We start from the raw sequence: 55,827 nt of genomic DNA on the forward strand, positions 1-55,827 counted from the left end.
TCAACATGGACGACCTGCGCGAGCACAAGAAGCTCGCTCTACGCCAAGCCGCATGACCAGCTTCATGATCGCCCATTTTGCAGAACTTGACGCACACAACCTTCCTTTTCGGAGCGTGTTCCAGTGGGTCCGCCCCCACTGGCGGGCAGAGGCGGACCCGGCCGGGGCTTGGAGCCTCGGCCCGGCAGCGGGGGACGCTGCCGCCATTTCCAACCCCCCTCGATATATCAGGTTCCGCTATTACACAAAAAGCCCCCACCGTTCGGCAGCGGGCCAAACCTTGGATGGAAATCAGATCACCAGCAGGGTTCGAACAGTGGCCAATTCACCGGTCCGTCCCGTGCCACTGAATGAACGACGCATCCTTAGGGGCCGGAACTTTGATGCAATAGCGAAGTTCGAGAGGAGATATTTTTGCAGCAGGCACGCAATGAACGGGATCGTAAACGACATCCTGGCCGAGGTGGCAGAGATACTTCCGTCGCTATCACCGGACGAAAAAGATTTGCTGCCGAAACTGCCAGTCGACGCGCCAAATTTTCCCAACGACCTGGAACCGGTGATTCGAGCGGAGACGCCACCCCCGGAGCAGAAAGCAGAAACCGCAGACCGTCACTGCGACGGGAAGCCGCCTCAAGGCGAAGCCTGATGTCGGACGACGGGCGGAACCGAGTTCGGGAGGCGCGTTGCTCACCAGCGCCACGTCACGAAAGGCCGGAGCAATGGTGGACAATCTATCTCGCAGGCAAGAACAGCGTGGCACGCGAAGACTCATGGCGTGGGGCGTGGCGGTTATCGCCGTCCTTTTTCTAGGCCTGATAGCATTCTTTGTACTCACGCCTTTATCGAACGGCTCTTGGCAGACGGCACCGTTCAAGCGTGCTCCTGAGCAAAACCAGGGCGGTAATGCGCCAGCGGACACGTCACCCAGCCCAGGCGTGAAAAAAGACCCTCAGAAAAATACTGAAATGCCCGAGCAGCAGTAGTGGGGTTGGGAACAAATCCGCACCGGTCTGGAAAACTTTTTTCGGGCTGCCGGGCGATTTTAACAAAGAACCCGCCCGCCGACCTTTCCCGCGCGGACCTTCTGGTAATGCTCCTACGAGCGGCCCTGATGCTCCGAAACGTAACCCAGCGCTTGACCCGAGGGTCCAAGAGCCCCTGTCGGGCGTGGCGGAAGAAATGGGGCTCAGGAGGGCGGACCATCCGAACGATAGTGGGCGATTGGCTGTCGCTAATGCGTATCTGCCGGTTCCGCATGCATTGGACGAGGACAGCACTGTGGAAGGAAACGCATGATCAACGCACCATGAGCGCGAGTGACCCTGAGATTGACTGTCAGGAGGCGATGGGCCGGCTTTCAGGTCATCGTGGGCTGAATGCTGGAGGGCCGATATCCCGCACGAGCGCCGCCCGTGACATCAAGCGGCGGCTCGGCGAGGAAAGCGACGTAGAAGGCATAGGCATGATCATGGTGCTTACATTCGTCGCGACCAGGCACCCACCTCATATCGGCCGACCACCACGCTTGCGCTTGCATAAACCTCTGCGCGAATTCGATCTTGAAGCGTCTCGGGACCGAGTTCTGAAGCTGTGATAACGCCCATCTGCTCCATGACCGGAGCCATGATCGCTGCGAGATCGGAGATCAGATCAATGCCGCTCAGACTGTCTGATCCACCTCCGGCTAGAGCACTTACCGCCATGCTAGGGGCCGGCAGCCCGGCTTTGAGGAAGGTCGAATGGAGTTGCAGGCCCATGTTTGGGTTGGTCCCTACCCGACGAAATGTCTCAACGATACATCGAAAGCAGTTGTCGTAGGTCGGGACGGAGGGAAATGAGGCAGCGCCGGTCCAATCGACTTCGTGGAATACTATCACGCCGCCGGGAGCAAGATGCCGCGCAACGCCCCTCAACATTTCGACGGGATCGGGCGAGAACATTAATACGTATCGGCCCACGATAGCGTCGAACGATACATCGAAAGTGAAGGTGGCAGGATCACATTGGTGGAAGATTACATTCTCCAAACCACGTTGCGCGGCTCTCGCCCGAGCAGCGTCAAGAGCCTCCGCCGACCTGTCAGAGCCGATGACAAGACCTGTGGGTCCGACAACATCAGCCGCGAGAAAGGCGACATCCCCGGCGCCGCTCCCCACGTCAAGGACATGCATTCCCGCTCGGAGACCAGCTCGCCGCAGGTAATTCCGTGTCATCGGGTCAACCAATGTCGCCTGCGTCGCAAGCCTTTTCAGTTCTCTTTCCGAATGCCCCAGTTCGTATTCGTGCTGACGTTCGCTTGTCATACTGGTGTCCCCCCGGATGAAAAGCACAACAAGTTAGAGCTCGAATGCAGGCCCTTGGCGCACTCTAAAGCCGAGCGGCTCATCTGCACTTTAGAGATGTCTAACATAAATGGCGGCTGAAAGGGTGTCTAGGCGCATCCTCATTGGACCTCCCAGAAGTCCTTCAGCGAGGCGAACCCGCCTTGGCGGCCTAGCACGACAGGCTTTTCGAAAGCGGCTACATCCTGAGAATCGACCGCTATGCATCAACCTGGGACAGTCCAAAGGCAGGTCAGCAGCCTTCCGTGGTCTTTTTCATCTGGCCAGGAGCAGCCGAGTTAGCATCGGTGTCCTGTTGACCTGGGGCGGCCTGCTTGGCGCTGCCAGTTTGTTGACCCGGAGCGCAGTCCTTGGCGGAGTTCGAGTTCGTTCCACTCGTGGTGGTCGAATCCGTCCCCTGATCGGTCGTAGTGCTCGGCATGGTCTTGGTTGTCGAGGTCGACGATCCGCCTGTGGTCGTGTCGGTCGATTGCGCAAATGCGAGGCCAGTTGACAGTGCCATAATGGCTGAAGCGAAAAGAACCTGTTTCATGATCAACTCCATTTCGGAATGTCCCTTTGGTACCGAACTTCGCTGCGGCACGACGGTTCCAAGAAAAATGGGCAATCCAGAGGTCCGCACCTGGGATTGCCCTATGGCCCGCCACTGGGAAGCTCTCTGCCGTTATCTTCAACGAAGACCTGTCTTCCGCGATCACACCATAGGCCAACGCGGTCGCACGGGTCATAATCCTGCTACAAAGTGGTCGATTCCTCAGGGATGTAGCCGCTCCAAGAGCCCGCCGCAGGTCGCCCCCGTGGCGGGCTTTTCAATTGCACGGTCGAGTTGGGTTTCGGCACTGCGATGATGAGAAAGCCCCGCAGTGGTTGCCTGGTTTCCCGGCTTTAAACAGCTGACTTCGCGGTGTGCGGATTCGGGCAAAAAGCCGGATTCTGCCTGATGAAGGCGAAGGCGAGCCACCACGGTCAAAGAGTGGGTGTTGCAACCCCCTCAAGCGCAATTATCCTGGTATTGGCGCAACGCTTACGGATTTCGATAAGGCGCGCGTATTCCGGCGAATTGTACCAGCCCATCAATGACGTCATGTCGGGAAATTCGATAATAACCAAACGGTGTGGCTCCCAATCACCTTCCAAAACCTTGGTCGCACCGCCACGACCTAGATATTTCCCACCATAACGCTCCTCGGTGGCCGGCACATCCCGCCGGTATTCCTCGAACACGGCAGCGTCCTTTATGTCTACATCCGCGATCAGATAGGCGGCCATTTGCGCATCCTTCTTCTCAACGGCGCCCGACCCTTGCGTTCCACTCCCAGGGGGCGGCGCCCATCGGTCAAGACGACTCTCTTCAGCGCTTCAACCGGCATTCGCCATGCGAAGTCAAAAGCCTGTTACAATCCACGGGTTGGAGTCGTACCCGAGGCGCGGCTCTGCCTTTGCGCCGCTATCTTCCGGTTTGGCGGTTCCGGTGAAACCGCAGTCCAGATTTGGAACGGGCTTCTTGGCTGACGGATTGGTGGAACACAAGGCGGCGGCGTCACTGACCGCCACCTTCTTTTCCTTGGCAACAGCGACACCAGCCGTAGCGAAAACGACAGCCACGCAAAATACAGCCACTCTCATTGGAACCCCCATATTGCACCCGACAGATGGTCGGACATGACCTAGCGTCACCTTAATATTAGCACTACGAAATATATTATCTAGCCCCGTGCCATCAAAAGCAGGCTGAGTGCCAAGCTTGCATCGTGACCGCCAAAACCGGTGCCGATCTGGACACCAGCCGGCATGAGTCGCATTCTGCTCGTGGAGAAGGATGTGGATCGACAAAAAACAGGGGCTGATCAGGCCAAGCGCTGGCGGGACCGGGCCCTGCGCAGTCGCCGGAGGCGTCTGTCACACAACATTGTGTCGTGGGCGCTGATCCTCATGGCGATAACCATTCTCGGTGGTCTGATCGCGCTCAAGGCGTACAAGTAAGCAGAGCCCCAGCGCGCGAGGCTATCAGGCCACAGCCTAGCCGCTGCCAAGCAGCGGCACGGTAACGGTTGTCGCGTAGTTGATCGGGAAGGAACTGAAGTAGGGGAAGTCGATGACGAAGGCATAGGCCGCGGTCAGATGCGCCATGCGGAAGCCGCCGCTCACGGGGTCGATGGCGATCGTGACGTTCACGTCTTTAAACCCCAAGGCCTGCAATTTCTGCGTGGCGATCGATTGAATATCGGCCTGGGTCAGCGTGTTCTTAAGCTGCAGCGAGCGCGCTGACGTCTCCAGCGTATAGCGAACACTGGAGACCGAGTGCATCGACCAGCCAAAGGCGAAGATTCCGAACAGCAGCATGACAAGGAAGGGCGCGATCAGCGCGAACTCCAGCCCGGCCCCGCCCGATCGATCCCGCCAGAACGCGCTTACCCTAGCGGACACGGATCATCTCCTGGTGACCGATTACAGTGGAAGTGGCAAATGGGCCGAAGGCAATTGGCGGCACCCAGGTGCCAGATGCCTGTATCTGGACATAGATCGACGGCACCTTCGGCCCACTGCACATGGTGGACGCGTCGACCACCGTCGCCCCGCACATACGGATGCGGCTTAGCGTGACCTGGCCGTCTTCCGGCCGATTTTCCCAACTCGCAATGGCAAGAGCCTGGGTCGCCGCATCATCGGTCGATCCGCTCATGACCAGGTTCGCGGCGGTCTTCACACCGGCGCGCATCGACAGTGAGCTCGTTACGTAGGACCAGCCGTCCAGAATACCAAGCAGCACCAGGCACAAAATGGGCAGCACCATGGCGAACTCGACCGCCGCAACGCCCGAATCATCGCCAAGGATCGGCATTGATCGGCGCCCCACGGAGCTACTCGGACAGCGCCACGGACCGCGCGGCTGGAATGTTGGGCACTCCGAGGCTCGAGCAATCCTGATTGATGGTTGAGTTACCGGACCATTGGATCCTATTGGCGACGACCCTGGTGCAGCCGCCATTGCCCGAGAAATTGCCAAGATAGTTCACTTGCTGCTTGGGGAAATAGATGGCCCCGGTCAAAAGCGAGTCCGCTGTGCCGTTGAATGTGCTGGATGCGCTCATGCCGGTCCTGTCGCCGTAGAACAGAACGCCCGAGTAGGTGCCCGAAGTCGCCGCGCTGAGCTTCACGGACGCATTGCCATTCATGCTGACGGTCGAGCTGCCCGACATGTAGATGGTCACCCCGGTGCCGGTGATGGCCGCGTTGGCGTTTATTTTGAAATTGCCCTGGACGACATAGACGCCTGGCGAAAACGTGACATTGCCTTTTAGGTTCATGCCGCTGCAATAGGTGCCTGGACCGAGCGTCGCCTTGTTGTCGTTTTGGCAGGGGATCGCGGCCACCGGGGCCGGCAGGTCGACAAAGGGATCGCCGGCAGGCAGCGCCTGGGTGATCGGGGCCGCGCAGCCGGTGGTGACGGGATTGCTGAGAGAGATACCGCCCGCCGATATCAGGCAATCGGCCTGCAGACTGGCCGCGCCCTGAAGCTTGATGGCGTCCGAGGCGATCGAATTGGACATGACCGAGCAGCCGCTGAGCTTGACGCTGGTGCTGCCGGAAAACAGCACCGCCTGCGACGCGGACGGATCGAGCGCGAGCATGCAGGCACTCGAGGCATCGGTAATGACGGCCACCGCCCTCGCCTGTTCGGGAACCTTTTCCTGTGTGAAGATCAGGGTGAACATCCGGTCGAGCTTCTGGCCGACGATCACCTCGACCGCTTTTTTCGCCGTATTCGGTCCGGACGCCGGCGGCGTATTGACGATGATCGTGCCCGAGCCCAGTCCGTTCGACGCCGCGGACTGGGTCGCGGCCGCGACGATCGTCGGCTTGTCGGAACCCGAGATCTGTTCGAGCGCACCGGCATAGGCGGCTGCATCGGCCGTCGCCTGTAACCTCAGGCTGTTGTAGTACCAATAGGAGGTCTCGACGCCGAAGCCCGCAGCGCCGACAACGACCGGCAAGGTCAGGGCAAAAATGGTAGCGACATTTGCGCCCGTGCTCCGGCGCATGGCGTCCATTACAAGCCGAACACGGGTGAAGCTACTCAAGGCCATGGTTTAAATTAGAAAGCACGCATAAATGAACGAATGGCTAAAAAGTTCGTTGCATTTTTGAGCAGTGGTCCATTGGCTGCAAAAAAGAAGTGTTTCGCTGGCTGACCAACGCGCAAGCGCATCGATGTCTCAGAGTGGGCCGCCCCTCAAGGCCGGCGGGAAATTGCCGGATTCGCAGCCGAGACCGCGCGAACAACGACCGGGTCTCCGAAAAACACAACGGAGTAAGCGTATTTACAAATTACTGATGCATGTGTGGAGGATGGAGGTTCAGGATTTGCTTCAAGCGGAAAGAATTGGCATCGACTCCGAGGCCGTATCAGCCAACATCTCTCGCTGCACGGCCAGGAAAAACCTGCGCACTTCATCGCCGGCTGCTGTTCTGTCCCTGCCGGATCCGACCACAAGATCGAGCAACTCCGACGCCTTGGCTCTCCAGAACGAGGTGGCGGTCTCGCCATGCAGGTTGCCGAGCTTGGCGGCAACCTCTCTAACCAAGAATACCTGACGGTCGATCGGGAATGCACGGACTTTTTCTGGGGACATCTTCCAAACCATGAGACTGACGCAACGAATCACCATCGCCAACAAGCAATGGCGTAGCCGGGAAGGTGGAAACGGAAGCTTAACGGCGCTGACGTAGGTGCTGCGGTCGTCGGGGACGAAAGGGCGCAGCCCTACGCTCACGACATCGCCGCGTGCGTTCAAACGCGATCGTTGACGTAGGAATCGGGGCAGGCGAAACGGGCGACGGCCCTCAGGCCTGGAGCGCCCTCGCCTCACCGCCGCGCTTGCGCGGCGTCATCATGTCCCTGGCCATCAGTCCACTGGCGCGGCAAAACGCCATGAACGCCCGGCAGGCATCCTCGGTCTTGACCACGTCCACCGTGGCGCCAAAGCAGGCGTTGAACGCTTTCTGATAGATCGGGCCCTGACGGCGCGCAGGCCAGTCCTGGAGAAAATCGAGCGCCTGTTCGACGCCATAGATTTCCTCGACTGGCAGACCGGATCCAGGCGCTATGCGCACCGGCACCTCGAATTGCAGTCTATCCATGTCCTGTCTCCCGAACGGCGTCGCCGAGGCAACGCCGTTCGTCGTCAAAAGTTGCTTTGACCGGCTTTTGGCTCAGAAATGTGTCGTCACTTGGGTCGCGGGCCGCCACATCGCGCCAAAGAAATCGCGCATCCGAGATCTGTCCTGGGTGCCATATGCTCACTGGTTCGCCGAATCCGACTCCGCGTCGACGACCATGCGAATGGCGGTGATCAGTACAAATACCGTCGGCACGGCGAAGATGCCGCCGAGAACAAGGGCCGCCATCGCCGACAGGCCGAGCGTCTCGGCAACCGCCCAATAGACGGTTCCGATGCAGATGAGCGCCTGGACGGAGAGGAACATGGCAGCCGAGGCCGCGCGCGACAGGGTTTTGAAAGTCTTGATGCGTTGTTGCATTGAAATAATCCGGAAATGACGCGCCGCGCGACCGCTGCGCGGCCGACAGCCGCCGCACGATCACGACGCAACAGGAATAACGATGAGGTAAAGGGTACGGTCCTGGACCGCTCAGGCCGTGATGGTCGGCGGTGCGCGCGGCTGGTTGGTGCGCGCCCCGGGAACCGAGGCGGCCCCATATCCCGAAACCATCGCTCTTTGCGATGTTCCTTCGGCCCAAAGAAAAACAGCGTCGGGGACCGGAAGCGCGGGATGGCCGCCGGCGAACTTGACCAGGAGCGGACGGCCGGCACGAACTTCCAGCGCTTGCGCCTTGCCGGTGACACGCAGCAGCGCCGCCACCTCGCCCGACCGCTCGACACCGACACTGGCACCGCTTGGCGCAGACCCCGCAAAGGCTGACGCCGCCGGCAGGCCGAAGCACAGCATCGCCAGCAGCACCATGCGCATCAGGCATGAGCACGCTGCCGTCAGCGGCGCTTCAGGCCATCCGGTTTGCCTGGCCGCCCCGAAGGGACGCGATCTCGAAAACATCACCCGCCCTAACGCACCACGGCCGGAAAGGGAAGCAAACCGGGCAAAAACCGGTAAGACATCGCCGATGCGAGGCAAATATCCGGAAGCGCGCGGCTGCATCAAACAGTTCTTCCTTGAACCTTTTGCCCTCAAGTGCCAAATCTGGGGAAATTTTCACGCTGGCTCTCCTGCAGAGCCCTACCCGCTACACGGACAAAATGGTCACCTATCTCGACGCCGCCACGGCCCCGCTCAGAAATACCGGCCAGATCCGCCTCTATGGCGAGGACGGCTTTGCCGGCATGCGCAAGGCATGCGATCTCACCGCACGCTGCCTCGACGAGTTGGTGCCGATGGTCCAGCCCGGCGTCACCACCGAAGCAATAGACCGCTTCGTCTTCGAATTCGGCATGGACCACGGCGCGCTGCCGGCGACGCTCAACTATCGCGGCTACACGAAATCGTCCTGCACCTCGATCAACCATGTCGTCTGCCATGGCATTCCCGACAACAAGCCGCTCAAGGATGGCGACATCGTCAACATCGACGTCACCTACATCCTCGACGGCTGGCACGGCGATTCTTCGCGCATGTATCCGGTCGGCACGATCAAGCGCGCCGCCGAGCGCCTGCTCGAAGTCACGCATGAATGCCTGATGCGCGGCATTGCGGCGGTCAGGCCGGGAGCCCGCACCGGCGCCATCGGCGCCGCCATCCAGACCTTTGCCGAAGGCGAGCGCTGCTCGGTGGTGCGCGACTTCTGCGGCCACGGCGTCGGCCAGCTGTTCCATGACGCGCCGAACATCCTGCATTACGGCAGCGCCAATGAGGGCGTCGAGATGCGGCCAGGCATGATCTTCACCATCGAGCCGATGATCAATCTGGGCAGGCCGCATGTGAAGGTTCTGTCGGACGGCTGGACCGCGGTGACGCGCGACCGCTCGCTGTCGGCGCAGTACGAGCACACGATCGGCGTGACCGACACAGGGTGCGAGATTTTCACGCTGTCGCCCAAAAAGCTCGATCGCCCCGGCCTGCCGGCCTAGCGGCGCATCTACCCGGCAGGAGGCCGTCTATGCCGACTGCAAATCCGCAGCATTCGGCAGGTCGATGGTAACGACCAGTCCGCTGGGCTGGTTGTCCTCCAATTCGATCCTGCCGCCGTGCCCCTGGACGATGTCGGCAACGATCGAGAGGCCCAGACCGAAGCCATGCTTCGATGCAATGCCGCGCGACGCATCTTCCTTGAAGAATGGTTCGAAAACACGAGCACGTGCCGTCATCGGAATACCCGGCCCGTCATCCCCTACCGTGATGCGCGCCGCCGTGCCGGTCGCCGTCAAGGCGACCGTGACATTGCCAGCGAATTTGACCCCGTTGTCGCAAAGATTGGCGATGGCACGCGCCAATGCATTGGGCTTGCACCAGCCCAGGAGCCGGTCCGGCCCGGAATATGAGACAGGAAATCCGACATCGGAGAATTCGGCGCAGACGGTTTGCAGAACGCTGGCAATGTCGGCGCGCTGCAGCTTCTCCGTCGAAACATCGTTGCGCAGATAGGTCAGGGTCTCGTCGATCAAGATTTCGATGTGCTGGACATCGGACAGGATTGCGGTTCGGATTGGGCCATCATCCATACGCTCGGCGCGAAGCCGCAGCCGCGTCAACGGCGTGCGCAGATCATGACTGACGCTGCGCAACATGCGCGTGCGATTTTCGATCATGGTGCGGATGCGCGTCCTCATCCTGTTCAGGGCGCGCGCCAAGCCCACCATTTCAATGGAGCCGTGTTCGACGAAGAGCTGTTCGCCATTCTCGATCTCGGCCGAACCGACTGCTGCCGAGATGCGCTTCAATGGATCCGTCACGGCCCAAACCGCAAACAGCCAGATCAGCACGGGCAAGGCGACGAAAGCCATGAACCTGTAGAACGAGGCACGGACGAGGCCCGATGTCAGCCAGGAATCGGGCATGCCGAAATGGGCCAGGACGTCCTGCTGGTCCAAATCGATGACAAATGCGTATCGGCCGCCGATCCTTAGCCAGCGTCCATCAACCGTCCCCCTGTCGATACGCAAAAGCCATTCGACACTTCGCCATTGCAGATAGGACTGGGGAATGCCGCGTATCTGGTCCTTGGGCAATATCTCGAAATCAAAGCCGGCCCGCTTTGCTGTCGCCAGAATTGCCCCACGCGCCTCCGCCGGCGTTTCTTGCAACAAGGCAGCAACAACGGCCGCACGCCTTGCGTTATCTTCCGCGGCGGGAAGGTCGACGTTCTCTATGAAAATCTCGACGACCGAACCGACGAACATGATCACGATCACCGCGATGAAAATGATTGCCACAAACTGCCCACGCACGGACTGTGGCAAGAAACGGCGGATGAAACCCCTCATGCTTCCTCCACCGTCGCGGTGAAGATGTAGCCACCCAACCGAACAGTCCTCAAAAGCACCGGATCGCGCGCATCCTTTTCGATCTTCCTGCGGATTCGACTGATATGGACATCGACGCTACGCTCGATCGGCCCCGCGAGCCCGGCATGGGTTACGCCCAGAAGTTCCTCGCGCGAGAGAACCCGGCCTGCATTGCGACAAAACGCAAGCAACAGGTCGAATTCATGCGTCGTGGTCGTAACCCGCGCATTGTTGGGGTCATGCAATTGCCGTCGTATGGGATCGAGGCGCCAGCCGTTGAAACGAAGCACCTTCGACCAGTCCCGCTCGTCTGGAGCATAGGCTGTACGGCGCAGCAGCGCCCGTATCCTGGCCGTCAGTTCGCGTGCGCTGAACGGTTTCGTCACATAGTCGTCCGCGCCGATTTCCAGCCCGAAGATGCGGTCGATTTCCTCACCGAGCGCGGTCAGCATCAGGATCGGAATGTTGGTTCCGGCACGAAGACGGCGACAGATGTTGAGACCGTTTTCGCCCGGCAGCATGACATCGAGCACGATGAGATCGAATTTCTGGTTGCGAAGCGCGGCATTCATCTGGACGCCGCTCTCGGCAATTTCCACGATCATGCCGTTGTCGGTGAGCGTCTCGCCCAGCATGCGTGCGATCTCAAGATCGTCTTCGACAATGAGGATGCGCGAACCTTGCCTTGCCGACCTGGATTCGGCGCTCAAATCGCTTTGGTGCCGTTGCTGTGCCATTCCGGAGTTTGTCTAGCCTGCATTTGGTGCCTGGTAGGCGTCAGAACCGATATCCGACGAGAAGCATCCCTGAAGGCTGGATCTTTTCGACGACAACGGGGCTGTCGGCAGCGTCACCCAAGAGAACGCCGACCCCCGCTTCGCCGCGCACCATCCAGTTCTCGTCGAGCATATATGTGGCGGAAATCGAAAAATCGGCGCGCTTCAAACCGGCGCCGGCATCATAGCGCGCCAGCCCCGAGCGAGCCGATTGTTCGGGCGTGACGCCAAAATAGGCCTGCATGTAATTTTCGTCGGCAATGACGGCGGACGCGCTGGCGCCGATCATCAACGATTGAGACAGAGGCCGGGTCACCTCGATCCCCACCCTGCCCTCCAGGCCATCGCTGCCGCCGATGGTCTTGTCCAGCTGCGCGAATATTTCGGCTGGACCGAACTTCGCCGCTGCCTTCACGCCGACCGTCGCGCCCATGTCGACATCCCCCAAGCCGCGCAGATGGTCGGAGTCGTCTTCCTTGCGGCCCATCTCATAGCCAAGCCGCGCGCTGAACGCGAACGGTCCTTGTCCATAGACGGCGATGTTGGCACCTGTCGGATCGATCGTCACCGTGTCGAGGAATGTCGCCGTGACGAAAGGCACCGGCATGATCTTGAACTCATCGCTGCCCTCGTATTTGGGGACGATGATGGCCCCGCCGCCGAGCACGACATGCCAGTCGGCCAGCTTCTGTTCGAAACGCCCGAAACGGGAAGGCTCGGGCGGCAGGGTAAAATCATCGGAATTCACGGCAATGGCGTCTGCCGCCAGCGCGCCCTCCGAATGCGTCGAAAGCAGGATTGCCATGGCCGCGAGAGATGCCCGGCCGGCAAATAGTCCAGAGTCGATTTTGGCGAACATGCGCGCTCCAGTATAACGAGGCCACGAGCCTCCGATGGCGCCAACATGTCAGGTGAAAGTGGCCGCATGCGTTAAGTGATGTTAAGTTTTGTTGCGCAATCGTGGTTTCATCTTGCCGTATAGGGAAGCCATAGACTGACAGCGGGAGCTGCCACGATCTGCCGTGGATCGTCTCGCGATCGGGGAACAGAACTGTTTCAATCCCGGCCAGAACGGTTCTAATGTCTGCGCTGGAGCAATGTGGGCGGTGTATGGGGAACACAAACGACGACGACGAGCGGAGTTTCTTCTCCGAAGCGCCGATGCGGCCTGCGGCGAAAGCCAAGGCGACGCTCGACGAAAAGCCCCATTACCTCGGTCACCGCGACCGACTGCGCGAGCGTTTTGCCCTGGCGGGCCCGGACGCCCTGCCCGATTACGAACTTCTGGAACTTCTGCTTTTTCGCCTGATCCCTCGTGCCGACACCAAACCGGCGGCCAAGGCGCTGCTGGCGCGCTTCGGCACGCTGGCCGAAGTGCTCGGGGCGCCGGTTGGCCTCCTGCAGGAAGTCAAGGGCATTGGCCCTGCGGTGGCGCTCGATCTCAAGATCGTCGCGGCAACCGCGCAGCGCATGGCGCGCGGAGAGGTGCAGAGTCGCGAAGTCCTCTCGTCCTGGACACAGCTTCTTGCCTATTGCCGGTCGGTCATGGCCTTCGAGGCGCGCGAGCAGTTCCGCATCCTGTTCCTCGACAAGAAGAACGCGCTGATCGCCGACGAGGTTCAGCAGACAGGCACCGTCGACCATACGCCCGTCTACCCGCGCGAGGTGGTCAGGCGCGCCCTCGAACTCTCGGCCACCGCCATCATCCTGGTCCACAATCACCCGTCAGGCGACCCCACACCCTCACGAGCCGATATCGAAATGACGAAGGAGATCATCGAGGCGGGCAAGCGGCTGGGCATCGCGGTGCACGACCACATCATCATCGGGCGCAAGGGATACGCCAGCATGAAGGGCCTGTTGCTGATCTGACGGGCCGGGGGCATGCCACGACCGTCCGATCAAGCCCGGGCGATCGAATGAAGTGCAGGAAATTCGCTTGCACAATCTTTTGCCAAAAAATTTGAAAATTGTTCAATCTTGGAAAGAGGAGCCCAGTATCCGCTCTATTTCTGGATTAATCTTCCAATCTATAAGAATTCTCTTTTTGATTTTTAGAAGATAATTCCGTTGAGGCATCGCATTTTCGCTGCTACCGTTTTGAAACGCTTCAATTGGAACTCCGCCATTGCAACGCAAGCGCCCGACCATAGCGGATGTCGCACGAACCGCCGGTGTCTCCATCGGCACGGTGTCGAACTTCATCAATGGAACGGCCAGCCTGAGGGAAGGCACGCGCGACCGCATCGAGAAGGCGGTTGCCGCGCTGATGTATCGGCCGAGCTCCTTTGCGCGCTCACTGCCGGGCCGCGCACCACGCAGGCCAAAGAATCTCGACCATCTGCCAAGACTTCTGGTCGCCGGTAGGGTGAGTGTCGACTTCCTGTGCCGCGTCGACGTGCTGCCGCATCGCGACGACCGGATCACCGCCAGCCACATCGACAAGGCGTTGGGTGGCCCCGCGGCCAATCTCGCGGTTGCCGCCGCCGGCATCGGAGCTCCCTACGCGCTGGACGTTGAGCTGGCGACAGCGGTCGGCCAGGATCCAGAGAGCGATTGGGCGCTCGGCGCGCTTTCGAAATTGGGGGTCCACGCCTTGCCGATCCGCAACACGCCCAACAACCGCCTCTCCCAGGCGATCGTGATCATCGAGCGCAACGGCAGCCGGACGATCATCAGCGAACCGTTCGAGCTTGGCGAGGTCGACCTGACAGCCAATCTGGATATTCAGCCCGAGCAACGTTCGGCCTGCCTTCATATCGAAGGCTTTCACTACGAGACGATGACCGCGTCCATCGCGCGCTTTCATCAGGCGGGCTGGAAGGTGAGCCTGCATTCGGCCGGTCTTCCCAAAAGCGTCCGCACGCCGGAAACCTTCTCGCAGATGGTCAAACAGATCGATCTGACCTTCATCAACGATGTGATGATACGGGAGATCTTCGACTTTCGCAGCCGCATGGCGACGACGATCGAAGAGGTGCGGCTGATGCTGTCACGCATCAAACAACGGGGAACGGTCGTGCTCACCCTCGGCGAGTTCGGCGCCGTCGTTTTTCCGGCGAATGGCGGTCCGCAGATCGAGGTGCCGGCGCTGCCGGTCAATCGCGTCGACGCGACGGGCGCCGGCGACAGCTTTGCCGGCATCTTCCTTGCCCTTTGGCTGCATGGCGCGTCGCTGGGCGACGCCGCGCGCTATGCGGCAATCGGGGCGAGCCTGACGACAACGGTCGAAGGCGCGCAGGGTTACATCGCAGACTTTGCCACGCTGAAGGCTGCGGCCCTGGCGAACAATGCCGTGATAGCCAGTTAAAACAATGGCTTATCGACGTTCGACCTGGCGCGGAAAACCGCATCAACCGACGAAATCAGGAGAGTATGATCATGGCGAAAACAAAAGTCCTTCTTGTCGGCGAAAGCTGGGTGAGTTCGGCGACCCACTACAAGGGGTTCGACCAGTTCGGCAGCGTCACCTTTCACCTGGGCGCAACACCCCTGGTGGACGCTTTGAAGGGCAGCGAATTCGATCTCGACTACATGCCCGCCCACGAGGCCGTCGAGAAGCTGCCTTTCACCATGGAAGGGCTGTCGCAATACAGGGCGATCATCCTGTCCGACATTGGCGCGAATTCGCTCCTGCTCCACCCCGATGTCTGGCTGCACGGCAAAACGGTTCCCAACCGGCTCAAGCTCCTGCGCGACTGGACGCTGGCCGGCGGCGGCCTGATCATGATCGGCGGCTATTTCAGCTTCCAGGGCATTGACGGCAAGGCGCGCTGGCATCGCACGGCGGTCGAGGAGGCGCTGCCGGTGACCTGCCTTCCCAATGATGACCGGCTCGAAATTCCGGAGGGCTTTCGTCCTGAGATCACTGGTTCCAGAGACCACCCGCTTTTTGCCGGCATCGAGGGCGAATGGCCGCTGCTGCTCGGTGCCAACGAGGTCATCGCCCGTGATCGCGACGATGTCGAGGTCCTGGCGCGGCTGCCGCAGGACCAGGGCGGTCATCCCCTGCTGGTCACCGGGCGCCATGGCGAAGGGCGTACGCTGGTCTGGACGTCGGACATCGGTCCTCACTGGCTGCCGAACAGTTTTGTCGAATGGCCTGGCTACGCGAGGCTTTGGACCAACGTGCTGCGCTGGGTCAGCAACGCCTAGCCGATCCGCAATCGTCGGGGAACCCGTCATGACAGAGCCCTTTCTTGTCGCCAGAAACATCGCCAAGCGCTTCGGCGCTCTGACCGCGCTGGCAAATGTCGATCTGGAGATCCGCTCCGGCGAGGTGCTGGCGCTTCTCGGCGATAATGGCGCCGGCAAATCGACCTTCATCAAGATCCTGGCAGGCGCTCATCCGCCCAGTGGTGGGGAGCTTGTGATCGAGGGCAATCCGGTCGCCTTTCACTCGCCCAAGGATGCCGCGGCATCGGGGATCGCGACGATCTTTCAGGAACTGGCGCTTTCGGAGAACCTGTCGATCGCAGAAAACGTCTTTCTCGGCCGTGAATTGAAACGCTCCATTTTGGGCATTCCGTTCCTGAAGCGCAAAGAAATGCGCCAGCGCGTCGACGGCCTGCTGAAGGAGCTCGATGCTCATATTTCCGATCCAGAAGCGCCTGTTGGCAGTCTGTCGGGCGGGCAACGCCAGGCCGTCGCAATCTGCCGGGCGCTCAATCTGAATGCCAGGCTGGTCATCATGGATGAGCCGACTGCGGCCCTTGCCGTTGCCGAAACGCGCAAGGTCCTGGCGCTGACACGGCGGCTTGCCGCGCGCGGCTGTGCCGTTGTGCTCATCAGCCACAACATTTCCGAGGTCTTCGAGGTCGCCGACCGCATCGTGGTGTTCCGGCGCGGCCGCAAGGTGGCCGAACGGCTGGCTGCCGATACCGATCACGAGGAAGTCGTTTCGCTCATAACAGGCGCTCATCCCGACGTGCGGGCGCTTGAAAAAACAAACTGAAACGCACGTCATTTCCAGAGAGGTTCAAACACAATGCTTTCACAGTTCAAGAAAGTGCTCGCCGCATCCGCACTGTCACTCGCCATTGCAACCGCGGCGCATGCCGCGGACAAACACAAGGTCGCCTTCGTTCCGCAATTGATCGGCATCCCTTACTTCAACGCCATGGAAGCCGGCGGCAATCGCGCCGCCAAGGATCTCGGCGTCGATTTCATCTATTCCGGTCCCGTCGACACCAATCCGGTCGACCAGTTGCAGATCGTCCAGAACCTGATCGATCAGGGCGTCGAGGCGATCTCGGTCAGCGTCCTCGATGCCTCCAGCATCGCACCCGTGGTCGAGAGCGCCAAGGCGAAAGGCATCAAGCTGTTCACCAGTGACAGCGACGCGCCCGACAGCGGCCGCGCCGTCTATGTGGCGCAGGCGACCGACGAAGGCCTCGGCACAACCATTGTCGACGAACTCGTCAAGCGCGTCGGCGAGGACGCAACCATCGGCATCGTCTCCGGCGAGGCAACGGCGTCCAATCTCAACGCCTGGATCGGCTTCATGCAGAAGCAAGCCACCGCCAAATATCCGAAGCTGAAGCTGCTCGCGCCACAATTCGCCGGCGGCACCGCCGAACGCGCCGCGCAAATATCAGGCGATCTGATGGCGGCCAACCCGGACATCAAGGCCATCATCGCCGTCGCCTCCTCGACATGCCCGGGCGTAGCCCAGGCCATCGAAACCGCAGGCAAGATCGGCTCGGTCATCGGTGCCGGCTATTGCAGCCCGAACACGGCACGGTCCTACCTGAAGAGCGGAGCCTTCGGCTTCACCGTGCTCTGGGATCCCGAGCAACTCGGCTATCTCACGGTCTGGGCCGGCAAACAGCTGATCGACGGCAAGAGCTTCGAAGCGGAAAACAAGGTCGCCGGCCTGGAAAAGCCAGTCACCTATGATGCCGCCAAGGGCATTTTGCTTCTCGGGCCGCCGGCTGTCTTCACCAAGGACAATGTCGACAAGTTCAACTTCTGAGCTCTGAGATGAACGTAGTGCGGCAGTTTGGAAACGGTGTCTTCTCCATGAACGGGCGGGAGTGGTCTCTGCTTGTCGCCTGTTTGCTGGCGATCGTCATCTTTTCTGTCGCATCGCCGCACTACGCGACATCAGGCAATGCAGCCACGGTCTTGCGCAACAGCGTCGAACTGCTGCTGATCGGCCTTGGCATGACCCTGCTGCTCGCCATGGGCGGCATCGATGTCTCGATCGGCATCGTCATGGGTCTGGCGGCGATCGCCATCGGGCGCGTGCTCGGCGCCGGCGGCAATCCGCTGCTGGCGCTCATTGCAGGCCCTTTGGTCGGTGCGCTGCTGGGATGCGTGACCGCCGCCGTCGTTGTCCTCGGCCGCGTTCCGGCAATTGTCGGTACACTCGGCCTGCTCGGTGTCTACCGCACCGCCGTCTTCGTACTTCTCGGAGGGCAATGGCTTTCGGGCCTGCCCTCGAGCCTTACAGATCTTCTTGCAACCAGCGTGCTCGGCGTCCCCGTCCCTGCCCTGGTGATTGCCGCTGCCTATCTGGCCGTCTGGCTGGCGCTGCGGCGAACCCCTTATGGGCTGCATCTGCTGGCGATCGGCAATTCGGAGGAAAAAGCGCGGCTTTCTGGCATCCCAGTGATCAAGATCCGCTTCACGACCTTCGTCATCAGCGGTGTGCTGACTGGCATTGCCGCCACGTTCTATGTCGCCACCTACCGCAATGTGGAGATGACGATCGGCAGCACGCTGGCGCTCGACGCCATTGCCGCGGTCATTCTTGGCGGCACCAGCATATTGGGCGGCAGATGCAGCCTGATCGGCACCGTGCTCGGCGTGCTTCTGCTTAGAATCCTGCAAAACGGTCTGCTGCTGATCGGTGTCCCCTCCCTTTGGCAGCCTGTCGTCACCGGCGTTCTCATCATCGGCGTGCTTGGCTTCGAAGCTGTTTGCAACCGATTGCCGCTCGGCAGATTTCAACGAGCCCGCGCATGAAAACGCTCCGCAACCTGCAGGGCCCGGCCCTTACCCTGGCTCTGCTCTGTATGCTTTGGCTGATCGTGATTGTCGGCCTGCTGGCGCTCAAGCCTTCTGTCTTCAATCTCGGTACCGTCACCACCATTCTTCAGTTCTCGACGATCCTTGCCCTGGTCGGCCTTGGACAAGGGTTGGTCATCATGGCCGGTGGCGCCGGCATCGACCTCTCGGTCGGCGGTGCGGTCTCGCTGTCCGCCATCGTCGCGATGCTTTGCCTCAAGCTGGGATTGCCGCCGGTCCTGCTGCCCGCCGTCTGCATCCTGGCCGGCGCGATGCTCGGTGCCTTGAACGGATGGCTGGTGAACGGGCTCGCGCTTCTCCCCTTCATCGCGACGCTCGGCACCTTCTTCGTCTATTCCGGCGCTGCACTTGCCATTACCGGCGGCGCGGCCCAAGCCGGCGTGCCCTCCTGGCTGCTTGTGTGGGGGCGCGGCGTCGTCATGGGCATTCCCCTGCCCTTTCTCACCCTTGCCATCCCCTGCTTTGCGCTAGCCGGTTTGGTGCTGCTCTCGACAGCGTGGGGGCGCTGGATCTACGCCATGGGCTTCAACGAACGCTCGGCCAGGCTGGTCGGTATTCCGGTCGATCGCGTTCGCTTGGTCCTCTACGCCTTGAGTGGCGCGCTCGCCGGCGCCGCGGGACTCGTCTCGATCGCCTGGCTCGGCAGCGGCAGGCCCAATATCGGCCAGAACCTCGAACTTGAATCGCTGACTGCCGCCATGCTCGGCGGCATCGCCATCACCGGCGGGCGCGGCGGCGTCGGCGGCGTGTTCGCGGCCGTCCTGCTGCTGGTCACGCTGAAGACCGGCCTTCTGCAATTGAACATCAACACGGTTTGGCAGGTGGGGATTGTCGGCGCCCTTCTGGTTTTTGTCCTTCTCGCCGACCGACTTTCCCAACGTTGGAGATCATGATGCCGTCCATGGAAGAGATCATTGCCGCGCGCGTCGAAGCAAGCGCTGACCGTATCGTCCAAACGCTGAGCGATCTCGTCGCCTTCCCCTCGATCGTGAAATCCGATCCAAAGGAGGCCGGCCCCGGCGAGCGTGATTGCCAGCTCTATCTGCAAAAGCGGATCGAGGCGCTAGGCTTCTCGACCGATCTATGGGACCCGGACGGCCCAGCACTCTACGAAAAATACAAGGGGCGGGCCGGCGCCAACAAAGGCAGGACGTTCGAAGGCCGGCCCAATCTCGGAGGCATCTTGAAGGGCACGGGCGGCGGTCGCTCCATCATGCTGACCGGCCATATCGATGTCGTCCCGCCCGGCGCCGCCGGGCACTGGACGACCGACCCGTTCCAGCCCGTCCTCAAGGACGGATTTCTACACGGCCGTGGTACGGTCGACATGAAAGGCGGCGTCGCCTGCATGCTGATGGCCGTCGAGATCCTGAGGGGACTCGACATTCCCCTGTCCGGAGACGTCGTCTTCACCACCGTCGTCGACGAGGAAATCGGCGGCATGGGGTCGCTGGCCATGGTCGATCGCGGCTTTCACGCCGACGCCGGCATCATGACCGAACCGACCGCGAACAGGATCGCACCGCTCTGTCACGGCATTCTGTGGGGGAAGATCATCATTGACGGCATAGGCGGGCATGCGGAGCTGACGCCCAATGCCTGGTATTCGAGCGGCCCGGTCGATGCCGTCCAGCTTTGCCGGCAGATCCTCGACGGCATCGACATCCTCAACCGGCGCTGGATGTTCGATCCCAGCAAGAACCATCCGTTGATGGACCTGCCCAACCAGATCATCGTCACCCAGATGAGCGCCGGCGAACATCCGTCCTCCATGGCAGGGCGCGGCGAGATCATCATCGACGCCCAGTATCTGCCAAGCGAGCATGACGAGTTCAAATTGGGCGGCAACGTCAAACGCGAAATCGAAGAGCACATAGCCAATGTCTGCCAGGCAGACCCTTATCTTCGCCAGCGCCCTGCCCGCGTCGAATGGATTCTCGACGCCGACTGCGCCGAGATCCCAGCGGACAATCCCTTTGTCGGCGTCTTCCAGGAGGCCGTCAAAGAAGCCAATCTCTCGCCGGTCCTGAGTGGCTTTGGCGCGCACAGCGACATCGGCCTGCCGACCGGCCTCGGCAACACCCCGACCGTCAATTTCGGTCCCGGCGACCCCGCGCAGGCGCATCAGCCGAACGAACGCGTTTCGGTGCGCGATCTCGTCGATTGCACCAAGGCAATTGCAATTGCCGTCGAAAAATGGTGCCGCTAGCGGGCAGACGATTGGCAGTGCGACAACGCAGCATAGGGGCCATGGCCCTTCGACAGGAGCCGCAGCTTCTGGTCATCGACCGGCGGCGGCACGCCCTCGAGTTCCCGCCATGCGGCAAGTGATCGATCTTTGCCGCACTGCAGGCATGGTTGCGCCCCTGCCTGGTGACGTCGTCGCGTTCTGACACCCGGCGAGCTTGCGCACGTGATTTGAGCTGAACGCCTGTGCAGCAAGCCGTGGCCGTTGCGGTCCGTTCACGGCGGATCGGTGTTGCAGCTGCCGGCTACCTGGTTGACCGCTTCGCCGAACCCGGCGAGGTCGAAATCGGCCTCGCCGCGCCCCGCCAGCAGCCCGAACCGCCAGGAAAGCTGGAGCCGGTTCGCGGCGACAAGGCGCCTGATGCCGTCGGCTCCATCGCGCACCAGCATCCGGCCGCGCGGCCCGACCGACCAGCTTTCATCGAACTTGCTCTCCTGATCGACCGTGATCGACATGGTGATCTTGCGGCTGGCCGAAACAGCGTCGTTCAGTTGCAGCCATTCAGTCCAATGCGGCTCGCCGTTTACCCGGCAGGCAATCGTCAGGATCGGGCTGTAGCTCAAGGCACCGCCGCCGGTGATCAGCTTGTTGGTGGCATAGAGCGAGGCCGTGACGAGGCCGTCTTCACTCGTGCCGAACCGCCAGTTGTCAGGCACCGTGCCGGCCTGGGCAATGCCGCAGACCGAGACAAGCATCAGCGCGATTGCCGAAGCGTGTCCCAATTCGACGAACAGTCTCAACACGCCCTCCAACAACCAAGCGGCTTGCAATAGAAGCGCAGATAATGATCAAAGCTTGGTCGCCACAGGCCGTCGCGTGCGAAGCATGGCGGCTGTTGCAGTTTGGCAACGAAAAAGGCCGCCTCGACGGCGGCCTTCCTGTTTCAGCGGAGCGCTGGTGTTATTCGGCGGCCTTCTTCTTCGGCGCAGCCTTCTTCTTGGGCTCTTCCGCGTCGTCGGCCTTCTTGGCGTCGGCCTTCTTGGCGGCGGCTTTCTTCGCCGGCTTCGCCTTGACGGCGGTCTCGTCCTCTTCGTCGTCGGCCATCAGCTCTTCCTTGCTGACCTTGACGTCGGTGACCGAAATCTGACCGAGCAGATGGTCGACCACCTTTTCCTCGAACATCGGTGCCCGCAGCGTGTTCAACGCTTCCGGGTTGTTGCGGTAGAACTCGAAGACTTCCTGCTGCTGGTTGCCCGGATAGCGGCGCACCTGCTCGAACAGGCCGCGCTGCAGCTCTTCGTCCGATACGGTGACGCCGGCCTTCTCGCCAATTTCAGCCAGTACCAGGCCAAGGCGTACGCGGCGCTCGGCAAGCCGCAGATACTCGGCGCGCGCCTCTTCTTCCGTCGTCTCTTCGTCGGCGAAGGTGCGTCCGGCTGCTTCCAGGTCACGATTGACCTGCGCCCAGATGTTGTTGAACTCGGCGTCGACGAGCTTCGATGGCGCCTCGAACGAATAGGCCGCGTCGAGCTGGTCGAGCAGCTGGCGCTTGACCTTCTGGCGCGTCATAGCGCCGAACTGGTTCTCGATCTGGCCGCGTACGACGTCGCGCAGGCGCTCCAGCGACTCCAGGCCGAGGTTCTTGGCGGTCTCGTCGTTGATTTCCAGCGCGCCGGGCTGGGACACTTCCTTGACGGTGACGTCGAAGGTCGCTTCCTTGCCGGCCAGATGCGCGGCCTGGTAGTTTTCCGGGAAAGTCACGGTGACCTGCTTTTCGTCACCGGCCTTGGCGCCGACCAGCTGATCCTCGAAGCCGGGGATGAATTCCTTCGAACCCAACACCAGCGGCTGATCGGTGCCGGCGCCGCCATTGAAGGCCTCGCCGTCGATCTTGCCGACATAGTCGATGGTGACGCGGTCGCCATTGGCGGCCTTGCCGGTCTTCGGCTCATAGCTGCGCGCCGATTCGGCAACGCGCTGAACCTGCTCGTCGATCTCGGTATCCGGAACGTCGAACACCTGGCGTGTCACCTTGATGTCGGAAAAGTCCTTGATCTCGATCGCCGGGATGATCTCGTAGTTGAGGCGGAATTCGAAGTCGGCGCCGCCGGCCAGGATCTTCTCGGCTTCCTTCTCATCCTCGGTCATGATGACTTCGGGCTGCATGGCAGCCTTTTCACCACGCCCGGTAATGATCGAACGGGTCGAATCGTTGAGGATTTCGTTGACCACTTCGGCCATGAACGACTTGCCGTAAACCTTGCGCAGGTGCTGCACCGGCACCTTGCCGGGACGGAAGCCGTTGATGCGGACCTTGTTGCGGGCATCCGAAAGCCGCGCCATCAGCTTGGCTTCCATGTCACCGGCCGGCACGGTGATCTTGATCTCTCGCTTGAGACCGGAGTTGAGCGTTTCGGTGACCTGCATCGTAAAACCTTTGTTTTCACCAATGAGACTGCCACGGCCTCTGCCGTTCACAGCCTGCCGGTATATTCTTGCCGGGAATGGCTTTTGGTACGGAACCTGGCGATTTGACCGAAAACCCGGCTCAAACTCTCCCAAACTGCGTTCCAAAATGTGAATAAGTTCTTGTTTTTCCTACTTCTTATCACATTCTGCAGAAGCGGATCGTCGCGTCCCGTCACATTTGACACGCCTTTTGTCACAGGCGAGGCCAATTTTCAACAGTCTTCGCATTCCGGCGAATAACCAGCATTCGGGCCTGACCACATCTTGTCGCTGACCCACATCTTGTCTCTGACATTGACAGAATGATGGCCACATGGGATTGCCGGTCCATGCGGATGTGGCGGAACTGGTAGACGCCCTGGATTTAGGTTCCAGTGCCGAAAGGCGTGGGGGTTCGAGTCCCTTCATCCGCACCACCCTTCGCTCTGCGAGCTTCGGGTGGCGGCCACCGAAGCTCGGTTCAGGCAGCGATCGGATTGAGCTTCAGATGCTGGATCAGAATAATGGTCTTGGCGTCGAGGATACGGCCATCGGCGATGCCGGCCAGGGCCTCGTCGAGCGGCATTTCCAGGACCTCGATGTCCTCGCCCTCTTCTTGCGCGCCGCCGCCGGCCGAGATGCGGTCGGCGGGTGAATAACGGGCGATGAAAAACCAGAGACGTTCGGTGACGCTGCCGGGGCTCATATAGGGCGAAAACAGCCGCTCGACGTTCTGCAGCCGGTAGCCGAGTTCTTCCTCCGCCTCCTTTCGGATGCAGGTTTCGGGATCGTTTTCGTCCAACAGGCCGGCACAGGCCTCGATCAGCGGCTCGCGGTGGCCGGTGACGTAGGCGGGATAGCGGAACTGGCGCACCAGAAGCACGGTCGAACGCAAGGGGTCGTAAGGCAGGATCACCGCGCCATCGCCGCGATCATAGGTCTGGCGGATTTGCGTCTCCCACTGACCGTCGCGCCGACGGTAGTCGAGAACGGTCTTCTTCAGGACGGCCCAGTCGTCGGAGAGGATTTCCTCCGAACGGACGCGAATACGATCTTCCATCGTGGTCTCCATGCAAAAGCGCGTCGCGCTTTATGCTCCTGTTTTATGCGTGTCGTTCTCCCAAACCGGGGCCACTTTTGGGCGCCATGCATTGCCGAGGCCTATCCGCGAACCGGCATTTCGGCAATCCCGTCAGTGATTGGTCCAGAACCCCTTTCACCGCCTCGTGTCTGGCGCAGGCGCCATCGGTCGCCTAAATAGCTGCGAACCCTCCCGGAGTTTCTCATGACAGCGTCGCTTTTCCAGTCGATCACCCTCGACGGCCTCACCTTTCCCAACCGCATCGCCGTCGCGCCGATGTGCCAGTATTCCGCCGACGACGGCTCGGCCAGTGACTGGCATCTCCATCACTGGATGAATCTCGCAATGTCCGGTGCCGGCATGGTCACAGTCGAGATGACCGATGTCGAGCGGCGCGGGCGTATTACCCATGGCTGCCTCGGCCTTTATTCCGAAGACAATGAAGCCGCCGCCCGCCGCGCACTGAACGCCGCACGACGCGTCGCCGCACCCGGCACGAAATTCGGCTCCCAACTCGCCCATGCCGGCCGCAAGGCTTCGAACCGCAAGCCGTGGGAAGGCGGCGGGCCACTGCAGCCAAACGAGGATCCCTGGCAGACCGTTTCCGCCTCGGCCATCCCCTACGACACCGGCTGGAACGTGCCGCACGCACTGGAGGACGAGGAGATCCTGCAGCTCATCGAACGCTTCGCCGAAGCCGCAAGGCGGGCCGAACGCGCCGGCTTCGATTTCATCGAACTGCACGCCGCGCATGGCTATTTGATCTTCCAGTTCCTGTCGCCCTTGTCCAACCAGCGCACGGACCGCTGGGGCGGCTCGCTGGAAAACCGCATGCGTCTTGCCGTCGAAATCGCCAAGGCGGTGCGCAAGGCTACGCCAAAGCTGATGCTCGGCGCGCGGCTGTCGGTGATGGATTGGGTCGATGGCGGCTTCGACGTGGCGGACGCGATCGAAGTGGCCAAAGCGCTCAAGGACGAGGGCGTTGCCTATCTCTGCTGCTCGAGCGGCGGCAATTCGCCGTTGCAGAAATTGCCCACCGGCCCCGGCTATCAGGTGCATCTGGCGGAGGCGGTGCGCAAGGGTGCTGATATTCCGACCCGTGCCGTCGGCCTGATCGACGACCCCAAGCAGGCCGAAGCGATCCTCACCGAGGGCCGCGCCGACATGGTGGCGCTGGCGCGGGCCTTCCTGGCTGATCCGCGCTGGGGATGGCGTGCGGCGGCGACATTCAGCGAAACGATCCACCCGGCGCCGCAGCTTGCCCGTTCGGTGACCACGATGCAGCACTGGATGAAGGCGGTGGGCTGAACGGTCCGCGCTCCCGAAACGCGCGCCCCTCCTGTCTCCAGACAGTTTGACGGTGCTTCGCAGCTATTCCGTCCGCAAGCTGTTGGGTGGGACGAGGCTGCGGCGGGCGTGGCCGGCGTGGGAGGAAACTGTTCAGGGCATTCTTGCCGGTTGCGCGCTGACCGCAGGTGTAGAGCCTTCAAACAGCCTCTGAGACGTTTGGGCGCAGGCTGACGGCCATGGTTGCAACCAAATTGGCTGCTTTGCGTTGCGGCCATGATGGACAACAAACCTTTTGAAGTGCCGGTCGTCGTCGAACTTGGCCACGTCGGCAAATATCGCCACATCCGCAGCGCCCAGGAGGCCGCGGAGTGCCTGATGACGGTGTGGCCGCTCAATCGCGGCCCGCGCCATCGTGATGCCCTCGACACTTGCCTCAAAGTGCTGGAAGGTTATCGTTCGACAGCAGATGCGCGCCGGGCGCTGATTGAAGCCGCCAAGGAATCGGAAGTGCTGGTGCCCGACGACAGACTGCCCGACGACCGGCTGCATTGAGCAGACGGACCTTTCAACCGGAGGTTTTCCATGGCGAAGCTGACTTACAAGATCGTCGAGCATGACGGCGGCTGGGCCTACAAGGTCGGAGCGACCTTTTCCGAGACGTTTCCCACGCATCAGGACGCATTGCGCGCAGCCGAAATCGCCTCGGCCGAGCAGCAGGTCGCCGGAGCGACCGACGGCATCCAGTATGAGGACGCCGAAGGCAAATGGCACGAAGAATTGGCCGACGGCCGCGACCGGCCGCAGACAGAAGTCTCAGATTAATTCGGTATAGCGCTTGATGTTGAGCGGTCCGACAGGGCGCCGACCGCAGCGCCGTCCGGAGAGAGGACGCGCCAGCGGCCAGCGTCTGTCCTTGCGGACTAGCCCTCGAACATTGCTTTCCAGAAAATCAGTGTGCGCTTTTCGGAAATCGCGTTCTGGCTATTTGCCGCAATACTGATCGTTGACGTTTTGCCCTGCGTTGGCGTCCGGGCCGGGCGTGTTGTGGGCACATGGGCCTATTGCGCCGGTATTGCCTTGGGTGTTCAACCCGGAGCCGTCACGGATGCTTCCCGTGGTATAGGGGTCGACAGTTGTCTGGTCGTTGTCGCCGAACAGCCACCAATCACGATTGTTGGAATACCTGTCGTCTAGTGACTGCGCCATCGCCGATGTTGCGAGACCGATCGTCAGAACAGATGCTGCGAGAATTTTTGTAACCATTGAATCACTCCGTATCTTAGCCGCCTTGGTGCAACACTCATAAAACCCGGTAGTCAGCCGAATGGTTCCTTGAAATTGTCGTGAAGCTGAGGTGAGGCCCTGACCAGCAAAGCCCGGCCGGCGATGCGCTCGATGAATGCGGCGGTTCGCTCCGGGATCACGAATTGCGGCATGTGCCCTATTCCCTCGACCAGTTCGAACCTAGATCCTTGACCTCATCGGCTCGCCTTGGCGGCGCGAAGATGACATTGCGGCCACCGTCGCGCCGCGCTATCTCAGACCACTCGCCTTCCCAGGCCACTCGCCTTGCCGGAGCCTTCCATGCCTGAAATCGTGACCGCCGCCATGCTCGTCATCGGCGATGAGATTCTGTCCGGCCGCACCAAGGACAAGAACATCGGCCATCTCGCCGAGATCATGACGGCGATCGGCATCGACCTGAAGGAAGTGCGCATCGTCCCTGACGAGGAAGACGAGATCATCGCGGCGGTGAATGCCGTGCGCAGCCGTTACACCTATGTGTTCACCACCGGCGGCATCGGTCCGACGCATGACGACATCACGGCCGATTCCATATCCAAGGCTTTTGGCGTGCCTTGCGAATACGATGCCCGGGCCTATGCGATGCTGGAAGCAAGCTATGCCGCGCGCGGCATCGAATACACGCAGGCCCGCAAGCGCATGGCGCGGATGCCGCGCGGCGCCGATCTCATCGACAATCCGGTGTCGGTCGCGCCTGGCTTCCGCATCGGCAACGTCCACGTCATGGCCGGCGTGCCATCGATTTTCCAAGCCATGCTCGACAATGTCGTGCCGACGCTGAAGGCCGGCACGAAGATGCTGTCGGCGACCGTGCCCTGCCCGTTCGGCGAAGGCCTCATCGGCGGGCCGCTGGGTGATATCCAGAAAGCGCATCCCGATACGATCATCGGCTCCTACCCGAAATATGGCGATGGCAAGTTCTGGACCGAGCTGGTCGTGCGTGCCCGCAGCCAGGAGGCGCTGGACGCCGCCCGCGCCGATGTCGAGGCGATGGTCGCCGGCTTCGCCAGCAATCCCGGCTGATCTGGTCCAGGCCGGAACAAAGCGCGACGCTGCAACGTTTCCCCGGCACGAGTTCGCCAGCTCGTAAACCGAGGGATTGTCATGCGATTCAAAACCATCGTCGCCATTCTGCAGAACGAGCAGGACGCCGAGCGCGTGCTCGACTGCGCCATTCCGCTCGCCACCCGGTTTCAGAGCCATCTGGTCGGCATCCACGCCGAAACGCTTCCCGTGCCCTACACCTCCGCCACAGGCTTTCCCGACACCGAATTCCTGCAGGTTTCGGCAGACATGAACCGGGAACGGGCCGAGAAGTTGAGGACGCTGTTTCTCAGGCATATCGAGGATTCCGGTCTTTCCTTCGAGTGGCGAAGCCTGGAAAGCTTTTCGGGTGACAGCGCGCTGACCGGGATTTCGAGCGTGCGGGCCGCCGACCTGATCATAGCGGCGCAGCGCGAAACGGGCGGAGATTCCAGCGCGGACGTAGACACGCTGGTCTATGATGCCGGCCGGCCGGTGCTGGTGGTGCCGCACGAGGGTCCGCTGATCACCACCTTCAAACGCGTCTTGCTCGCCTGGAACGGCAGCAAGGAAGCGGCGCGCGCCGCCTTTGACGCGCTGCCCTTCATCATCGCAGCCGAGAAGACCGACATATTGGTTATCGACCCTCCTGAAACGCTCGACGACAGCCCGGAGGCCGCCGGCGCCGAAATCGCGTCGGCGCTGTCGCGCCACGGCGCCACCGTCAGCGTCTCGGTGCAGCAGTCGGGCGGCAGTTCGGTCGATGACATCATCCAGACCAGGATCGCGGAAACCGGCGCCGATCTGCTGGTGCTTGGTGCCTACAGCCACTCATGGCTGCGTCAGCTTCTGTTCGGCGGCGTGACGCGCAGCGTGCTGCGCACCGCGGCGGTGGCAGCCTTCCTGTCGCGGTAGGTCCACACCGATCGCTGGTCCTTGCCTTTGCCAAGGCCCTTGCTCTTGCCAAGATGGGGGCTTTCCAGCTAATTCCGCGCGCATTCCCCTGTTTTCCTGCGCGCGATCCCCGCGTGCTGTGGAGTGCGCGACATGTCCCTTCCCGAAAAAGCCTTTCCGGTCTCCTGGGACCAGTTCCATCGCGACGCCCGGGCGCTCGCCTGGCGGCTTTCCGGCGCCAACAAGGGACAATGGAAAGCGATCGTCTGCATCACGCGAGGCGGGCTGGTCCCCGCGGCGATCATCTCGCGTGAACTCGGCATCCGCGTCATCGAGACGGTCTGCGTCGCCTCCTATCACGACTATACCAGCCAGGGGCAGCTGCAGGTCCTCAAGGAGATCACCCCTGCCCTGCTCGCCGAAGACGGCGCCGGCGTGCTGATCATCGATGACCTGACCGACACCGGCAAGACGGCGGGCATCGTGCGCGCGATGATGCCCAAGGCGCATTTCGCCACCGTCTACGCCAAGCCGAAAGGCCGGCCGCTGGTCGATACTTTCGTCACCGAAGTCAGCCAGGACACCTGGATCTATTTCCCGTGGGACATGGGCTTCACCTACCAGAAGCCGATCGCCGACGACCACGCGGGCTGATTCGAACTACCTGCCTGTTACAGACCGGCAGCTTGCACTGGGGATGATTTGCTTTCGCAAACAGGTCCGGCAGGGCCGGATATTTTGTGAAATCGACGTCTATCGGCGGAAATCGGCCAGGCGAATGAAATTTTTTACTTTTATTGCCGACAATTAGCCGTAAGATTCGTGAGACGGCAAACGATTCCGGAGGCTGGGGCTAGCTTCTTCGATGTTGACGAGGCCAACGACACACAATCATCTGGCCGAAAGGGTCCGACGGCTCTTCGGCACGGCGCCGTGCCGCCTGCAGGTTGCCGCCCTGCCTTGGCGCGACACGGGAGACGGCGTCGAGATCATGCTGATCACCAGCCGCGATACGGGTCGATGGGTGTTGCCCAAGGGCTGGCCCGAGGCCAGGGAGCCGCTCTGCGAGGCCGCGGCGCGCGAAGCCGGCGAGGAGGCCGGGCTGCGCGGTCGTGTCTCTCATCTTGAAGCCGGCCGTTACTTCTACGCCAAGGTACTGGCTTCCGGCGAAGAAGTGCCGTGCGAGGTCCTGGTGTTTCCGCTGCATGTCGACAAAGTCGCGGACCGCTGGAAGGAAAAACACTCACGCACCCGCAAATGGGTCCGCGCAAGCGAAGCGGTGCGCATGGTCAACGAACCCGACCTTTGCCAGATCATCGCCTATTTCTGCGCCGACCCGCACAGCTTCTCCTGACGGGCGGCCACACCGCGCTCTTTGCAAAACGGGACTGGCTTGCAAGGGCTGGACATGCGTTGGCGCGTATCGACATGAATGCTTTGCTAAGGAATCAAGGATAGGATTCGGCAGCTCTGGTATTTTTGATCGATGGCGAATCCCGCAAATCCAATTCCAAACGAGTCCGACGAGCCCCAGCGCGAGCGTCGTCCGCGCGTGCTCAAGGGCGGGTCGATCATCACCGGAATTTCGAATTCGGAAGTGGGCTGCACGCTGCGCAATCAGCACGACGGCGGCGCCGAACTGAAGATACCGCTCGAAGCCCGGGTCCCAGATCGCTTCCTTCTCTATGTGCCGCTCGACGGCATTGCCTATCGTTGCGAGGTCCGCTGGCGACGCAACGACCGTATCGGGGTGCAGTTCACCGGCACCGAGCCAAAACCCCGGCTGCATTACGGCTGACGCCCAGGCAAGCTTGCGCGCGGAAAATCGTGATCCGCGCCTGCATTCTATCCCCGTTATCCACATATGTGACACACAAGATGTTGGGGTCACAAAAGCTACGCAAACGAATCCTTGACGGCGCAAAACGAGTCGCCTTTTATAGGCCATGCGCTCCTGTTGAGAGTGCGACCGGAAAGTTCTGAGCCCGGTCTTTTTCCCGGATTATGTGCGTTTTTGCTCGCATTTCCGCCTGTTTACGAGGCCGGCGGAAGCGTTGGGATTGTGGGGCGGTTGGGGACGATAGGGACAATTGTCGGGCTTGAATAAATTGTCTGTTAATACTATATTTAGTGTTTGCAGGTAGGTTCGACGCTAGATAGTGTGAATTTCCCTCGATCGAGGGGAATCGGAAAAAATCAGTTTTGAAGGACCCGCGGGTTCGTCGGCGCGTTGGACAGATGCTTCGCAAGGAGTTTGACCAGCAGGGCCGGCGGAGACCGCGAAAATGGAGAGCCGGTCGTTTCGAACGCCCGGCAGACGGCGGACATGCGCGTTTCGCATCGGGGGCAGAAATCCCTTGGGAAAAGCGCTATATATAGACAAAAGGGACCGGACCAATGCGCATCGAGCGTCGTTTCACCAAGCCAGGACAATCTGCCTACGCGGAGATCGAATTCCGCAAGGCGCTTTCGGAGATCAAGAATCCGGATGGTTCGGTGGTGTTCCGCTTGGACAATATCGACGTGCCGGCGCAGTTCTCCCAAGTTGCCGCCGATATCCTGGCGCAGAAATATTTCCGCAAGGCCGGTGTGCCGGCGCGCCTGAAGAAGATCGAAGAGAACGACGTCCCCTCCTTCCTCTGGCGCTCCGTCGCCGATGAGGCGGAACTCGCCAAGCTGCCGGAAGCCGAGCGCTACGGTTCCGAGATCGACGCCCGCCAGGTCTTCGACCGGCTTGCCGGCACCTGGACTTACTGGGGCTGGAAGGGCGGCTACTTCAAGGCGTCGGAGGAAGACGCGCGCGCCTTCCGCGACGAGCTTGCCTACATGCTGGCCACCCAGCGCGTCGCGCCGAACTCGCCGCAATGGTTCAACACCGGCCTGCACTGGGCCTATGGCATTGACGGCCCGAGCCAGGGCCACTTTTATGTCGACCCGTTCACCGGCAAGCTGACCAAGTCGAAATCCTCCTACGAGCATCCGCAGCCGCATGCCTGCTTCATCCAGGGCGTGCAGGACGACCTCGTCAACGAAGGCGGCATCATGGACCTGTGGGTGCGTGAAGCGCGCCTGTTCAAATACGGCTCCGGCACCGGCTCCAACTTCTCGCTGCTGCGCGGCGAAGGCGAAAAACTGTCCGGCGGCGGCCGCTCGTCGGGCCTGATGAGCTTCCTCAAGATCGGCGACCGTGCGGCGGGTGCCATCAAGTCGGGCGGCACCACGCGCCGCGCCGCCAAAATGGTCATCGTCGACGCCGACCACCCCGATATCGAGGAATTCATCGACTGGAAGGTGAATGAAGAGCAGAAGGTCGCCTCGCTGGTGACCGGCTCGAAGATCGTCAAGAAGCATCTCGAAGCGATCATGAAGGCCTGCGTCAACTGCGAAGGCAATGGCGACGACTGCTTCGACCCGTCGATCAACTCCGCGCTGAAGCGCGAGATCAAGGCGGCCAAGAAGTCGGCCGTGCCGGAGAACTACATCTACCGCGTCATCCAGTTCGCCAAGCAGGGCTATAGCTCGATGTCGTTCAAGACCTACGACACCGACTGGGATTCGGATGCCTACCTCACGGTTTCGGGCCAGAACTCCAACAATTCGGTGTCGCTGAAGGACAATTTCCTGCGCGCCGTCGAGGACGATGCCGACTGGCACCTGACCGCCCGCAAGGACGGCAAGGTGTTGAAGACGCTGAAGGCCAGGGATCTCTGGGAAAAGATCGGTTACGCCGCCTGGGCGTCGGCCGATCCGGGCCTGCATTTCAACACCACGATGAACGACTGGCACACCTGCGCATCGGCCGGTGCGATCCGGGCGTCGAACCCGTGCTCGGAGTACATGTTCCTCGACGACACGGCCTGCAACCTCGCCTCGATCAATCTGCTGCCCTACCGCAACGCTGACGGCACGATCGACATCGCAGCCTACGAGCACACGGTGCGGCTGTGGACCATCGTTCTCGAAATCTCGGTCATGATGGCGCAGTTCCCGTCGAAGGAGATCGCCAAGCAGTCCTACGAATACCGCACGCTCGGCCTCGGCTATGCCAATATCGGCGGCCTGCTGATGACGTCGGGCATTCCCTACGACTCCGATGAAGGCCGCGCGATCTGCGCCGCACTCACCGCGATCATGACCGGCATGGCCTATGCCACCTCGGCCGAGATGGCCGGCGAGCTCGGCGCCTTCGCCGACTACGACCGCAATGCGCAGAACATGCTGCGCGTCATGCGCAACCATCGCCGTGCCGCCTATGGCGAGAAGCAGGGCTACGAGAAGCTCGCCGTCAATCCGGTGCCGCTGGTCGCTTCCGACCTGAAGCAGCAGGACCTTGCTACCCACGCTAAGGCCGCCTGGGACCGCGCCATCGAACTCGGCGAGGAGCATGGCTACCGCAACGCGCAGGCGACCGTGATTGCGCCGACCGGCACGATCGGTCTGGTCATGGATTGCGACACCACCGGCATCGAGCCCGACTTCGCGCTGGTGAAGTTCAAGAAACTGGCCGGCGGCGGCTATTTCAAAATCATCAACCGCGCCGTGCCGGAAGCGCTGCGCACGCTCGGCTACTCCGAAGCCCAGATCGCGGAGATGGAGGCCTATGCGGTTGGCCACGGCAACCTCAACCAGGCGCCCGCCATCAACCCCGGCGCGCTCAAGGCCAAGGGCTTCACCGACGACAAGATCGCCGCGCTCAACGCAGCCTTGAAATCGGCCTTCGACATCAAGTTCGTCTTCAACCAGTGGACGCTCGGCGCCGACTGGGTGAAGGAGACGTTCGGGTTCACCGACGAGCAGCTCAACGACTTCTCGTTCGAGATCCTGCCGGCGCTCGGCTTCTCCCGCAAAGACATCGAGGCCGCCAACATCCATGTCTGTGGTGCGATGACGCTGGAAGGCGCACCGTTCCTCAAGGCCGAACACCTGGCGGTGTTCGATTGCGCCAGCCCGTGCGGCAAGATCGGCAAGCGCTCGCTTTCGATCAACAGCCACATCCAGATGATGGCGGCTGCACAGCCCTTCATTTCCGGCGCCATCTCCAAGACCATCAACATGCCCAACGATGCGACGGTGGAAGACGCCAAGGGCGCCTACATGCTGTCGTGGAAGCTGGCGCTGAAGGCCAACGCGCTCTACCGCGACGGCTCGAAGCTGTCGCAGCCGCTGAACTCCTCGCTGCTCGCCGATGGCGAGGATGACGAGGATGATGCCGTCGAGCAGCTGCTCGCCGCACCTGCGGCAGCACGTGCCGCACAGATCACCGAGCGGATCGTCGAGCGCATCATCGAGCGCGTGTCGCGCGAGCAGGAAAAGCTGCCCGGACGCCGCAAGGGTTACACGCAGAAGGCCAAGATCGGTGGCAACACCATTTTCCTGCGCACCGGCGAATATGACGATGGCCGTCTCGGCGAGATCTTCATCGACATGAACAAGGAAGGCGCGACCTTGCGCGGCCTTCTCAACAACTTCGCCATCGCCATTTCGCTGGGCCTGCAATATGGCGTGCCACTCGACGAATATGTGCATGCCTTCACCTTCACCAAGTTCGAGCCGGCCGGCATGGTGCAGGGCAATGACGCCATCAAGAGCGCGACGTCGATCCTCGACTACGTGTTCCGCGAGCTGGCGATCTCCTATCTCGGCCGCAACGACCTCGCCCATGTCGACCAGTCGGACTTTTCCAACACCGCACTTGGCCGTGGCATCAGCGAAGGCAAGACCGATGCGGTCTCCAAGGGCCTGACCCGTGGCGCCTCGCCGGTGAAGCTGGTGTCGCGCGTCAGCGGCAACGATCCGAAAGGCTTTGCAGCCCCCTCGGGCGCCCCTGCCCGCTCGGCACCGACCGCCTTCTCCGGCTCCAACGTGCTGGCGCTGAAGCCAGCCAGCGACGAAGCGGTCGCCTACAAGCGCGACTATGAGGAGCGGGCGAAGGAACTGGCCGAGGACATCGCCTTCGAGGAAGCGGCTGCATCCGACGCCACCGCGGGATTGTTCACCGACGCCGCGGCCGTCGAGGCGGCCGAAGCCAAGAAACTCGCCAACGACCGCCGCGCCAAGTCCCTGCTCCAGGGCTACACCGGCAATTCCTGCTCCGAGTGCCAGAATTTCACCATGGTGCGGAACGGGACTTGTGAGAAGTGCGATACGTGCGGCTCCACGAGCGGGTGCAGCTGAGGTCTAGTGCCACTGGTGCCACACCCAAAGTTGGGTACCTGAAAGCCAATGTTGTGTACTTGGAGGGGCCTGACGGCCCCATCTCAGGCAACTGAAAGGGGTGGCTGGGCTTTTTAGGCAAAGGAACGATTTCCGGATGCAAAAAGCGTCCGGAAAAATCGACTACAGAACAAACCAAGAATTGAACGCAACGAGGGCATCTCGCCCCACGTACAACTCACAGACGGCTCGCATTTCTTGACGGAGTCGTCGGACTGAACTTGATCGAAATTGTTGGTGCCCCAAGCGCCCTGAAAGACATGGAGTCGAAGTTGTCGAATAGCTGGAAATATGAACGCGCCAAGAATGCCATCGATGCGAGCATCAAGGACGTCGAAACGGTGACAGTTGTCGACTACACGCGGGACACGTCATTGACGTCCATACCGACGAACAAAGCCTACCGAATGGATGCGGTTCACCTCTATGTGGATATCTTGAACCTCCGTGCCATGCTCAAAAGCACCGACATGGAGGGCGAGACCTGTCACAAGAGGACGCTTCGGTTTCTCAATCTTCACTACAGGGCCGTACGCAGAATCCTAACGGCATCGGACGCCCTGCGTGTCGATTTTCACAACCAGCGCCTCCACGCGGTTGTCGCCAAGCCCTACGGCGAAGACTCGGAAGGCGATCGCGTGAACCGAGCGGTGGCGATTGCGCGATTGATCAGCGACGTCCTGCAGGAAACGGGCGACGACGATGAGAACATTCCCGCAGCGCAGGTTCGCATCGGCATAGATAGCGGTCGTGCGCTGGTCGTCAATAATGGTCGCGGTGGCAACAGGGAACCGCTATTCCTTGGCCGCCCTGCCAATATGGCCGCAAAGATCGCGTCGAACGAAACCGACATCGGAATCTATCTCAGCAACGAGGCACGATCTGCAATCGGCCTTGAAGAGCTCGATGCCGAGGACATCCCGCTTACGCTATTGACCGACGAAGAGATCACCGAGTGCCAGGATGCAGCGCAACTCGGCTTGAGCAAGGACACGCTGGTGTCCGAATGGCGCGATGACAACAAGAAGAACCCGATCGGCTCATTCGTGTTCACCCGAGCGGCTCCCCCTTTGCGCGACCTTGATATCTCAATCCTCACGCCTGGCAACTCGAGGCGGATGGACACGGTGTCAGTGTACGCTGACGTTGACAACTTCACGGCATATGTCGACGCACATATCGACGACGATCCGGAGGATGTCGTCCGCTGTCTCCACGTTATTCGTTCGGAACTCGACCGGGTTCTTTCTTCGGACTTTTCGGGACGTCGTATCAGGTTCATCGGTGACTGCATCCATGGCCATTTGATGGAGGGTACCGCCTTTCAGACCTACACCGAGGAAACGGTATCGACTGGAGCGCTCTGCGCCGGTGCCCTCAGGAGCAGCTTCGACCTGGCGCTTGAGCGGCTGCGCGCAAATGACGTGGATACGGACGATCTGGGACTGGCGATTGGTTTTGAGTACGGACCAACTGCCATCACCCGACTTGGCATGCAGGGCAATCGCGTTCGCTGCTCCACTGGACGAGCAGTCCTGGGATCAGAGGATGAACAGAAGCGCTGCACTGGCGAGCAGACGGCAATCGGCCAAACCGCATATGACGGAGGCCCGGCATCGGTGCGCACGCTCTTCGGAACGTCGAGGCGAAAGTCCGGTCTCACCTATGATGTGGTGCTCGAAGCGCTCGCAGCCGATGAAAACAAGGTGGCCAAAGCCATCCACGCTGCCGCTTACGCGGTGGTGAGTCCTTCAATAGCCAGAGCAGCCGAAGCGCCGTTCCGACCTTATTCGGAGAAGTGCTAACTCCAATGTCGGCCATGCGGCTTCTGGCTGACACTGCAGCCTTGCATCACGCCGCCCTCATCCGCGAGGACGGTGACAGTGCAATTTTTGCAGTCCAGCCCGCGCTTGCTTCCGGGGCCCCAGCGAACAAATTTCTTATCGAGATCACGCAGATCGGCGAGACGGTCAAAGCTCGCGAGGTGAAACCAGACCGTCTTCCGTCATTCTGCCCGGAACGCCACATAAATTTCGATGGAAGCTTCTGCCTCTTTTGGGCGGAGCTTGAGCCGCATGCCATCGACAATCATGAAGCGGCGACGGGATGGTGGGGGAAGCTTCTTATTTTTCTCCTTAGGCAGGACACCGCTGCGGTTCTGCGCTCATGGCCTGGGAAGGCCGATGCCAGAGCGCATGGGCCAGAGGCCGCGAGACTTCAAGCGGTCGCGGAATCCAACGCGTCCAATCTCGGCAAAACGTTCATAACCTCCCTCCGGGAGGACCGTTTTTCGACCGTGGAGAAACGGGTAAACAACGAGCATCGAGTGCGACTGCTTCTGGACGGCAAGAAGCTGCTGTCAGTAGTGCGAAAAGATCGTCGCGTCATGACGCTTCGGCAAAGATGCAAATGCGGCGATGGGAACCGTCCGATTTCCGCCTGCTCGGATCACGCTAAAGTCCTCGCCGATTTCGCGCTGGCGTTAGATGGCTGGCGTAAGGCAGAGCAGAAGTTCTTCGACAGTTTCAAAAACTCAATGCTGAAATGCTGCGGGACGATGGACAACTGCCCTCTCGCCGACCTTCTAGGCGTGCAGTTGGATGAGGCAGCATAGGATTTCGATGGCTAAGAACGACCAGCAAGATAGTTACGAGAAACTGCTTTCCGCCAATCACGGCCGGATGCTGGACCTTGTGAAATTTGCAGAAACGAAGAACGCGGCTCTGCTCACGTTTTGCTCGGTTTGGATGGGATCGATCATCACGATGCTCCGATCTCCGGACGAACCACTCATGGGCTACCACGCAGCGTTCCTCATCGTCCTTCCGCTATTGGCCGTAGCGGCCCTCATATCGTTGACTTCATTCCTGCCAAAATTCCTACATAACTTTCATCGGGCCGCGGATGGCTCGACGAACCTCCTTTATTTCGGCGACATCGCAAAACTGGGGGTTGGAGAATTCGGCGAAGCTGCCAGGAAGCGGTATTTTCCGGAGGAAGGTCAATCCGCAACCGACGATTATTTGGACGACCTCGCCCTTCAGGTGGCGGTGCAGGCTCGCATCGCAAATCGTAAATTTAAGACCTTCAACGCAGCCGGCCGACTCGTCTTGGCTTCATTCGTTTGCATGGCAACGCCGCCAGTTGTCTGGGCTCTTCAGATGATATGGAAAGTCGCCCACAGCCTAGGTCATGTGGGCAGTTAACTCGAGTCGGGCCGTCGAAAGAAAGAAGAAAGCGGAGCAACAATTGTGAAAGACAGGTTTACAGGTGATCGCGGGACAGCAATTCTCGTTGAGGCCCTTCAAAGCCAGCGTCTGCTCAGCGGGATTCCTGAAGCCGCCCAAAGCCTTTCGGGCCTCGGACAAGTCGTGGAAATTTCCAAGGATACAAAGTTGATCGAGCAGGATGGGCGGGACAATGACGTCTATTTCATTATCTCGGGATCCTTCGGCGTCTTTGTAAACTCGAAAAGAGTGGCGACGCGCCAAGCGGGAGATGCCGTCGGCGAGATGGCAGCGGTCTCAGTGACGCAACGACGATCTGCGGATGTGGTTTCGGACGAGGACAGTCTGGTATTCAAGATTTCGGAGGAGAGCTTTTGTGAAATAGCCGACAGATATCCGAAAATATGGAGGCGCCTCGCACAGGAGCTATCCAAAAGGCTCCTCCAACGGAACTCTTTGATCCGCCCGCCGCACGAAAAGGTACGCGTCTTTGTCATCTCGTCTGCCGAGGCACTGCACGTCGCAAGAGCGGTTGAGAATGCCTTCGCTCACGATCCATTTCTAACGGTCGTCTGGGCCAACGGCGTGTTCAGAGTGACAAATTACACGCTTGAGACATTGGAACAGGAGCTGGAAAAATCCGACTTCGCAGTTGCGATTGCTCACCCTGATGATCAGACAGTTGTTCGGGAAGAAAGCTGGCCATCGCCGCGCGACAACGTCGTCTTCGAACTTGGGTTCTTCATGGGCAAGCTTGGGAGGGAGAGAGCCATTCTGATGGAGCCTCGTGGACAGAAAGTGAAACTGCCGAGCGATCTCGCCGGCATCACCACGATCAAATATCGGTCCGGATCGAACGAAGACCTCGCATCTCACATAAGTCCGGCATGCAACGAATTGCGCGATCACATTCGATTGCTTGGCCGAAACGTCTAATTTAAGTAACGCCGTGAAGTGCTGAAAAACACGAAACCGTTTCGATCATCATGATGGCGTAGAGTTTGAGCGAATTTTCTATTGTTCGGGGGTTCGATCAAGCCATTCGTTGGGAAGCTGCCTCAAGACGGCCGGACGATCCCGACGAATGCGCATGCCGCATCCAACATCAGATCCGGAGTCGCACGGCACCATCAGCCTGCGTGTCGGACACCGGCGCAGCGGGGAGTGGTAGGTTTCCGAGTTGCTCATGCGGTGAAGCGTCATGATCGCCACGGCGGCACCGGGCTTTCGGGCATTCACGTCTGCGATCAGCAGCGCAGCCTGAAGAGCGGTCTGGCGATGTCCTTCGCCGCTGTCGCCCTGTCGAACTGCTCCGTTAAGGTCGTCGCGCATCGGCAAGTCATTCGAGCATCATCAGGTGGAGCATTGCGCCTCAGGCCCGGCTTTATCTCAGAAATCTTCCTGACTCTGAACCAGACGTAGCAGGAAGGATGCCGCCGGCCCGGCCCCGTTCACACACCACTCTCGCTGTCAGCCGCTGGAGGGGTCGGTGCGCGCGGTGCTGCTGCCGCCGGCACAGCGACGCGCTTCGGCTTGGAGTGCCCACGCGCGGGTTTGCCTTGCGCGGCGTTGCCGCGGCTGCGCAGCGGTCCGGCCGCCGTCGTCGGCTGATCGGCAGGCTTGCCGCCGGGGGCGTGCAACCGCTTGGCGTGGACGAGCTCGGCGTGATAGGCGTGCTTCAAGCCTTCGAGCTTCTCCAGGAAGGACGGATAGTCGTGCACCCGAGCGGCGAGTTCCTCGTGGAGCAGGTATTCGCGGCGCAGCGGGACCATGGCGTTTCGGACTGCATCCGCCTCCGCAGATTCGTCCAGCTGTGTTTCAATCTGGCGAAGTACGATGCTCGCCTGCTCGCGGGTCGCATGGTTCGGGTTGTCGACCTTGAAGAGGCCGACGCGCTCGGCGACCAAGGTCTCGAGCTTCTTGTTGGCTGCATCCTCCGTGGCGCGCCGGACAGCCTCGTTGACCGCACGGAAGATGATTCGCATCCGCCCCAAGAAGGTGTCGACCTGGGGCTGCATCTTCGGGCCGGGGTCGCTGCACACCTCGACGACCGCCTTGGCAAAGGCGATCTTGTCGATCCTACCCTTGTGCCTCTTCATTTCCCGGTTTATCGCGTCGAGCAAGGGGCCTCCCTTCGCAACCTCGGCCTCGATCGCGGCGAGAGCGATCTTCGGCGCCTCTCCCTCGCGGAACTTTGTCACGTCTTCAATGACGAGTTCCATGGCCCGGTGTGCCAGCGCGACTGGCACGAGATCCTCGGTGACCGGCGCTTCCGGCCATCCAGCAACGCCCTCGCCCAGCTGGGTCAGGTCGAGAATGTTCTCCGGCTTGATCAACTTGCGCAGGCGCTTGTCACCCGAGAAGTCTTTCTTGGCTTGAACTCCCTCGTCGTCGCCGTCGAGCAGGGCGACAACCGGCGGCTTGTCCGTGCCCTGTCCCCTGATGCGATACACCGTATAGCCGATCTCTTGGGCCGAGCCACTCGGCACGATGACCATGCGGTTTAGGTCAAGCGTGTCGTCCATAATGCCGGGCGATGCCAGTCTGGTGAGGTTGGCAGCGCCCGCCAGCAGTATCTGATCTGCGGCGCCCTCAACGAGGAGGTTTACCGAGCCGACAAAAGCGCTTTCGCCGACGAAAGCTCCGAACGCCGAGCGCAGTGGCTCATAGTGGTTGCGGCTAACGCTGGGAACGACGCGGGTTCCGTCGAAGCCGGTCCCCTTTTCGAGGACGCGGATTCGTTCAGAGTGGTTCTTATCTAGCAGGAAGGGCGAGTGGGTCACATAAATTACCTGGATCGGCTCGAAATCTTTGTCTGGCTCCGCCAAGTCGCGGAAGACGCGCATTAGGTCTTGTTGGGCCTCCGCCGAGAGGTATGTGTCCGGCTCATCCATCAACAGGATGGATTCACGGCTCGACGAAGGCCGGTGGATTTGTGCTTGGATGAGGTATGATAGGAAGTAGCGCAGCCCGCTGCTTCGCTCCGAGAAAGTGTAGACCGTTCCGGTGCGGTCGCTGATGACGAACACAAGTTCGCGGTCTCGCGTCGACACCTGAAGGCTGAAGTCCCGATCTTGTGCCCAGTAGCGCCTAAAGTTCAGTTTCCGCTCGAGTTGCTGATTGACTGCTTCGAGAATGCCTCCGACGTATCCGTCGTGCTGCTGGTCGATCGCGTGGGCCAGCTCGACGAGGCTCTCGGGATCGATCTCGCCGAGCGTGAGCAACAGACTGCGCCCGAGTTGGAGGGACTTCAGCTCCTTCTCCTTAAGATGGGTCGACATGGGTTCTGCAAGGCCGCTAAGCGCAGCCACAAACTTGTCGGCGTTCTGCTGAACCGCGGTGGCACCGCCGCTGACGAACGGCCTGACCCTCGTCAAGGCCTGGACCATGCTGTCCATCATCGGCCTCGAGTATGTGGCGGCGGGGGCGTCCTCGCCGACTTCTAGGAAGGAGAAAGGGACCGAGTTAGGCAGAGCAACTCCGGAATCGATTTCGAAAGGTCTCGGCACAATCTTCTCGAGCCGTTGCGTCGCTTCGGGCGAAAGCTCATGCTTCATGAAGGTGCTCTTGGAGCCGGGCGTCCAGACAGTCAGCTTACTTGGCTCCTCGCGGAACATTAGGAAGCGGCGGAAGGAGGTGTCGGTAACGCCGATGATTTCCGCGATCTCGGCTGCCTCTTTTTCACTCACGTCGTCCCAGCCGACCCCGACGTGGGGCCAGCATCTCTGTCCAAGCGCCACTCCGAAAAATGGCGAGTAGCGGCACAGGTCGCGCTGCTCGATGCCCTTTCCCGTAATGGCCTTCTTAATGACGCCTAGAAGATGGCTCTTGCCGGACTCGTTGGCCCCCACGACCGTCGTTATCCGCGGATCGAGCTCGACCGTCACGTACGGGTAGAAGCGGTCTCGGAATATCGCCCACGGCTGCTGGACGACGCGTCTATCCAGCTTGCGCGCATGGTCAAAGTTGAAGGATTTGTAGAAGCGGGCGTAGGCTGTCTTGAGCTTCACGAAACCTCCCTCATGCCGTCTTCTAGCTCTGTGGCGGCGCGGTGCAATGAACGGCAATGCTCCGTGGGCGCGAGCGGTGCCCTTGCACCCTCAGATCCAAAACGTCACGGATCATCGTGTGAGCCAACCACGAGAGCGTGACGGGGTTTTATCGAATGAGGGTCCGTCGCACGTCAGTTCCGCAACAACGTTGTTGCGGCCGCCCATCGGAACAGGAAATCGGTCCTTACTTTTCATTTCAATAATCTAGATATTCCGCCCAAGTACCCACCCGAGGGAGGAAATTGGCATCTAGTTTGCGAGACCGCAATAGCTTTGAACATTTTTCGTCCGCTTTGCGACAGAAAGAATACTTTGTAATTTTGAATTAGGTCGGCCCGTTTATTGGCTAGGCTAGACCAGCATGGGAGTCCTTCAACCCACCGCAACGGGACCGGACGGCTTCGGCTGACCGATCTCACCTGTTGCAAGATGTTGCTGTCAGCGGCAAGGGCATAGAGCCGGCGCATTTCTCAAACGGTTGGGCGCAGGCTCATCATGAAAGGCGCGGCTGGCGACATTATAGCAACTTTACCCAAGCCCTGGACACCGCAACGCTGCAAAGTTGTGGCGGCAATGTTCCAGCGCCGACACGGGCTTCCGTCGCAAAATTCCACAAGGAGGCGCTTGCGGCAGGCGGGCGCGACAATGGTCCGGCGAGGCTGCGTTGGCGGTTTGGTTCGTCTACTCGGAAACGAAAGGCAGTAGGACGATGACGATTTCTCCGTTTCTCACCGCTCTCGGATCCGAAGGTCTCCCAGCCGACCGAGCGAAAGACATGGACCTGTATGGATGGCTAATTGGAAGCTGGGAAATGGACACGGTCCACTACCTCGAAGACGGCACAATCCAGAAATGGAATGGAGAATGTCATTTTGGCTGGGTGCTCGGAGGCCGCGCGATTCAGGACGTTTGGATCAGGCCCAAGCGCCCTGCGCCGCCGACGATGTATGGCACGACTTTGCGCATCTTCGATCCTGGGATCGATGGCTGGCACATCCTATGGAACGACCCGCTCAACCAATGGGTTCCGCGAATGAATTTTGATCCGAACCTTACTCGAAACGATTAGCAGGCACATGTCAGATGGCTTGCCGTTCTACCTCTCAACCCTGGCCGCTGATCCAATCAACGGACGAATTCGATTTACATCAACTGGGCGAGACCGACAGGGCGAAATCGCGATCAAAATTGCGAGAACGATCGATTTTGGAAACTCCAATCTTCGGGGCGGAGAGACCTTTTTAGCAACAAGTCTGCGCGGCCGTCGCCTAGGGCGACAAGTCATTAGGAACAGTTTCCGTTTGTCAGAATTTCTTGGACTTGCAAGAATGAGCATTCATGCTGTTTTGGACGGGCGGTACGCTTGGGCAAGGTGCGGATTCGCGCCAGATCCAGAAGCTTGGCCCCGTATTAAAAAACAACTTCTCTCAGTTCTCGACGCAGAACGCTTCCGGAAAGTCCCCACAGAGCGACACTGGGCGTTGCAAGTGATCGCATCTGATTCTCCGAGGGCGCTGCACATGCTCAGTAAGATCGATACACTTGTGGAATTCGAGGACGCCGGCGAGGATGAACGTGTCCCCTTCGGACGCGCGCTTCTTTGCTCGCTGACGATGTGGCACGGCACCTTTGACATGGCGAGTGAGATGAGCAGAATGATCCTCTTCGGAGACACGCAATGAAGGAAAAGAACTGTTTCTTTGAAGACATCATCCTGGATGTCGAGAGCGAACGATGTGACAGAAACTCTGTCTATGCGCAGAGACTTGCTGAAATGCTTGCGCAAGAGTTCGCGGGCTACCTCACCAATGAGCAGATTGGATACCTGGACCATGGGTTTCCTTCTCCATCTGCTCCAGCGCCGAAACCGTAATGTCTTGAGGTGGCGCAATACCAAGCCACTGCCGGGTCACATGCTGTTCCTGGAAGAAGATGGCCTTCCGGGCCACCATTGGCATCGCTGATGCCGTGTCGGATTTGTGGCGATCCCGAGACCGTTGAAGCCCATGTTGTCCCCCGCGCCCTTTATCGGCGCTTGGCAGGTAACGAACAGCACGCAATGCAGGGCAGCCTTTTTCGAACCGGCATTCGGTATCAGGCGAAACGGCTGTTCGATCCAGACCTCCTGTGTTCAGTCCATGAGCGGATGCTTGCCACGGCGGACGATTATGGCATGCGGTTCTGCCCACTTTGCCAGGGCGTTGGCACCAAACCAGCGTAGGCGGCAACCTGTCGTCGATTGTCAAACTTGCGCGACAATCCCTCAGACCACAGGACGGCCGCGAACTCCGGACCTATTCCCTTGAGGCTGAGCAGCAGGGCCGGTGTTGGCTCATCTGCCGCGACGAGCAAGGCGTCGCGTGCCTCTTCAACATCCTTGATCTGCTGGATCAGCAACTCGATGCGATCAAGCTCGCGGCTGATCTGCGCCATGAGCGCTGGCGGCAGTGGACGCCCATCTCCGGTAATGAGCGCGTCGAGGCATTTGCGTCGATCGCCTTTCAACGGTTCGTATCCGGACACACCTTGGCTGAACAAAAGGCCCTTTATCCTGTTGACGTGCCTGATCCGCTCGTTCGTCAGCGCCTTCCGCTCCCGCACCAACCGGCGACGGTCTTCCTCCTCCGGCGTTGGCACTCGCAACATCGCGCAAACCCGAGGCTCGCCGCGCTTGTAGGCCAACAACGCTCGAACCAGTGCTTCCCCGTCAATCCTGTCGGTCTTGGCCCGCCGGCGGCGACGCGATGTGGCAATGGATGCCGGGTCCACGACATAACTCTCGATGCCTTCGCGTTCGAGGACCCGATGTATCCAGAATCCATCCAGACCAGCTTCCTGGATTGATATGACCCGGAAACTCTGCCCTGTCCGCACTTCCGCCTTTCGTTGCAGCTCTGCGAAGTGATCGAGCAAACCCGGAATGTCGCCCCCCAACACGAGGTGTCTCGACATTCTCTCGCCCCCACCTGGCGAAAGCGAAGTCACGAGCCATTTTGAACGAGACAGTTCTAACGAGACAAATATTGCGGCAAGATCGACGCGGATAGCGGCCGGGGCTTTGGTGGTGTTGGCTTGCTGCTGACCTCCAGGTGATGTTTGGCGACTTCACTCTGGCAGAGCGCTGGTCGCCTTCCATCCCCATAGGATCTTCAGCAAGTTTGCCGTAGGGGACCGCATTTGGGCTTCCTGAGAGCAGACGTCGTCTGCAGCTTCACTGGAGGTCAAGCAGGCAACTATTGGCAATAATGCGGGGAGAGCGCAGGATTGTCCAAAGCCCTGTAGAGCGCAGCCTCCAGGACCGCGTCCGTGATCTCGTCCCCTAACGGCCAGGCCAGTTCGGCAGCCTCCGCCCGCCGAAGCGTTTCGCGCACCGTCGAGGGCGCTGCGCCCACACGGTATGAGATCGCCTTGTGGCCAAGGCCCTCTTCAAATCGATATCTCAAAATCTCGCGGACACGCCGCATGGTCACTCTCTCCGCAGGCATTTCGTTCCTTCCCTGGACAACCCAAAAGAAGAAACATTCCACCAGCAGAGCACCCGGCCCAAACACCGCCACCAGGGGGCGGCATCATTTCGGAATCAGGGGGCGGTTAATTCTCGGAACGAGGGGGCGACATCATCTCGGAATTTGCAGCCATGGTGCCAGGGGTTCTACGCGGCCATGAATCTCAACATCAAAAAATGGAAACGGCTACTCGACCTCGACAACCCCCAACCACGGCCTGCTGCTGCCGATCCTGATCTACTGCGTCGACAAAAAGGGCAGGCCCGTCCTCGGCAAGCCCAGGCCGGGACCCGAGACCGCGCACTTCATCGAGCACGAGGCGTACAAAGACATCGCCCTCGTCATCCCCGCCCTGCGCGAACTCCACTACGTCACCCGTTATGACCCGGAGTGATCGGTGCCGGCGCGCCGACCAACAAGCGACCTAAAGATAAAGACGATTTCGGGAAAGGTGCCTTGGCGCACCGCTCTTACCTTTCGGGCGAATCCTTGGTGGTTGATCGGACGCAGACAGACGGACCGGATTCCATGGCGCTCGTAGTTGTCGAGAAGCGCCTCGAAGTCTGGCGGGTTTGCAACGTCGACCGTCGGGAGGGCCGAGATCTTCCGCTCCGGATATCGGACAACGGCTGCCTCGAGATTTCGAAAGAATGCATCGGTAACTTCGTATGCGGCGTCTCCGCCCCATTGATTTTTTGGTTGCAACGGTCAGGTCGAGCGCTTGCAGATGGTCCTATGAGCACGTCGGGGAGTCCCGGACGAGCTCATTGTGAGGCGCTGGTCCGTTGCGCATAGGCCCAGGGCATGAGGGCGTCGATGTCTTTGGAGAGGTGGCCATTTGCGAGGCTGATGAAGAGATCGCGCAAATAGGCATAGGGCTCGACACCATTCATCTTGCATGTGCCGATCAGGCTGGCGAAACGGGCCCAATTGCGGCCGCCTTCATCATGGCCGGCAAAGAGAGCATTGCGGCGGTTCATGGCTGGACTTCTGATCGCGTTTTCGACGAGGTTGGAGTCGATGTCGACTTGGCCGTCGTCCAGGAACAGTCGAAAGCCGTCTTGACGTCTCAGCATATAGGCCATGGCTTCGCCGAGGTCGGACTTGCGCGAGACACGCGCGGCCTGAGCTGTCAGCCAGGTAAAGAACTCATTGACCAGCGGGCGGGACAGGGTCTGGCGGACCGCCCGGCGATGATCGGGATCTGAACCTCGGATACCGTCTTCGATCTTGTAGAGAGCGGCGATGCGTAACAGCGCCTCGTCAACGATGGGCGAGCCCTTCTTCGGCTTTGCCTTGATCAGCTTTCTGCGGCCATGTGCCCAGCAGAAAGCCAGCCTCAACGGATCGCCGCCCACGCGGTCTGGCGTGGCCAGGTGAGAGTAGCCGCCATAGGCATCGACCTGGATCGTGCCGTTGAAGCCGTCGAGGATTTCTGCGGCATATTCGCCTTTACGCCCCGGTCGATAATGGAACACCACGCCCGGTGGTGCAGATCCGTTCCAACCGCGGTCGTCGCGCAGCACGGCCCAGAGATAACCGGTCTTCGTCTTGCCCCGCCCCGGATCCAGCACCGGAGCCGTAGTCTCATCGACATAGAGCCGCGTACTTTCCCACATCAGCCGTTTGGCCATGTGGTCTACCACCGGCGCGATTGCTCCACCCGTGCGCCCCATCCAGTCGGCCGGGGACCGTGCGGTCGATCGGCACCCCGTGCCGAGCCATGACCGCAGCCTGCCGGTTCAGCGGCATATGTTCGGAATGCTTGGACACGGCGATCTGTGCCAGGAGGGCTTCGGTCGGCCAGCTTCCTTCCAGCAGATGCGCCGGCGCCCTGGCCTGGACCACGCCCGTCCGACCCTTAGGACACGCGTATTTCGGGCGGATCGTGACGATTACCTGGTAGCGCGCCGGAATCTGGTCAAGCCGCTCCGTCCGATCTTCGCCGATCCGGAGCATGTTGCCGCAACCACAGGGACAGACAATGCTATCGGGCTCGATCACCCGCTCGACCCGCGGCAGGCTCTGGGGCAGTGCGCGCGCCTTGCGCTCTTTGCGAGGGGCGCTCTTTTCGGGATCAACTGCGCTTGCCGCGATCTTTTCCTCGACGAAGGCGATCTGCGCCTGCGTTTCGGCAATTGCCGTCTCCAGGTCCTCCAGCGCCAGTTCCATCTGCGTCGGATCGAGCTTTTCCGATTTCGGCCCGAACTTCGTGCGGCGGTAGTCCTGAACCTGGCTCTCCAGCTTCTCGATCAGTTCCTTCAGCTCGGTGATGAAGGCGTCCTTTTCAGCCACCACCGCCTGCTCATGCTGACGGGCCGCACGCTCGACCGACAGCTCGAACTGGACGGCCGCAAAGGCGTTCACCACCTCTGCAGGCAGGTCCGGGAACTGGCTGAGATCAAGGGGCGCAGACATGCACCTTCATAGCAAATCGAAGCAAAAAAGCCCAATAAAACAACGCCAAAATCGGGCCGGTGAGTCACCCTGCCGCAGCGGGCGGCGCTACCCGCTGCGCCACCACGCGTCGCCAGTCAAGACCTTCGAACAAGGCTTCGAACTGCCCCCGCGACAGCCGCATCGTTCCATCCTGCACTTTGGGCCAGGCAAAACCACCCTGTTCCAGGATTTTGTAGGTCAGCACCATTCCGGTGCGATCCCACACCAGGATTTTTACACGATCCCCGCGCTTCGACCGGAAGATCACCGTCACCCCGGAATGCGGATCAAGCTTCAACTCGGTCTGCACCATCAAGGCCAGCGCCTGATGACCACAGCGGAAGTCCACGGGGCGCGTCGCGATCAGGATCGGTAATCGTTGGCCCGCGACGATCATGCCGCCCCTCGCATCGCGCGCACCAAGGCCGCAGCCCGGTCAACCGGCACATCGCCGGGAAACCTCACCACGAGGTCTGCGCCTATTTCTACCGTCACGATCCCCGAAGAGGCCTCGACCGGCTCCGGGACCGGCAAAGCATCGGCAGCTTCCTTCGGCCCCGTCGTAATCGCCAGGGGCACGAAGGCAGGCTCGAAAGCCCCGCTCTCCACGGCAGATAAGGCGGGCATCAGGTCTGCCGGCAAGGTCAGAAGCCCTTCACGCGCCTGCCGGCGCCAGTCCGAAAGCTGATGCGCAATGAGATCATGACGACGCGCAACATCAACAACCCGCGCACCGGATTGAAGGCTCTCCGCGACAATCCGCGCCTTCAGATCATTGGGCCATCGTCGGTTTCCACGACGAGGCTCGACAACTTCGCATCGCCCAACAAATCCCTCACCATCCGCCATGCCAAATCTCCAGCTCCTGCCGAAAACCTTCTGGCAGAAACCTCAATGTTCAGAAACACGCGGAATCAATGGGGTGTAGGCGGCGCATACGTAACTTCGCTGTCGTGCGAGCGCTGACGCTCGTGCGTCACACGGTCCCCATCAAGCGAAGTGCTGATTAACGTGTCTTCGGCATCCAGGAAAGCCCATGCGCGCGCGTCCAGTCGCTGCAGGTTCGTGCAGACGACGAACTGACCTTGGGAAAACTTTTCCCGACACAAGTCACGAACGGCTTCCAGCAGATCGACGCGCAGCAGGGGCTCGCCACCCTGGAATTCGATCTTGATATCCGGACCTTCCAAGCCTCGAGGAACGAAAGGACTCCCGAGAGGGCATCGTGCGACCAATCGAACCCGCGAGCCTTCTCAGAAGCCCGAGAAACCTCGCAATACCCACAAGCGAGATTGCACCTGAGCGTCGGGCACCAGGATGACGTAGTTCATTCTCCTCGGCTTGGACTGCCGCCGCGCCCATCGGTAGGCAAACGATGTCCAAGGAAGGTCGAACTCTTGGTCGAAGCCGTGATTCCCTTCCCTAAAAAATGCTGTGTCGACGGTGGAGAGGCTATCGGTGGCGTACCTATCCAGGAAGCTTTGGCTGGACTTGAAGAATCCGCCTGCATCATCGGAGAAAAGCACCGAACCGTCCGGTATCTCTCGGAACTTCAGTGGCCACACGTTCATCGACGTTCCCGCCCAAAGGCTCCGCAAGCGTTGCGGGCTTGCGGTTTCACCGAAGTACCACCACAACTGGGCGGCTTAACCGTTCCATTTCCGATAGTGCCGAATCGGCCGGGGACCGGTCTAATGCAGCGGAATACGCCGGTGGCGACCTGGCGAACTCGGGTCGAAAAAATGGTCGAGGGGCCCGTGGTCGGAATAGTGTCGCGCCCAGTGCGCCAACGCTTCCTGATCAATTATGACGCCAAGTCCCGGCCCGTTAGGGACGGCCACAACGTTGTCTCTTTGCCGAAACGGGCCGCCCTCGATCACATCGCCAACCTGCCACCTAAAGAGAGATTGGCTAGGTTCTTTGATCCAGTGAGTGGCCGCCGACACGTGAAGATAAGCTGCCGTACAGATGCCAGCGTCCCCCGAGTAGCACCAGAAGCCTACGCCCATCGCCTCGCAGGCGCCTATGAACCGAATCGCCCGATTTATTCCGCCCAGCACCGCGAAATTCGTTACGAAGTAATCGGGCACACCGAGCGCCACAGCGCGGCGCAGGTCAGGATTGTGAGTGGAGAATGGAACAATTGAATGCTGCCGCAGCTGCGCCATCTCCTCGAATGTGGCCACCGGATCTTCGTAGTTGCGAACATTGAACGGCTCGATTTCGCGCAGGACCCAGCGCGCTGTCGTGACCGACCACTGCATGTTGGAGTCGAGCCGGATCATCGCCTCATCGCCTAGCCGCTCCCGCAGGAGCTTGACTGTCCGCACTTCCAGCATCGGGTCGCCCAGAATCAGTTTGCCTTCGAAGAACGTGCTGCCATGCACTTCGCGCATCGAAACGCAGTAATCCGCCACCTCTTCCGCACTCATTTCACGATCTGGTCGAAAACCGAAGTATTCGGTGAACGGAATTTGGTCGCGTACCTTGCCTCCCAACAAGTTGCAGAGCGGCTCGTTCCAAGCCTTGCCGCGCAGATCCCACAGCGCAATCTCGATTGCGCCGAACGCCTTGACAACCCTTGCGTCGTCGGTGTTTTGAACGATCTGCCAAGGGGGCACGCACACGCGTTCGCAAGCGGCAATGTCGATAGGATCCTTGCCTTTGAGTGCCTCGCCCATGGCGCTAATAAGATCCACTGCATCCGTGCTTGGCGCCTCGCCCAGACCTGTGAGCCCCTCATCGGTGAATACTTCGACAATCGTCTTGGACGTGCCGGGATAATACCCGCCGGTCCACCACATCGGTGCCTCAAGGGGGATGTTGACGGGCGTGGCCCGGATTCCGGTAATTTTCACATTATGCCTCGCACGCAGATATTGCTCGTCACAGCGCGTCGCTCGTCAGGTCCGCCGCCATTGACGACGTCCGAAAGCGCCTGCTAGGCAGGCTCGGGCGCGGCGGCCCTTCTCTGTAAGTCCGCCCCCTGACCAGAGCGCTTTGGGTCATACAGTGTTTCCCTTCCAGAAATTAGCAGCCGGCTCCTTGCCGTTTCGAGAAGCGTCCTGACAAGAAGTTCCTGGCGTTGCCCTCGGCCGCGGCGCCGCGACCGAGGCTGGGTGTAACGGCGGTTGCGCTAAGCACGACCAACCGCGCAAACACTCTTGTAGACCATGCGCGCTGCGACAAGGTCAGCCAAGCCGGATCCAACCGCCTTGAAATAGGTGATCTCGTCGTCGGCGGTTCGGCCCTTCAATTTGCCGTGCGCAAGATCCGCGAGCGTGCCGAGAACATGCTCTTTGGCAACGACGCCGCCTTCTAGGGGCTGAACAAGGTCACCCGCTTCGTGCAGCGCCTCATGCGTGTCGACAAATGCCCTGGACATCATCAAAGCCGCATCGTCCGATTCTCTCATTCTTGGTGTAAAGGCGCCAATGAGATCGATGTGCGTTCCCTTCCGGACCCATTTGCCCTTGATGACTGGCTCGGTTGCAAGCGTGGCGGCAGTGACGATGTCCGTGGCTGAAATTGCCTTTTCCAGGTCCGTCACGACTTCAGCGGCGATCCCCCGCTCGTTCAGCGAGCGGACGAGCTTTTGAGCGCTCTCAGGCTCGATATCCCAAACCGACACTTTCTCGATCGGTCTGACGGCGCGGTAAGCATCAGGAATGAGACTGCCGACACGGCCGGCGCCAATGACGAGCAGCGAGCGAGCGTCCTCCCGGGCCAGGAACCGAGCGCCCAGTGCGGCTGTGGCCGCTGTCCGCCGTGAGGTGATGACATTGCCATCCATCAGGCACAGCTGTTGGCCTGTGACTGCGTCGTAGAGGATGTAAGTGGATGTCAGCCCGGGTAAGCTGCGGGCGGCGTTTCCGGGGACCACAGTGACGAGTTTGACTCCTAGGAACTGATCCTGATCATCGGGTTTGGTCCAGGCTGGCATGAGGAGAAGGGTTGCAGCCGGCTCATCGGTCTTCTCAAGATGATGGTGATGTCGGGCAGGCACGACACAGCCGTTAGCAAATCCGGTCTGTAGCGCGTCGACGAGAGCCTTGAAGGGAAGGCTGGTCGCGGTGTTCGGCGCGTCGACAATGCTGAGGGAGGCATTAGTCATAGCCTTTTGATCCTTGTCATATGCCCGGTTTGCCGGGGTCATTCCTGTGGTCATCTGCAAGGGCGGCACATCAAAGTCGCGAAAGCGGTACGGTTATGAAAGCCATCTGGCCCTCGAACTCACGTCAGTCATCGATGCCCGTTCGCCTGTGATCCTCTGCGCCAGCAGCTCACCGCAGCCAAGCGACATGGTCCAGCCGAGTTGCCCGTGCCCGGCGTTGATCCATAAATTGTCGAACCTTCGGATCCGCCCCAGATAGGGAGGACCAGCGGCTGTGGTCGGTCGCAGACCGGACCAGAATTCCGCCGTCTTGAGATCCACCGCGTCTCCGAAAGACCGTCGCATGTAGTCGGTGAGGCGTTCGATGCGCTTCCCGGGCACGGAGCGATCGCGACCCGCAAATTCGGCGATCGCCGTTACCCGAATTTTTCCGCCGTAGGTCGCTACCGCCAGCAATTCCGTCTCGTCCACATAGGGCAACGCCGGCACCCCGGCGGGATCTGTAACCGTCCACGTGCCGGAATAGCCCTTTACCGGGTATATGTTTGGACGAAAGCCAAGCGGGCTGGTTATGTCCGGCGTTTCGACACCTGTCGCCAGGATCACTCCCGCGCACGCTATTTCCCCGCGCTCGGTCTTGACCGCTTCGATGGTGTTTCCTGTGCGGCGAAAGCCAGTGACACGCGTGTTGAAATGCAGGCTGACCCTGCATGCCTGGTTCAAGTAGGCAGCCGTCCGTTGGCTAAACAGTTGGCAATCACCCACGGAGTCCGCTGCACTGAACAGCCCCCCGACAAGGTTGGGCAATACCGACAGCGCGGGCTCGCGCGCAATGAGCGCGCCGCGGCTAAGCAGTTCGATCGAGCCGTTCCCTTGGCGCTTGATAGAGGCGGCATGGGCATCGAACTGGCTCTGATCCTGGAACAGGTAAAGGCCGCCGTGATGTCGGGTTTCCTTTGGCAGGTCCATTTCGGTTTCGGCCGCCGCCACGAGAGCACGGCTGTAGTGGCTCAGACGCTGAAGCTTGTCGGTGTTCCTATGATGAGCCGAAGGGCGGCAGTTGAGCAGGAACCCAACACCCCAACGCCACAGCGCAGGATCGCTTAGCCGTGTGATTTGGACCGACGGGTCACGTCCAGCAATCGCCTTCATCATGGCGCCGATGGCTTGTGGCCCTGCCCAGGCCTTCGCATGCCCGACAGCGATGATCCCAGCGTTCGCGCGGCTGCACATTTCGGCAGGGCCGGACAATGCGTCAATGACAGCTACATTGATGCCGCGCTTTGCAAGCGCGTATGCGGTCATGATTCCGGCCACCCCGGCGCCAACCACGGCGATGCTGCCAGTCCCAATTGCGTCACTCATAAAACGTCGCCACCTTCATCAATCCATCCCTCAGGCCTTGGCACGCCCGCCAAAGCGGAGATGCGATACAGCTCGCCGCATTTTCGGCAAAATCCATCGTGCGCTACGGCCGCGAGGCCGCTTTTAATCGGCTGAGGAATTGGGCTGGACCAGTACTCCGTGGACGCGCGTGGCGATCCACAAGATCAGTGCATCCTCCTCGCTTGCCGAGACGAGCGCATGACCCATGGTTGAATCGTAGTAGCTGCTGTCGCCAGGCAGGAGGCGGACGGGTGCATAGTGCTCGGTGTGCAAGATCACTTCACCTGACAGCACATAGAAGAACTCCTCCCCCAGATGGCCCTCGATTTTGGAGAATTCTTTGATCGAGTGCGCGCGCACACGCGTCAGCAGAGGCGTGAATTGCTTGGCTGCAAGATCGGCGCCAAGCAATTCGTATTCGTAGTGAGGTGTCCGTTGCAGAATGCCCTCGCCGCCTCTGGTGACGACAAGGCGGCCTGCCGCACCGGACTTGCTGCTCGTACTGCCGAAGAGCTCCGTCACATCGACGCCTAGTCCAACTGAAAGGCGAAGGATTGTGTCGTATGTCGGAGACACTTGACCATTTTCGATTTTCGATACAGCCGAAATCGAGAGGCCCGCCCTCTGCGCTAAGTCATTCAGAGTGAGCCTGAGTTGCTTGCGCAGCTTCTGAACGGTAACTCCGATCGGTGGATATTTGTGCTTCTGTATGGAATCCAACTGCGTCATCTCTATTTCATTTTACCGAATCGCCCCGGGGCGTCAGATGTCCTTTTATCAGTCAGGGAGCAATGTAGGATGGATGCTCGCGCATCGCCTGGCGGGCAGCGGCGTCAGCCCTCAGATCGGGAACACCGGCACCTGGCGCGACCGTCAGCGTCGAGTTCAGCAGAAGCTGTGTGTAGGGATGGCGGGGCTTTTCGAAGACTCGCTCGGACACGTTCATTTCTACGACCCGGCCCAGGTACATTACCGCCACGTGCGTGGTCATATGCTGGATCACGCTCATGTTGTGGCTGATCATGACGTATGTCAGATCGAATTCCTCGCGCAGCTCCAAAAGCAGATTGAGCACTTGGGACTGAACCGACACGTCAAGCGCCGAGGTCGGCTCGTCGCATATCAGCAGTTTCGGGCGTGAGATCAGGGCTCTTGCGATAGCGACGCGCTGCCGCTGACCGCCCGACATCTGGCTGGGATAAGCTTCGAGAAAGCGAGTGGGCAGGCCCACAATGTCCAGGATCTTTTGCGCGCGCTCTCGCCGCTGCGCCGACGTGCCCTCGCCGCGCAAATAAAGCGGATAGGCCACGATCGTGCCGACGGTCTGGCGCGGGTTCAGGGACGAGTACGGATCCTGGAAAATGAAACCAACCCGTTCTGCGATCTGTCGGCGCGTCATGCCGACGATCGGGCGACCATCCAGGAAAGCCTCGCCTTGAGTCGGCGGGAGCAGACCCAGCATGATTTTTGCGAGCGTGCTTTTTCCTGACCCGGATTCACCGACGATACCAAGAACGTCGCCCCTCCCGACGCGGATCGAAACGTCATCCACAGCACGCATCGGCGCGCTGTGGCCGAAAATCCCTCTTCGGCCGCCGTATTCGTGCGAGACCTTGCGCAACTCGAGAACAGGTTTGTCGCTCATGCCACGACCTTCAGAAGGATTTTGGCTTCGCCGGCCTTTATGCAGCGTGCCTCATGGCCTTCGCCGATTTTCGCCAGTTCAATCGGCCTGCGGCACGCATCGGAAGCGAGAGGACACCTATCGTAGAAGTGGCAGCCCTCCATCCGGGTCAGAAGGGACGGCACCGTGCCGCCTATCGAGGGCAAGGGCTTCATTCGCGGATGCGAGGGATCGGGTACTGAACCGAGCAACGCACGAGTGTAGGGATGGGAAGGATTGGTGAACAGCTTCTCGGCGGGCGCTGTTTCCACCACCTGGCCTGCATACATCACGATAACCCTGTCGGCGATGCGCGATACGAGCCCCAGATCGTGGGTGATCATGATCATCCCCATCCCGAAAGACTT

At 60.5% G+C, this 55,827-nt stretch carries 58 protein-coding genes, 1 tRNA gene and 3 pseudogenes (1 of these 62 only partly in view); 30 read left to right on the forward strand and 32 right to left on the reverse strand.

Annotated features, from left to right (window positions below; translation table 11 throughout):
• Nucleotides 1-430 precede the first annotated feature (430 nt).
• Complete coding sequence (locus NKK51_RS27270) at nt 431-649, forward strand: hypothetical protein (protein ID WP_155930570.1); 219 nt, start codon at nt 431-433, stop codon at nt 647-649.
• A 37-nt stretch (nt 650-686) separates the two neighbouring features.
• Nucleotides 687-986 carry a hypothetical protein gene (locus NKK51_RS27275; protein WP_352555225.1) on the forward strand — a complete coding sequence of 100 codons (300 nt, stop codon included), beginning with the start codon at nt 687-689 and terminating at the stop codon, nt 984-986.
• Nucleotides 987-1,478: 492 nt separating this feature from the next.
• Here NKK51_RS27275 and NKK51_RS27280 read toward each other — a convergent pair whose 3' ends face one another.
• From NKK51_RS27280 to NKK51_RS27295, 4 genes are all read right to left on the reverse strand, one after another.
• The gene (locus NKK51_RS27280) at nt 1,479-2,306 is read right to left on the reverse strand and encodes a class I SAM-dependent methyltransferase (protein ID WP_164892885.1); all 828 of its coding nucleotides are present in this window, start codon (nt 2,304-2,306) and stop codon (nt 1,479-1,481) included.
• 271 nt (nt 2,307-2,577) lie between these two features.
• Entirely contained in the window at nt 2,578-2,877 is a 300-nt protein-coding gene (locus NKK51_RS27285; protein ID WP_127297149.1) for a hypothetical protein, read from the reverse strand.
• A gap of 434 nt (nt 2,878-3,311) precedes the next feature.
• The gene (locus tag NKK51_RS27290; protein ID WP_352555227.1) at nt 3,312-3,614 is read right to left on the reverse strand and encodes a DUF1330 domain-containing protein; all 303 of its coding nucleotides are present in this window, start codon (nt 3,612-3,614) and stop codon (nt 3,312-3,314) included.
• 114 nt (nt 3,615-3,728) lie between these two features.
• Nucleotides 3,729-3,971 carry a hypothetical protein gene (locus NKK51_RS27295; protein ID WP_352555229.1) on the reverse strand — a complete coding sequence of 81 codons (243 nt, stop codon included), beginning with the start codon at nt 3,969-3,971 and terminating at the stop codon, nt 3,729-3,731.
• Between the two features lie 165 nt (nt 3,972-4,136).
• Here NKK51_RS27295 and NKK51_RS27300 point away from each other — a divergent pair, with 165 nt between their 5' ends.
• A complete protein-coding gene (locus NKK51_RS27300) occupies nt 4,137-4,328 on the forward strand; it encodes a hypothetical protein (RefSeq protein WP_352555231.1) in 192 nt (63 codons plus the stop codon).
• A gap of 36 nt (nt 4,329-4,364) precedes the next feature.
• On the opposite strand, the gene NKK51_RS27305 is transcribed toward NKK51_RS27300, so the two are convergent.
• From NKK51_RS27305 to NKK51_RS27335, 7 genes are all read right to left on the reverse strand, one after another.
• The gene (locus NKK51_RS27305) at nt 4,365-4,772 is read right to left on the reverse strand and encodes a TadE/TadG family type IV pilus assembly protein (protein WP_256748142.1); all 408 of its coding nucleotides are present in this window, start codon (nt 4,770-4,772) and stop codon (nt 4,365-4,367) included.
• Nucleotides 4,762-5,187 carry a TadE/TadG family type IV pilus assembly protein gene (locus NKK51_RS27310; protein ID WP_352555233.1) on the reverse strand — a complete coding sequence of 142 codons (426 nt, stop codon included), beginning with the start codon at nt 5,185-5,187 and terminating at the stop codon, nt 4,762-4,764. Before NKK51_RS27310 ends, NKK51_RS27305 begins: the two co-directional genes overlap by 11 nt.
• A 19-nt stretch (nt 5,188-5,206) precedes the next feature.
• Nucleotides 5,207-6,388, reverse strand: a complete 1,182-nt coding sequence (locus NKK51_RS27315) for a pilus assembly protein TadG-related protein (protein ID WP_502902506.1) — start codon at nt 6,386-6,388, stop codon at nt 5,207-5,209.
• A 327-nt stretch (nt 6,389-6,715) separates the two neighbouring features.
• A complete protein-coding gene (locus NKK51_RS27320) occupies nt 6,716-7,141 on the reverse strand; it encodes a DUF6074 family protein (RefSeq protein WP_352555237.1) in 426 nt (141 codons plus the stop codon).
• A 49-nt stretch (nt 7,142-7,190) separates the two neighbouring features.
• Nucleotides 7,191-7,487, reverse strand: coding sequence for a DUF982 domain-containing protein (locus NKK51_RS27325; protein WP_352555239.1), 297 nt, complete (start codon nt 7,485-7,487; stop codon nt 7,191-7,193).
• Nucleotides 7,488-7,646: 159 nt separating this feature from the next.
• Entirely contained in the window at nt 7,647-7,886 is a 240-nt protein-coding gene (locus NKK51_RS27330) for a hypothetical protein (protein WP_352555241.1), read from the reverse strand.
• Between the two features lie 111 nt (nt 7,887-7,997).
• On the reverse strand, nt 7,998-8,420 hold the full coding sequence (locus NKK51_RS27335) for a hypothetical protein (RefSeq protein ID WP_352440218.1): 423 nt from the start codon (nt 8,418-8,420) through the stop codon (nt 7,998-8,000).
• A 200-nt stretch (nt 8,421-8,620) separates the two neighbouring features.
• Here NKK51_RS27335 and map point away from each other — a divergent pair, with 200 nt between their 5' ends.
• The gene (gene map, locus NKK51_RS27340; protein WP_013532002.1) at nt 8,621-9,448 is read left to right on the forward strand and encodes a type I methionyl aminopeptidase; all 828 of its coding nucleotides are present in this window, start codon (nt 8,621-8,623) and stop codon (nt 9,446-9,448) included.
• A gap of 27 nt (nt 9,449-9,475) precedes the next feature.
• Here the strand turns inward: map and NKK51_RS27345 are convergent, their stop codons facing one another.
• Genes NKK51_RS27345 through NKK51_RS27355 form a run of 3 tightly spaced genes read right to left on the reverse strand, consistent with a single transcriptional unit; the run spans nt 9,476 to nt 12,457 of the window.
• Complete coding sequence (locus tag NKK51_RS27345) at nt 9,476-10,801, reverse strand: sensor histidine kinase (RefSeq protein WP_352440217.1); 1,326 nt, start codon at nt 10,799-10,801, stop codon at nt 9,476-9,478.
• Nucleotides 10,798-11,559 (reverse strand): response regulator, encoded by a 762-nt coding sequence (locus tag NKK51_RS27350; RefSeq protein WP_032900681.1) that lies wholly within the window; start codon nt 11,557-11,559, stop codon nt 10,798-10,800. The genes NKK51_RS27345 and NKK51_RS27350 overlap by 4 nt, the downstream gene beginning before the upstream one ends.
• 40 nt (nt 11,560-11,599) lie before the next feature.
• The gene (locus tag NKK51_RS27355) at nt 11,600-12,457 is read right to left on the reverse strand and encodes a MipA/OmpV family protein (RefSeq protein WP_352555243.1); all 858 of its coding nucleotides are present in this window, start codon (nt 12,455-12,457) and stop codon (nt 11,600-11,602) included.
• 251 nt (nt 12,458-12,708) lie between these two features.
• Here NKK51_RS27355 and radC point away from each other — a divergent pair, with 251 nt between their 5' ends.
• From radC to NKK51_RS27395, 8 genes are all read left to right on the forward strand, one after another.
• Nucleotides 12,709-13,470: a RadC family protein gene (radC, locus tag NKK51_RS27360; protein ID WP_127293273.1), complete on the forward strand. Its 762-nt coding sequence runs from the start codon at nt 12,709-12,711 to the stop codon at nt 13,468-13,470.
• Nucleotides 13,471-13,726: 256 nt separating this feature from the next.
• The gene (locus tag NKK51_RS27365) at nt 13,727-14,908 is read left to right on the forward strand and encodes a carbohydrate kinase family protein (RefSeq protein WP_023810451.1); all 1,182 of its coding nucleotides are present in this window, start codon (nt 13,727-13,729) and stop codon (nt 14,906-14,908) included.
• Nucleotides 14,909-14,979: 71 nt separating this feature from the next.
• A complete protein-coding gene (locus NKK51_RS27370; protein WP_023810450.1) occupies nt 14,980-15,753 on the forward strand; it encodes a glutamine amidotransferase in 774 nt (257 codons plus the stop codon).
• A 28-nt stretch (nt 15,754-15,781) separates the two neighbouring features.
• Entirely contained in the window at nt 15,782-16,552 is a 771-nt protein-coding gene (locus tag NKK51_RS27375; RefSeq protein WP_023810449.1) for an ATP-binding cassette domain-containing protein, read from the forward strand.
• A gap of 33 nt (nt 16,553-16,585) precedes the next feature.
• Nucleotides 16,586-17,572 carry an autoinducer 2 ABC transporter substrate-binding protein gene (locus NKK51_RS27380; RefSeq protein WP_027036878.1) on the forward strand — a complete coding sequence of 329 codons (987 nt, stop codon included), beginning with the start codon at nt 16,586-16,588 and terminating at the stop codon, nt 17,570-17,572.
• A 47-nt stretch (nt 17,573-17,619) separates the two neighbouring features.
• Nucleotides 17,620-18,567: an ABC transporter permease gene (locus NKK51_RS27385; RefSeq protein ID WP_352555246.1), complete on the forward strand. Its 948-nt coding sequence runs from the start codon at nt 17,620-17,622 to the stop codon at nt 18,565-18,567.
• The gene (locus tag NKK51_RS27390; protein WP_352555247.1) at nt 18,564-19,523 is read left to right on the forward strand and encodes an ABC transporter permease; all 960 of its coding nucleotides are present in this window, start codon (nt 18,564-18,566) and stop codon (nt 19,521-19,523) included. The genes NKK51_RS27385 and NKK51_RS27390 overlap by 4 nt, the downstream gene beginning before the upstream one ends.
• The gene (locus NKK51_RS27395) at nt 19,523-20,839 is read left to right on the forward strand and encodes a M20 family metallopeptidase (protein ID WP_352555249.1); all 1,317 of its coding nucleotides are present in this window, start codon (nt 19,523-19,525) and stop codon (nt 20,837-20,839) included. Before NKK51_RS27390 ends, NKK51_RS27395 begins: the two co-directional genes overlap by 1 nt.
• Nucleotides 20,840-21,093: 254 nt before the next feature.
• On the opposite strand, the gene NKK51_RS27400 is transcribed toward NKK51_RS27395, so the two are convergent.
• Nucleotides 21,094-21,618, reverse strand: a complete 525-nt coding sequence (locus NKK51_RS27400) for a hypothetical protein (RefSeq protein ID WP_023810444.1) — start codon at nt 21,616-21,618, stop codon at nt 21,094-21,096.
• A gap of 160 nt (nt 21,619-21,778) precedes the next feature.
• Nucleotides 21,779-23,245, reverse strand: coding sequence for a trigger factor (gene tig / locus NKK51_RS27405; protein ID WP_352555251.1), 1,467 nt, complete (start codon nt 23,243-23,245; stop codon nt 21,779-21,781).
• Nucleotides 23,246-23,618: 373 nt separating this feature from the next.
• Here tig and NKK51_RS27410 point away from each other — a divergent pair.
• Nucleotides 23,619-23,703: transfer RNA gene (locus NKK51_RS27410), tRNA-Leu, on the forward strand.
• A 44-nt stretch (nt 23,704-23,747) separates the two neighbouring features.
• On the opposite strand, the gene NKK51_RS27415 is transcribed toward NKK51_RS27410, so the two are convergent.
• Nucleotides 23,748-24,326 (reverse strand): NUDIX domain-containing protein, encoded by a 579-nt coding sequence (locus NKK51_RS27415; RefSeq protein ID WP_352555253.1) that lies wholly within the window; start codon nt 24,324-24,326, stop codon nt 23,748-23,750.
• Between the two features lie 225 nt (nt 24,327-24,551).
• Between NKK51_RS27415 and NKK51_RS27420 the strand changes: the two genes are divergently transcribed.
• From NKK51_RS27420 to NKK51_RS27430, 3 genes are all read left to right on the forward strand, one after another.
• The gene (locus NKK51_RS27420; protein ID WP_128303343.1) at nt 24,552-25,655 is read left to right on the forward strand and encodes an NADH:flavin oxidoreductase/NADH oxidase; all 1,104 of its coding nucleotides are present in this window, start codon (nt 24,552-24,554) and stop codon (nt 25,653-25,655) included.
• Nucleotides 25,656-25,910: 255 nt separating this feature from the next.
• On the forward strand, nt 25,911-26,189 hold the full coding sequence (locus tag NKK51_RS27425) for a DUF982 domain-containing protein (RefSeq protein WP_013532012.1): 279 nt from the start codon (nt 25,911-25,913) through the stop codon (nt 26,187-26,189).
• A gap of 30 nt (nt 26,190-26,219) precedes the next feature.
• Nucleotides 26,220-26,459 (forward strand): DUF2188 domain-containing protein, encoded by a 240-nt coding sequence (locus NKK51_RS27430; RefSeq protein ID WP_013532013.1) that lies wholly within the window; start codon nt 26,220-26,222, stop codon nt 26,457-26,459.
• Between the two features lie 159 nt (nt 26,460-26,618).
• On the opposite strand, the gene NKK51_RS27435 is transcribed toward NKK51_RS27430, so the two are convergent.
• Nucleotides 26,619-26,900, reverse strand: coding sequence for a hypothetical protein (locus NKK51_RS27435; RefSeq protein ID WP_023810439.1), 282 nt, complete (start codon nt 26,898-26,900; stop codon nt 26,619-26,621).
• A 321-nt stretch (nt 26,901-27,221) separates the two neighbouring features.
• Here NKK51_RS27435 and NKK51_RS27440 point away from each other — a divergent pair, with 321 nt between their 5' ends.
• From NKK51_RS27440 to NKK51_RS27490, 11 genes are all read left to right on the forward strand, one after another.
• Nucleotides 27,222-27,965 carry a competence/damage-inducible protein A gene (locus NKK51_RS27440; RefSeq protein ID WP_352555256.1) on the forward strand — a complete coding sequence of 248 codons (744 nt, stop codon included), beginning with the start codon at nt 27,222-27,224 and terminating at the stop codon, nt 27,963-27,965.
• Nucleotides 27,966-28,046: 81 nt separating this feature from the next.
• Nucleotides 28,047-28,880: a universal stress protein gene (locus NKK51_RS27445; RefSeq protein ID WP_352555258.1), complete on the forward strand. Its 834-nt coding sequence runs from the start codon at nt 28,047-28,049 to the stop codon at nt 28,878-28,880.
• 132 nt (nt 28,881-29,012) lie between these two features.
• Nucleotides 29,013-29,513: a xanthine phosphoribosyltransferase gene (gpt, locus tag NKK51_RS27450; protein WP_128303340.1), complete on the forward strand. Its 501-nt coding sequence runs from the start codon at nt 29,013-29,015 to the stop codon at nt 29,511-29,513.
• Nucleotides 29,514-29,724: 211 nt separating this feature from the next.
• Entirely contained in the window at nt 29,725-30,213 is a 489-nt protein-coding gene (locus tag NKK51_RS27455; RefSeq protein ID WP_023810435.1) for an NUDIX hydrolase, read from the forward strand.
• Between the two features lie 132 nt (nt 30,214-30,345).
• Nucleotides 30,346-30,657: a PilZ domain-containing protein gene (locus tag NKK51_RS27460; protein WP_023810434.1), complete on the forward strand. Its 312-nt coding sequence runs from the start codon at nt 30,346-30,348 to the stop codon at nt 30,655-30,657.
• A 599-nt stretch (nt 30,658-31,256) separates the two neighbouring features.
• Nucleotides 31,257-35,033, forward strand: coding sequence for a vitamin B12-dependent ribonucleotide reductase (locus tag NKK51_RS27465; protein WP_352555260.1), 3,777 nt, complete (start codon nt 31,257-31,259; stop codon nt 35,031-35,033).
• Nucleotides 35,034-35,293: 260 nt separating this feature from the next.
• Nucleotides 35,294-36,877 carry a nucleotidyl cyclase domain-containing protein gene (locus tag NKK51_RS27470; protein WP_352555262.1) on the forward strand — a complete coding sequence of 528 codons (1,584 nt, stop codon included), beginning with the start codon at nt 35,294-35,296 and terminating at the stop codon, nt 36,875-36,877.
• Between the two features lie 5 nt (nt 36,878-36,882).
• Nucleotides 36,883-37,686, forward strand: a complete 804-nt coding sequence (locus NKK51_RS27475; RefSeq protein WP_352555264.1) for an E2 domain-associated cysteine-rich protein — start codon at nt 36,883-36,885, stop codon at nt 37,684-37,686.
• Between the two features lie 7 nt (nt 37,687-37,693).
• A complete protein-coding gene (locus NKK51_RS27480; protein WP_352555266.1) occupies nt 37,694-38,278 on the forward strand; it encodes a Pycsar system effector family protein in 585 nt (194 codons plus the stop codon).
• A 45-nt stretch (nt 38,279-38,323) separates the two neighbouring features.
• Entirely contained in the window at nt 38,324-39,235 is a 912-nt protein-coding gene (locus NKK51_RS27485) for a TIR domain-containing protein (RefSeq protein ID WP_352555268.1), read from the forward strand.
• A 255-nt stretch (nt 39,236-39,490) separates the two neighbouring features.
• Nucleotides 39,491-39,721 (forward strand): hypothetical protein, encoded by a 231-nt coding sequence (locus NKK51_RS27490; protein WP_352555270.1) that lies wholly within the window; start codon nt 39,491-39,493, stop codon nt 39,719-39,721.
• Nucleotides 39,722-39,750: 29 nt separating this feature from the next.
• Here the strand turns inward: NKK51_RS27490 and NKK51_RS27495 are convergent, their stop codons facing one another.
• On the reverse strand, nt 39,751-42,309 hold the full coding sequence (locus NKK51_RS27495; RefSeq protein WP_352555272.1) for an AAA family ATPase: 2,559 nt from the start codon (nt 42,307-42,309) through the stop codon (nt 39,751-39,753).
• An 853-nt stretch (nt 42,310-43,162) separates the two neighbouring features.
• Here NKK51_RS27495 and NKK51_RS27500 point away from each other — a divergent pair.
• Genes NKK51_RS27500 through NKK51_RS27510 form a run of 3 tightly spaced genes read left to right on the forward strand, consistent with a single transcriptional unit; the run spans nt 43,163 to nt 44,224 of the window.
• Nucleotides 43,163-43,420, forward strand: a complete 258-nt coding sequence (locus NKK51_RS27500) for a hypothetical protein (protein ID WP_352555274.1) — start codon at nt 43,163-43,165, stop codon at nt 43,418-43,420.
• 7 nt (nt 43,421-43,427) lie between these two features.
• A complete protein-coding gene (locus tag NKK51_RS27505; RefSeq protein ID WP_352555275.1) occupies nt 43,428-44,033 on the forward strand; it encodes a hypothetical protein in 606 nt (201 codons plus the stop codon).
• A complete protein-coding gene (locus NKK51_RS27510) occupies nt 44,030-44,224 on the forward strand; it encodes a hypothetical protein (protein ID WP_352555277.1) in 195 nt (64 codons plus the stop codon). Before NKK51_RS27505 ends, NKK51_RS27510 begins: the two co-directional genes overlap by 4 nt.
• Before the next feature lie 308 nt (nt 44,225-44,532).
• Here NKK51_RS27510 and NKK51_RS27515 read toward each other — a convergent pair.
• The 13 genes and pseudogenes from NKK51_RS27515 to NKK51_RS27575 form a co-directional block, all read right to left on the reverse strand.
• A pseudogene (locus NKK51_RS27515) lies at nt 44,533-45,396 on the reverse strand (IS110 family RNA-guided transposase); the annotation flags it as partial.
• Nucleotides 45,397-45,623: 227 nt separating this feature from the next.
• Nucleotides 45,624-45,815: pseudogene (locus tag NKK51_RS27520) on the reverse strand (IS21 family transposase); the annotation flags it as partial.
• A gap of 806 nt (nt 45,816-46,621) precedes the next feature.
• Nucleotides 46,622-48,275 (reverse strand): annotated as a pseudogene (tnpC, locus tag NKK51_RS27525) (IS66 family transposase).
• A 64-nt stretch (nt 48,276-48,339) separates the two neighbouring features.
• A complete protein-coding gene (gene tnpB / locus NKK51_RS27530; RefSeq protein WP_352555278.1) occupies nt 48,340-48,693 on the reverse strand; it encodes an IS66 family insertion sequence element accessory protein TnpB in 354 nt (117 codons plus the stop codon).
• Nucleotides 48,690-49,145, reverse strand: a complete 456-nt coding sequence (gene tnpA, locus NKK51_RS27535; protein ID WP_352555280.1) for an IS66-like element accessory protein TnpA — start codon at nt 49,143-49,145, stop codon at nt 48,690-48,692. The genes tnpB and tnpA overlap by 4 nt, the downstream gene beginning before the upstream one ends.
• A 65-nt stretch (nt 49,146-49,210) precedes the next feature.
• Nucleotides 49,211-49,486 carry a hypothetical protein gene (locus NKK51_RS27540; RefSeq protein WP_352555282.1) on the reverse strand — a complete coding sequence of 92 codons (276 nt, stop codon included), beginning with the start codon at nt 49,484-49,486 and terminating at the stop codon, nt 49,211-49,213.
• 63 nt (nt 49,487-49,549) lie between these two features.
• Nucleotides 49,550-49,867 carry a hypothetical protein gene (locus NKK51_RS27545; RefSeq protein ID WP_352555284.1) on the reverse strand — a complete coding sequence of 106 codons (318 nt, stop codon included), beginning with the start codon at nt 49,865-49,867 and terminating at the stop codon, nt 49,550-49,552.
• A gap of 120 nt (nt 49,868-49,987) precedes the next feature.
• Nucleotides 49,988-51,154, reverse strand: coding sequence for a mandelate racemase/muconate lactonizing enzyme family protein (locus tag NKK51_RS27550; protein ID WP_352555286.1), 1,167 nt, complete (start codon nt 51,152-51,154; stop codon nt 49,988-49,990).
• A 278-nt stretch (nt 51,155-51,432) separates the two neighbouring features.
• Nucleotides 51,433-52,410: a bifunctional Delta(1)-pyrroline-2-carboxylate/Delta(1)-piperideine-2-carboxylate reductase gene (gene lhpI, locus NKK51_RS27555; protein WP_352555302.1), complete on the reverse strand. Its 978-nt coding sequence runs from the start codon at nt 52,408-52,410 to the stop codon at nt 51,433-51,435.
• A gap of 93 nt (nt 52,411-52,503) precedes the next feature.
• The gene (locus NKK51_RS27560) at nt 52,504-53,775 is read right to left on the reverse strand and encodes an FAD-dependent oxidoreductase (protein WP_352555288.1); all 1,272 of its coding nucleotides are present in this window, start codon (nt 53,773-53,775) and stop codon (nt 52,504-52,506) included.
• Between the two features lie 123 nt (nt 53,776-53,898).
• The gene (locus NKK51_RS27565; protein ID WP_352555290.1) at nt 53,899-54,525 is read right to left on the reverse strand and encodes a helix-turn-helix domain-containing protein; all 627 of its coding nucleotides are present in this window, start codon (nt 54,523-54,525) and stop codon (nt 53,899-53,901) included.
• Between the two features lie 52 nt (nt 54,526-54,577).
• On the reverse strand, nt 54,578-55,441 hold the full coding sequence (locus NKK51_RS27570; RefSeq protein ID WP_352555291.1) for an ABC transporter ATP-binding protein: 864 nt from the start codon (nt 55,439-55,441) through the stop codon (nt 54,578-54,580).
• Nucleotides 55,438-55,827 carry the end of an ABC transporter ATP-binding protein gene (locus NKK51_RS27575; RefSeq protein ID WP_352555293.1) on the reverse strand. 597 nt of this gene lie beyond the right edge of the window, so 390 of the gene's 987 nt are visible here — the last part of the coding sequence; its start codon lies beyond the right edge, outside the window — the gene reads right to left on this strand; it ends in the stop codon at nt 55,438-55,440. Before NKK51_RS27575 ends, NKK51_RS27570 begins: the two co-directional genes overlap by 4 nt.

The sequence above is a fragment of the Mesorhizobium sp. M0011 genome, from assembly GCF_040324155.1.
Lineage (GTDB): Bacteria > Pseudomonadota > Alphaproteobacteria > Rhizobiales > Rhizobiaceae > Mesorhizobium.

Coding starts and splice junctions, on each gene's coding strand:
- NKK51_RS27500 (WP_352555274.1), top strand. CDS start 43,163: ATGGACACGGTCCACTACCTCGAAGACGGCACAATCCAGAAATGGAAT.
- NKK51_RS27505 (WP_352555275.1), top strand. CDS start 43,428: ATGTCAGATGGCTTGCCGTTCTACCTCTCAACCCTGGCCGCTGATCCA.
- NKK51_RS27545 (WP_352555284.1), bottom strand. CDS start 49,867: ATGAACGTGTGGCCACTGAAGTTCCGAGAGATACCGGACGGTTCGGTG.
- gpt (WP_128303340.1), top strand. CDS start 29,013: ATGTCCCTTCCCGAAAAAGCCTTTCCGGTCTCCTGGGACCAGTTCCAT.
- NKK51_RS27295 (WP_352555229.1), bottom strand. CDS start 3,971: ATGAGAGTGGCTGTATTTTGCGTGGCTGTCGTTTTCGCTACGGCTGGT.
- NKK51_RS27465 (WP_352555260.1), top strand. CDS start 31,257: ATGCGCATCGAGCGTCGTTTCACCAAGCCAGGACAATCTGCCTACGCG.
- NKK51_RS27390 (WP_352555247.1), top strand. CDS start 18,564: ATGAAAACGCTCCGCAACCTGCAGGGCCCGGCCCTTACCCTGGCTCTG.
- NKK51_RS27285 (WP_127297149.1), bottom strand. CDS start 2,877: ATGAAACAGGTTCTTTTCGCTTCAGCCATTATGGCACTGTCAACTGGC.
- NKK51_RS27290 (WP_352555227.1), bottom strand. CDS start 3,614: ATGGCCGCCTATCTGATCGCGGATGTAGACATAAAGGACGCTGCCGTG.
- NKK51_RS27510 (WP_352555277.1), top strand. CDS start 44,030: ATGAAGGAAAAGAACTGTTTCTTTGAAGACATCATCCTGGATGTCGAG.
- NKK51_RS27345 (WP_352440217.1), bottom strand. CDS start 10,801: ATGAGGGGTTTCATCCGCCGTTTCTTGCCACAGTCCGTGCGTGGGCAG.
- NKK51_RS27560 (WP_352555288.1), bottom strand. CDS start 53,775: ATGAGTGACGCAATTGGGACTGGCAGCATCGCCGTGGTTGGCGCCGGG.
- NKK51_RS27475 (WP_352555264.1), top strand. CDS start 36,883: ATGTCGGCCATGCGGCTTCTGGCTGACACTGCAGCCTTGCATCACGCC.
- tnpA (WP_352555280.1), bottom strand. CDS start 49,145: ATGGCGGATGGTGAGGGATTTGTTGGGCGATGCGAAGTTGTCGAGCCT.
- NKK51_RS27570 (WP_352555291.1), bottom strand. CDS start 55,441: ATGAGCGACAAACCTGTTCTCGAGTTGCGCAAGGTCTCGCACGAATAC.
- NKK51_RS27440 (WP_352555256.1), top strand. CDS start 27,222: ATGCCTGAAATCGTGACCGCCGCCATGCTCGTCATCGGCGATGAGATT.
- NKK51_RS27425 (WP_013532012.1), top strand. CDS start 25,911: ATGATGGACAACAAACCTTTTGAAGTGCCGGTCGTCGTCGAACTTGGC.
- lhpI (WP_352555302.1), bottom strand. CDS start 52,410: ATGACTAATGCCTCCCTCAGCATTGTCGACGCGCCGAACACCGCGACC.
- NKK51_RS27330 (WP_352555241.1), bottom strand. CDS start 7,886: ATGCAACAACGCATCAAGACTTTCAAAACCCTGTCGCGCGCGGCCTCG.
- NKK51_RS27445 (WP_352555258.1), top strand. CDS start 28,047: ATGCGATTCAAAACCATCGTCGCCATTCTGCAGAACGAGCAGGACGCC.
- NKK51_RS27355 (WP_352555243.1), bottom strand. CDS start 12,457: ATGTTCGCCAAAATCGACTCTGGACTATTTGCCGGCCGGGCATCTCTC.
- NKK51_RS27270 (WP_155930570.1), top strand. CDS start 431: ATGAACGGGATCGTAAACGACATCCTGGCCGAGGTGGCAGAGATACTT.
- NKK51_RS27460 (WP_023810434.1), top strand. CDS start 30,346: ATGGCGAATCCCGCAAATCCAATTCCAAACGAGTCCGACGAGCCCCAG.
- NKK51_RS27370 (WP_023810450.1), top strand. CDS start 14,980: ATGGCGAAAACAAAAGTCCTTCTTGTCGGCGAAAGCTGGGTGAGTTCG.
- map (WP_013532002.1), top strand. CDS start 8,621: ATGGTCACCTATCTCGACGCCGCCACGGCCCCGCTCAGAAATACCGGC.
- NKK51_RS27395 (WP_352555249.1), top strand. CDS start 19,523: ATGCCGTCCATGGAAGAGATCATTGCCGCGCGCGTCGAAGCAAGCGCT.
- NKK51_RS27310 (WP_352555233.1), bottom strand. CDS start 5,187: ATGCCGATCCTTGGCGATGATTCGGGCGTTGCGGCGGTCGAGTTCGCC.
- NKK51_RS27335 (WP_352440218.1), bottom strand. CDS start 8,420: ATGTTTTCGAGATCGCGTCCCTTCGGGGCGGCCAGGCAAACCGGATGG.
- NKK51_RS27430 (WP_013532013.1), top strand. CDS start 26,220: ATGGCGAAGCTGACTTACAAGATCGTCGAGCATGACGGCGGCTGGGCC.
- NKK51_RS27455 (WP_023810435.1), top strand. CDS start 29,725: ATGTTGACGAGGCCAACGACACACAATCATCTGGCCGAAAGGGTCCGA.
- NKK51_RS27315 (WP_502902506.1), bottom strand. CDS start 6,388: ATGCGCCGGAGCACGGGCGCAAATGTCGCTACCATTTTTGCCCTGACC.
- NKK51_RS27565 (WP_352555290.1), bottom strand. CDS start 54,525: ATGACGCAGTTGGATTCCATACAGAAGCACAAATATCCACCGATCGGA.
- NKK51_RS27415 (WP_352555253.1), bottom strand. CDS start 24,326: ATGGAAGATCGTATTCGCGTCCGTTCGGAGGAAATCCTCTCCGACGAC.
- NKK51_RS27375 (WP_023810449.1), top strand. CDS start 15,782: ATGACAGAGCCCTTTCTTGTCGCCAGAAACATCGCCAAGCGCTTCGGC.
- NKK51_RS27480 (WP_352555266.1), top strand. CDS start 37,694: ATGGCTAAGAACGACCAGCAAGATAGTTACGAGAAACTGCTTTCCGCC.
- NKK51_RS27300 (WP_352555231.1), top strand. CDS start 4,137: ATGAGTCGCATTCTGCTCGTGGAGAAGGATGTGGATCGACAAAAAACA.
- NKK51_RS27280 (WP_164892885.1), bottom strand. CDS start 2,306: ATGACAAGCGAACGTCAGCACGAATACGAACTGGGGCATTCGGAAAGA.
- tig (WP_352555251.1), bottom strand. CDS start 23,245: ATGCAGGTCACCGAAACGCTCAACTCCGGTCTCAAGCGAGAGATCAAG.
- NKK51_RS27420 (WP_128303343.1), top strand. CDS start 24,552: ATGACAGCGTCGCTTTTCCAGTCGATCACCCTCGACGGCCTCACCTTT.
- NKK51_RS27385 (WP_352555246.1), top strand. CDS start 17,620: ATGAACGGGCGGGAGTGGTCTCTGCTTGTCGCCTGTTTGCTGGCGATC.
- tnpB (WP_352555278.1), bottom strand. CDS start 48,693: ATGATCGTCGCGGGCCAACGATTACCGATCCTGATCGCGACGCGCCCC.
- NKK51_RS27380 (WP_027036878.1), top strand. CDS start 16,586: ATGCTTTCACAGTTCAAGAAAGTGCTCGCCGCATCCGCACTGTCACTC.
- radC (WP_127293273.1), top strand. CDS start 12,709: ATGGGGAACACAAACGACGACGACGAGCGGAGTTTCTTCTCCGAAGCG.
- NKK51_RS27325 (WP_352555239.1), bottom strand. CDS start 7,487: ATGGATAGACTGCAATTCGAGGTGCCGGTGCGCATAGCGCCTGGATCC.
- NKK51_RS27435 (WP_023810439.1), bottom strand. CDS start 26,900: ATGGTTACAAAAATTCTCGCAGCATCTGTTCTGACGATCGGTCTCGCA.
- NKK51_RS27350 (WP_032900681.1), bottom strand. CDS start 11,559: ATGGCACAGCAACGGCACCAAAGCGATTTGAGCGCCGAATCCAGGTCG.